The sequence below is a fragment of the Rhizobium sp. WSM1328 genome (assembly GCF_057653715.1).
In genome coordinates this window covers 112,493-168,960 of sequence record NZ_CM172788.1, presented here as the reverse complement: position 1 = coordinate 168,960, position 56,468 = coordinate 112,493, and the positions used below count along the sequence as shown (strand labels likewise).

52 protein-coding genes (2 of these 52 running past the window's edge) are annotated in these 56,468 nt (G+C 61.9%); 31 read left to right on the top strand and 21 right to left on the bottom strand.

From position 1 onward, the window contains the following. From AC2444_RS00855 to AC2444_RS00845, 3 genes are all read left to right on the top strand, one after another. Nucleotides 1-7 carry the 3' end of a hypothetical protein gene (locus AC2444_RS00855; RefSeq protein ID WP_012755901.1) on the top strand. Its footprint begins 389 nt before the window's first position, so the window shows 7 of its 396 coding nt (coding positions 390-396); its start codon lies beyond the left edge, outside the window; the stop codon is at nt 5-7. A gap of 259 nt (nt 8-266) precedes the next feature. Further along, nucleotides 267-1,757 (top strand): MDR family MFS transporter, encoded by a 1,491-nt coding sequence (locus AC2444_RS00850; protein ID WP_012755900.1) that lies wholly within the window; start codon nt 267-269, stop codon nt 1,755-1,757. A gap of 74 nt (nt 1,758-1,831) precedes the next feature. Next, nucleotides 1,832-2,407: a phosphotransferase-like protein gene (locus tag AC2444_RS00845; protein WP_012755899.1), complete on the top strand. Its 576-nt coding sequence runs from the start codon at nt 1,832-1,834 to the stop codon at nt 2,405-2,407. Nucleotides 2,408-2,595: 188 nt separating this feature from the next. Here AC2444_RS00845 and AC2444_RS00840 read toward each other — a convergent pair whose 3' ends face one another. Next, nucleotides 2,596-3,441 (bottom strand): class I SAM-dependent methyltransferase, encoded by an 846-nt coding sequence (locus AC2444_RS00840; RefSeq protein ID WP_012755898.1) that lies wholly within the window; start codon nt 3,439-3,441, stop codon nt 2,596-2,598. A 274-nt stretch (nt 3,442-3,715) separates the two neighbouring features. Between AC2444_RS00840 and AC2444_RS00835 the strand changes: the two genes are divergently transcribed. Then, nucleotides 3,716-3,967, top strand: a complete 252-nt coding sequence (locus tag AC2444_RS00835) for a hypothetical protein (protein ID WP_012755897.1) — start codon at nt 3,716-3,718, stop codon at nt 3,965-3,967. Nucleotides 3,968-4,105: 138 nt separating this feature from the next. Here AC2444_RS00835 and AC2444_RS00830 read toward each other — a convergent pair whose 3' ends face one another. Continuing rightward, on the bottom strand, nt 4,106-4,483 hold the full coding sequence (locus AC2444_RS00830) for a nuclear transport factor 2 family protein (RefSeq protein WP_012755896.1): 378 nt from the start codon (nt 4,481-4,483) through the stop codon (nt 4,106-4,108). A gap of 127 nt (nt 4,484-4,610) precedes the next feature. Between AC2444_RS00830 and AC2444_RS00825 the strand changes: the two genes are divergently transcribed. Continuing rightward, complete coding sequence (locus AC2444_RS00825) at nt 4,611-5,069, top strand: MarR family winged helix-turn-helix transcriptional regulator (RefSeq protein ID WP_012755895.1); 459 nt, start codon at nt 4,611-4,613, stop codon at nt 5,067-5,069. A 26-nt stretch (nt 5,070-5,095) separates the two neighbouring features. On the opposite strand, the gene AC2444_RS00820 is transcribed toward AC2444_RS00825, so the two are convergent. The 3 genes from AC2444_RS00820 to AC2444_RS00810 form a co-directional block, all read right to left on the bottom strand. Then, nucleotides 5,096-7,096 (bottom strand): ABC transporter ATP-binding protein/permease, encoded by a 2,001-nt coding sequence (locus tag AC2444_RS00820; protein WP_012755894.1) that lies wholly within the window; start codon nt 7,094-7,096, stop codon nt 5,096-5,098. Nucleotides 7,097-7,380: 284 nt separating this feature from the next. Further along, entirely contained in the window at nt 7,381-8,499 is a 1,119-nt protein-coding gene (locus AC2444_RS00815) for an IS4 family transposase (RefSeq protein ID WP_012755893.1), read from the bottom strand. Between the two features lie 263 nt (nt 8,500-8,762). Further along, the gene (locus AC2444_RS00810; RefSeq protein ID WP_012755892.1) at nt 8,763-9,662 is read right to left on the bottom strand and encodes a GntR family transcriptional regulator; all 900 of its coding nucleotides are present in this window, start codon (nt 9,660-9,662) and stop codon (nt 8,763-8,765) included. A 224-nt stretch (nt 9,663-9,886) separates the two neighbouring features. On the opposite strand from AC2444_RS00810, the gene AC2444_RS00805 reads away from it, so the two are divergent. The 7 genes from AC2444_RS00805 (at nt 9,887) to AC2444_RS00775 (ending at nt 18,124) form a co-directional block, all read left to right on the top strand. Next, nucleotides 9,887-11,389 (top strand): UxaA family hydrolase, encoded by a 1,503-nt coding sequence (locus AC2444_RS00805; protein WP_012755891.1) that lies wholly within the window; start codon nt 9,887-9,889, stop codon nt 11,387-11,389. 145 nt (nt 11,390-11,534) lie between these two features. Further along, nucleotides 11,535-12,554, top strand: coding sequence for an aldo/keto reductase (locus AC2444_RS00800; protein ID WP_012755890.1), 1,020 nt, complete (start codon nt 11,535-11,537; stop codon nt 12,552-12,554). Between the two features lie 9 nt (nt 12,555-12,563). Next, nucleotides 12,564-13,010 carry an RbsD/FucU family protein gene (locus AC2444_RS00795; RefSeq protein ID WP_012755889.1) on the top strand — a complete coding sequence of 149 codons (447 nt, stop codon included), beginning with the start codon at nt 12,564-12,566 and terminating at the stop codon, nt 13,008-13,010. Between the two features lie 208 nt (nt 13,011-13,218). After that, nucleotides 13,219-14,208, top strand: a complete 990-nt coding sequence (locus AC2444_RS00790) for an ABC transporter substrate-binding protein (RefSeq protein ID WP_012755888.1) — start codon at nt 13,219-13,221, stop codon at nt 14,206-14,208. 108 nt (nt 14,209-14,316) lie between these two features. Continuing rightward, entirely contained in the window at nt 14,317-15,870 is a 1,554-nt protein-coding gene (locus tag AC2444_RS00785) for a sugar ABC transporter ATP-binding protein (RefSeq protein ID WP_012755887.1), read from the top strand. 27 nt (nt 15,871-15,897) lie between these two features. Then, nucleotides 15,898-16,872, top strand: coding sequence for an ABC transporter permease (locus AC2444_RS00780; protein ID WP_003545129.1), 975 nt, complete (start codon nt 15,898-15,900; stop codon nt 16,870-16,872). Between the two features lie 232 nt (nt 16,873-17,104). Next, complete coding sequence (locus AC2444_RS00775) at nt 17,105-18,124, top strand: zinc-binding alcohol dehydrogenase family protein (protein ID WP_012755886.1); 1,020 nt, start codon at nt 17,105-17,107, stop codon at nt 18,122-18,124. 234 nt (nt 18,125-18,358) lie between these two features. Here AC2444_RS00775 and AC2444_RS00770 read toward each other — a convergent pair whose 3' ends face one another. Both AC2444_RS00770 and AC2444_RS00765 read right to left on the bottom strand, forming a co-directional pair. Beyond that, nucleotides 18,359-19,084 carry a copper homeostasis protein CutC gene (locus AC2444_RS00770; protein WP_012755885.1) on the bottom strand — a complete coding sequence of 242 codons (726 nt, stop codon included), beginning with the start codon at nt 19,082-19,084 and terminating at the stop codon, nt 18,359-18,361. Nucleotides 19,085-19,112: 28 nt separating this feature from the next. Further along, entirely contained in the window at nt 19,113-20,333 is a 1,221-nt protein-coding gene (locus AC2444_RS00765) for a LysR family transcriptional regulator (RefSeq protein ID WP_012755884.1), read from the bottom strand. Nucleotides 20,334-20,754: 421 nt separating this feature from the next. On the opposite strand from AC2444_RS00765, the gene osmF reads away from it, so the two are divergent. The 6 genes from osmF to AC2444_RS00735 all read left to right on the top strand — a co-directional run bounded on the left by osmF (nt 20,755) and on the right by AC2444_RS00735 (nt 27,586). Next, nucleotides 20,755-21,663, top strand: coding sequence for a glycine betaine ABC transporter substrate-binding protein OsmF (gene osmF, locus AC2444_RS00760; RefSeq protein WP_003545119.1), 909 nt, complete (start codon nt 20,755-20,757; stop codon nt 21,661-21,663). 90 nt (nt 21,664-21,753) lie between these two features. Continuing rightward, entirely contained in the window at nt 21,754-22,920 is a 1,167-nt protein-coding gene (locus AC2444_RS00755) for an ABC transporter permease (RefSeq protein WP_012755883.1), read from the top strand. After that, a complete protein-coding gene (locus AC2444_RS00750; RefSeq protein WP_012755882.1) occupies nt 22,917-23,861 on the top strand; it encodes an ABC transporter ATP-binding protein in 945 nt (314 codons plus the stop codon). The genes AC2444_RS00755 and AC2444_RS00750 overlap by 4 nt, the downstream gene beginning before the upstream one ends. Next, a complete protein-coding gene (locus AC2444_RS00745) occupies nt 23,858-24,607 on the top strand; it encodes an ABC transporter permease (protein WP_012755881.1) in 750 nt (249 codons plus the stop codon). Before AC2444_RS00750 ends, AC2444_RS00745 begins: the two co-directional genes overlap by 4 nt. Nucleotides 24,608-24,655: 48 nt before the next feature. Continuing rightward, on the top strand, nt 24,656-25,051 hold the full coding sequence (locus AC2444_RS00740; protein ID WP_012755880.1) for a VOC family protein: 396 nt from the start codon (nt 24,656-24,658) through the stop codon (nt 25,049-25,051). Nucleotides 25,052-25,132: 81 nt separating this feature from the next. Beyond that, nucleotides 25,133-27,586: a glycoside hydrolase family 2 protein gene (locus AC2444_RS00735; RefSeq protein ID WP_012755879.1), complete on the top strand. Its 2,454-nt coding sequence runs from the start codon at nt 25,133-25,135 to the stop codon at nt 27,584-27,586. A gap of 219 nt (nt 27,587-27,805) precedes the next feature. Here AC2444_RS00735 and AC2444_RS00730 read toward each other — a convergent pair whose 3' ends face one another. Further along, entirely contained in the window at nt 27,806-28,198 is a 393-nt protein-coding gene (locus AC2444_RS00730; protein WP_012755878.1) for a PRC-barrel domain-containing protein, read from the bottom strand. Between the two features lie 245 nt (nt 28,199-28,443). On the opposite strand from AC2444_RS00730, the gene AC2444_RS00725 reads away from it, so the two are divergent. From AC2444_RS00725 to otsA, 3 genes are all read left to right on the top strand, one after another. Continuing rightward, a complete protein-coding gene (locus AC2444_RS00725) occupies nt 28,444-30,144 on the top strand; it encodes a long-chain fatty acid--CoA ligase (RefSeq protein WP_012755877.1) in 1,701 nt (566 codons plus the stop codon). 151 nt (nt 30,145-30,295) lie between these two features. Next, nucleotides 30,296-31,921 (top strand): glucose-6-phosphate isomerase, encoded by a 1,626-nt coding sequence (gene pgi, locus AC2444_RS00720; RefSeq protein ID WP_012755876.1) that lies wholly within the window; start codon nt 30,296-30,298, stop codon nt 31,919-31,921. A 580-nt stretch (nt 31,922-32,501) separates the two neighbouring features. Next, the gene (gene otsA, locus AC2444_RS00715; RefSeq protein ID WP_012755875.1) at nt 32,502-33,917 is read left to right on the top strand and encodes an alpha,alpha-trehalose-phosphate synthase (UDP-forming); all 1,416 of its coding nucleotides are present in this window, start codon (nt 32,502-32,504) and stop codon (nt 33,915-33,917) included. 75 nt (nt 33,918-33,992) lie between these two features. Here otsA and AC2444_RS00710 read toward each other — a convergent pair whose 3' ends face one another. Further along, nucleotides 33,993-34,955, bottom strand: a complete 963-nt coding sequence (locus AC2444_RS00710) for an acyl-CoA desaturase (RefSeq protein WP_012755874.1) — start codon at nt 34,953-34,955, stop codon at nt 33,993-33,995. Between the two features lie 169 nt (nt 34,956-35,124). On the opposite strand from AC2444_RS00710, the gene AC2444_RS00705 reads away from it, so the two are divergent. After that, complete coding sequence (locus AC2444_RS00705) at nt 35,125-35,505, top strand: metalloregulator ArsR/SmtB family transcription factor (RefSeq protein WP_041935453.1); 381 nt, start codon at nt 35,125-35,127, stop codon at nt 35,503-35,505. Nucleotides 35,506-35,679: 174 nt separating this feature from the next. Here the strand turns inward: AC2444_RS00705 and AC2444_RS00700 are convergent, their stop codons facing one another. The 3 genes from AC2444_RS00700 to AC2444_RS00690 all read right to left on the bottom strand — a co-directional run bounded on the left by AC2444_RS00700 (nt 35,680) and on the right by AC2444_RS00690 (nt 38,083). Further along, complete coding sequence (locus AC2444_RS00700) at nt 35,680-36,606, bottom strand: carbohydrate kinase family protein (RefSeq protein ID WP_012755872.1); 927 nt, start codon at nt 36,604-36,606, stop codon at nt 35,680-35,682. Nucleotides 36,607-36,667: 61 nt separating this feature from the next. Continuing rightward, complete coding sequence (locus AC2444_RS00695; RefSeq protein ID WP_012755871.1) at nt 36,668-37,357, bottom strand: orotate phosphoribosyltransferase; 690 nt, start codon at nt 37,355-37,357, stop codon at nt 36,668-36,670. Nucleotides 37,358-37,429: 72 nt separating this feature from the next. Continuing rightward, a complete protein-coding gene (locus tag AC2444_RS00690) occupies nt 37,430-38,083 on the bottom strand; it encodes a TetR/AcrR family transcriptional regulator (protein WP_012755870.1) in 654 nt (217 codons plus the stop codon). A gap of 101 nt (nt 38,084-38,184) precedes the next feature. Here AC2444_RS00690 and AC2444_RS00685 point away from each other — a divergent pair, with 101 nt between their 5' ends. The 4 genes from AC2444_RS00685 to AC2444_RS00670 all read left to right on the top strand — a co-directional run bounded on the left by AC2444_RS00685 (nt 38,185) and on the right by AC2444_RS00670 (nt 41,673). Further along, nucleotides 38,185-39,009: an NmrA family NAD(P)-binding protein gene (locus AC2444_RS00685; RefSeq protein ID WP_012755869.1), complete on the top strand. Its 825-nt coding sequence runs from the start codon at nt 38,185-38,187 to the stop codon at nt 39,007-39,009. Between the two features lie 2 nt (nt 39,010-39,011). Next, on the top strand, nt 39,012-39,494 hold the full coding sequence (locus AC2444_RS00680; protein WP_012755868.1) for an anthrone oxygenase family protein: 483 nt from the start codon (nt 39,012-39,014) through the stop codon (nt 39,492-39,494). 97 nt (nt 39,495-39,591) lie between these two features. After that, the gene (locus AC2444_RS00675) at nt 39,592-40,221 is read left to right on the top strand and encodes a glutathione S-transferase family protein (RefSeq protein WP_012755867.1); all 630 of its coding nucleotides are present in this window, start codon (nt 39,592-39,594) and stop codon (nt 40,219-40,221) included. 504 nt (nt 40,222-40,725) lie between these two features. Beyond that, a complete protein-coding gene (locus AC2444_RS00670; protein WP_012755866.1) occupies nt 40,726-41,673 on the top strand; it encodes an IS110 family RNA-guided transposase in 948 nt (315 codons plus the stop codon). Nucleotides 41,674-41,905: 232 nt separating this feature from the next. Here AC2444_RS00670 and AC2444_RS00665 read toward each other — a convergent pair whose 3' ends face one another. The 7 genes from AC2444_RS00665 to AC2444_RS00635 form a co-directional block, all read right to left on the bottom strand. Then, nucleotides 41,906-42,442: a glyoxalase superfamily protein gene (locus tag AC2444_RS00665; RefSeq protein WP_012755865.1), complete on the bottom strand. Its 537-nt coding sequence runs from the start codon at nt 42,440-42,442 to the stop codon at nt 41,906-41,908. A 190-nt stretch (nt 42,443-42,632) separates the two neighbouring features. Then, complete coding sequence (locus AC2444_RS00660) at nt 42,633-43,811, bottom strand: GGDEF domain-containing protein (RefSeq protein ID WP_012755864.1); 1,179 nt, start codon at nt 43,809-43,811, stop codon at nt 42,633-42,635. A gap of 173 nt (nt 43,812-43,984) precedes the next feature. Then, nucleotides 43,985-45,031: a dihydroorotase gene (gene pyrC / locus AC2444_RS00655; RefSeq protein WP_012755863.1), complete on the bottom strand. Its 1,047-nt coding sequence runs from the start codon at nt 45,029-45,031 to the stop codon at nt 43,985-43,987. 111 nt (nt 45,032-45,142) lie between these two features. Further along, the gene (locus AC2444_RS00650; RefSeq protein WP_012755862.1) at nt 45,143-45,775 is read right to left on the bottom strand and encodes a nucleoside triphosphate hydrolase; all 633 of its coding nucleotides are present in this window, start codon (nt 45,773-45,775) and stop codon (nt 45,143-45,145) included. Further along, a complete protein-coding gene (locus tag AC2444_RS00645; RefSeq protein ID WP_003556145.1) occupies nt 45,772-46,554 on the bottom strand; it encodes an ATP-binding cassette domain-containing protein in 783 nt (260 codons plus the stop codon). The genes AC2444_RS00650 and AC2444_RS00645 overlap by 4 nt, the downstream gene beginning before the upstream one ends. Nucleotides 46,555-46,556: 2 nt before the next feature. Continuing rightward, nucleotides 46,557-47,621, bottom strand: a complete 1,065-nt coding sequence (locus AC2444_RS00640; protein ID WP_012755861.1) for an ABC transporter permease — start codon at nt 47,619-47,621, stop codon at nt 46,557-46,559. A 155-nt stretch (nt 47,622-47,776) separates the two neighbouring features. After that, nucleotides 47,777-48,796, bottom strand: a complete 1,020-nt coding sequence (locus tag AC2444_RS00635) for a sugar ABC transporter substrate-binding protein (RefSeq protein WP_003556143.1) — start codon at nt 48,794-48,796, stop codon at nt 47,777-47,779. 228 nt (nt 48,797-49,024) lie between these two features. Between AC2444_RS00635 and AC2444_RS00630 the strand changes: the two genes are divergently transcribed. The 4 genes from AC2444_RS00630 to AC2444_RS00615 all read left to right on the top strand — a co-directional run bounded on the left by AC2444_RS00630 (nt 49,025) and on the right by AC2444_RS00615 (nt 53,638). Beyond that, on the top strand, nt 49,025-50,272 hold the full coding sequence (locus AC2444_RS00630) for an ROK family transcriptional regulator (protein WP_012755860.1): 1,248 nt from the start codon (nt 49,025-49,027) through the stop codon (nt 50,270-50,272). Then, a complete protein-coding gene (locus AC2444_RS00625; protein WP_012755859.1) occupies nt 50,256-50,732 on the top strand; it encodes an RbsD/FucU family protein in 477 nt (158 codons plus the stop codon). Before AC2444_RS00630 ends, AC2444_RS00625 begins: the two co-directional genes overlap by 17 nt. A 252-nt stretch (nt 50,733-50,984) precedes the next feature. Beyond that, on the top strand, nt 50,985-51,659 hold the full coding sequence (locus AC2444_RS00620) for a hypothetical protein (protein ID WP_012755858.1): 675 nt from the start codon (nt 50,985-50,987) through the stop codon (nt 51,657-51,659). A 431-nt stretch (nt 51,660-52,090) separates the two neighbouring features. Continuing rightward, nucleotides 52,091-53,638, top strand: a complete 1,548-nt coding sequence (locus AC2444_RS00615) for a putative bifunctional diguanylate cyclase/phosphodiesterase (RefSeq protein WP_012755857.1) — start codon at nt 52,091-52,093, stop codon at nt 53,636-53,638. Nucleotides 53,639-54,140: 502 nt separating this feature from the next. Here AC2444_RS00615 and AC2444_RS00610 read toward each other — a convergent pair. Beyond that, the gene (locus tag AC2444_RS00610; protein ID WP_012755856.1) at nt 54,141-54,881 is read right to left on the bottom strand and encodes an SDR family NAD(P)-dependent oxidoreductase; all 741 of its coding nucleotides are present in this window, start codon (nt 54,879-54,881) and stop codon (nt 54,141-54,143) included. A gap of 81 nt (nt 54,882-54,962) precedes the next feature. Here AC2444_RS00610 and AC2444_RS00605 point away from each other — a divergent pair, with 81 nt between their 5' ends. Continuing rightward, on the top strand, nt 54,963-55,646 hold the full coding sequence (locus AC2444_RS00605) for a TetR/AcrR family transcriptional regulator (protein ID WP_012755855.1): 684 nt from the start codon (nt 54,963-54,965) through the stop codon (nt 55,644-55,646). A gap of 383 nt (nt 55,647-56,029) precedes the next feature. On the opposite strand, the gene AC2444_RS00600 is transcribed toward AC2444_RS00605, so the two are convergent. Next, a protein-coding gene (locus AC2444_RS00600) for an IS4 family transposase (RefSeq protein WP_012755854.1) crosses the window boundary here: on the bottom strand, nt 56,030-56,468 show its final stretch. The gene runs 680 nt beyond the window's last position; only the last 439 of its 1,119 coding nucleotides appear in the window; the start codon falls outside the window, past its right edge — the gene reads right to left on this strand; it ends in the stop codon at nt 56,030-56,032.

Below are 56,468 nucleotides of genomic sequence, written 5' to 3'. Positions count from 1 at the left end.
GCAATGAGGATGAGGTGGCGGTTCGCCTTCCCTTCTGACAAAACGGAGGCCCGGAGCGGAATGGCGCCGGGCCGTTGCTTTCGGCCGCCGCTTCCCTGACATCACGCGAAAACAACCGGTGCTGTCAGAAACCGGTCGCGGCCTGCTTTACCGGCCGGGCTTGAGGTCGTAAAAGGACGGCATCACTCCGCAAGCGGCGCATCGCCCCACATCTCGCCAGCCTGCCGATATTTCCGGCATCTGCGGAGCACCCGAAGAGGATCGTCATGTCGAATGCAGCGCAACGCTCGAACCGCGTGCTTATCGTCGCCACCATCATGCTCGCGACCTTCATGGTGGCGATCGAGGCGACGATCGTAGCGACCGCGATGCCGCGCATCGTCGGGGAGCTCGGCGGCTTTTCCTATTATAGCTGGGTGTTTTCGGCCTTCCTGCTGGCGCAGTCGACGACGACTGTTATCTACGGCAAGCTTTCCGACATTTTCGGGCGCAAGCCGGTGCTGATCGGCGGCATCCTGATCTTCCTGGTCGGCTCTTTGCTCTGCGGGCTTGCCTGGTCGATGATGTCGCTGGTGCTGTTCCGGCTGCTGCAGGGGCTGGGCGCCGGCGCCATCCAGCCGGTGACGACGACGATCATCGGCGATCTCTTCAAGCTCGAGGAGCGCGGCCGCGTGCAGGGCTTCATGGCGACCGTCTGGGCGACGTCGGCTGTCGTCGGGCCGCTGGCCGGCGGCATCATCGTCGACAACATCTCCTGGGCCTGGATCTTCTGGATCAACCTGCCGATCGGCGTCATCTCGATCATCGCCTTCATGGTCTTCCTCAAGGAGGACGTGGCGCACAAGCAGGCAAAGATCGATTACCTCGGATCAGTGCTGTTTTCGATCTCGATCGTCGCACTTCTCGTCATGCTGACGGAAACCGATGCCAGCGCCTGGATCCTGATTTCGCTTTTCGCCGTCTTCGTGATCGCGGGCATCCTCTTTCTCGCCCAGGAGAAGCGGGCGCCGGAGCCGATCATCTCGATCCCGCTCTGGAGCCGCAGGCTGATTGCGACCAGCAATGCGGCGACGCTGCTGGCCGGCATGGCGCTGATCGGGCTTTCGACGATCCTGCCGCTCTACGTGCAGGGCGTACTTGGCCGCTCGCCTCTTGTCGCGGGGTTCACGCTCACCATGCTCGTTGTCGGCTGGCCCTTGGCGGTGATGCTCTCCGGCCGTTTCTACAGGGCCTTCGGCATCCAGCGTACCTTGCGCGTCGGCAGCCTGATGTTTCCCTTCGGCGCCTGTTTCCTGTTGTTCCTGACACAGGAAAGCTCGCCGATCGTTGCCGGCGCCGGCTCCTTCTTCATGGGCTTCGGCATGGGTCTCATCAGCCTCACCAGCATCGTGCTGGTGCAGGACAGCGTCGAATGGTCGATGCGCGGCAGCGCCACGGCCTCGATCATCTTTTCCCGCAGCCTCGGCAATACGCTCGGCGCCACCGTGCTCGGCGCCATCCTCAATGCCGGCATCAACCATTATGCGAGCGGCGAGGCGGCGGCCGGCCTGCACGAGGCGCTGAACCAGCCGACCGGGCTCTCGGCCCTCGCCGCCGATCCGGCCATCCGCTCGATCTTCAATGCGGCGCTGCACTGGAGCTTCTGGGGCGTGGTCGTCGTCGCGGTGCTGACCTTCTTCACCACCTGGCTGATCCCGGTCGGGCCGAGCCAGAAACGCGAGGGGACGGCTGTCGCCAGCGAGGCGGCATCGCATTAAGCGGTTCAGCTCGTGGAAGCGCAGAAATGCTGTGTTTTCACACCGATGGATTGTGTTGGGAGAGTTGTCGAACGATGAGTGTTTTCGTGTTGCTCTTGGGGTTTCCGGGCGTCGGCAAGCTGACAATCGCCAAAGAACTCGGCTCGCTTATATCAGCAAAGGTCGTCGATAATCACTGGTTCAACAACCCGATCTTGCGCCTCCTCGACGAGGAGGGGACCGCTCCGCTGCCGAAGGGCATATGGGAGTACACCGGCAGGGTCCGGCAGGCCGTCCTGGATGCGATCACCGCCTATAGCGGCCCGTCGGCGAATTTCATTTTCACCCATGCCGGTGTCGAAGGCGATGAGCGGAGCACACGGACCTACGAGCAGTTCGTCGAAGCCGCCAGACAGCGCGCCGCGGTCTTCGTTCCGGTGAGATTGCTGTGTGCCGAAGAAGAATTGGCGCGTCGCGTTTCGGCTCCCGCACGGCGCGACCACTTGAAAACAACCGACGTCGAGACGTCGAGGAGCCGAAGCCAACAGGCCGTGGTTCTCAATATCCCGCACCAACACGCGCTGACGTTGGATGTGACGCTCACGTCGCCCTTGGAAAGTGCTGCGGCATTACGGGATCATGTTGTGACATGCCTGCCGAACGGGCGCTGATTGTGTAATTGCATGCAACGAAAGAGGATATTCCGAAGTGTGGTGTCGTCATCGACGTCACTCTCCCGCTCACGGTCGTCGTCGATGAGATTCTCTTGAAATGCGGAGAGGTGGACCAAGGGGCAAATTAGACTCGGCGTCGCGCGACAAATCGCTACGATTCCGATTCAAGGAATTCTGCAGTTTGGCTATCGCGTGCCTGTGATCACAGTTGCCGTTGAGCGAAGGTAAACCTTGCCATCGCTGACGGATTGTAGCGCCAGTTCCAGAACCTCGCCGCGGATTTTCTCCCGTGTCGCCGCATCTGCCCTGGATAGTCCAGCGACGACAGGCGCGGCGACCTCAGTCATGAAGTCCCAGTAGCGCGCCGGGGTATCGTGCACCATCATCGCCGACACCTCCTCCTCGGCGACATCGAGAAGGCCCGCCTCTTTGAAGGTCTCGACCATCATGCCTTCCCCGGCACAGCGGAACAGGCCCGGAGAGCCGGGTGGTGGCGCTGATATGTCCACGTGGCGGGCGATCGTGCCCATGATCGTGGTCGCCCATGGATTTTTGGCAGGCGCGCTCCAGACGGCTGCGCTGACACGCGCACCGGGTTCTGCCACGCGTGCCATCTCCTTGGCGGCGGCAGCGATGTCAGGGAAGAACATAAACCCAAACCGGCACAGGACGGCGTCGAAACTGGCATCGGCAAAAGGCAACGTTCCCGCATCGCATAGGCGAGTTTCGAAGTTTTTGAGGCCACGTCTGGCCGCATTTTCGGCGGCAGCAGTCAGCATATTTTCCGAGAGATCGGTGACGACGACATGACCCTCGGGGATTGCCGCCGCCGCCGTCAGGCCGGGTTCGCCAGTGCCAGCTGCTATGTCGAGCACGTTAAAGCCGTTGGAGAGATTTGCGCGCCGGAGCATGGCGTCACCAAACGGGGCGAGCCAGCTGAGAACCAGGCTGTCCCATTTCTTCCAGCCGGCAGAAAACTTGTCCCAGGTCTCACGTTGATGGTTACGGATATCGTCGAGATTTGCTGACATGCACCGGCTCCCCCTACGTTCAACCGGCAAAGCCGGGAACGTCGGTACTATGCGCCGCTGATGTCGGGATTCAATGGAAATAAGCGCAATCGGGCCAACCGCCAGGCATGACCAAACCTGTTGGGACAGAGTGATGAATTGACCAAGACTATCGGAGCTTTTATACAATAGCTTTTGCGAAACTCCGGATTGGCCAAAATTAATCCTTTTAAATCAATAGGCTTCTCCTGGATGGTGCAAATCAAGAATGCGGAACCAGCGGATTGCTGAAGCGATGCAGTCCAGCTGTATGCATCAGCCATGGAGAAAGAAAATTATAAAGATCATGGTCTTGCTGCACAGCGCCGATGGCATGGCTTGGCAGTCTCCCCCCAAAGGCACCAGCCTGAAGACACTGAGCGAAGCCGAGGAGCAAGGCTTCATCTTGATCCGCGGGGAATTTCAGAAACGCCAATTCCGTCTGACAGAGCTCGGCTCCAACTATGTCGAGCGCGACAAGCGGCGTCTGGAAGCGCGCAGGCTCTGAACCGATAGTGCCGGCTAAGCGCGAATTGAACGCATAAGCCAGGCTTCCGACGGCCGAAAGGCCAGTCTGACAATCGCGCTTCGCAACAGGAGCGGTCATCCCCGCATGGGAAGTACCAGCTTACAGAGCATGCTGGGCTTACAGCGCATCCCGGATATCGAAGCGAACAATTTTATCGCCCTGCATGCGGAAGATGTGCGTCACGGTCTTGTCCTTCAGGCCATGAGCCCGCCCTTCCAGCGGCCGGCCATCGAGGTCGAAGACCGACTGGATCACCTCGACAGCGATAGCGCCGTCTGGCGTTTCCTCAAAGGCCACCGGCTCGACGTGTGGACTGATGACGGCCCATTGGCGTGTCCAATAATCGCGTACAGCCTCACGACCATGAACATGGCCACCATCCATGCCGTTGGCCCAGGCGACATCATCGGAAAGCACGGCAAGCACAGCGTCGATGTCTCTGGCGTTGAAGCTGGCATAGATGCGCTTGATCATTTCGACGTCATTTTGAGACATATCGTTTCCTCAGTGGAGATTGAAACATTCGCTGTGCGGCATCGAAACGCCATTGCCTCGTGCCGCGCATCAAGTTACATACGTACATATATATCTTACGGTCAAGCGCAGGCAAGGGGTAAGCCGAATGGACGACGACGTGCTTTCAACGCCGGGGCATCTCGTCAGTCTTGCGGCGCGGGGCTTTGCCCGTCTCAGCGAGTCACGCCTTAAACCGCTCGGCTTCGGTGTCGGCCAGTTGCCGGTGCTGGTCGCGCTGCAAGATGGCAAAGCCAGCACTCAACGCGACCTCGCCCGCTTTGCCAGGATCGAGCAACCGCCGATGGCGCAGATGCTCGCACGCATGGAGAGGGATGGCTTGATCAAGCGGACACGCGACCCGGCTGACCGCCGCAGCAGCCGTATCGTGCTGACGAAAACTGCACAGGAACGTATGCCGAAGGCAATTGCGGCCCTATTCCAAGGGAATCGTGAGGCACTGGCCGGGTTCACGGATGCGGAAGCGGGACAACTTGCAGATCTGCTGACGCGGCTGATCGACAATCTGGATCAAATTGCGAGCGCAGAGCCTTCGTCAGGTGTTTGATGGTTTTGTGGCCAAACGGACAGTGTCTATTCGGGGACTGTGCCGCCTTCATTCGCGGTCGTACTGCCTTTCGGCGGGGAGCGCCGCTTCTCCAAAACGCGTGACAGCAAGTTCCGTTTTCTCTTGCGCTTGATCAGGTCGATATCGCTGACAAGCTTTGCGCCGCCCTCGCGCCGCTCGAGCGTGATCTTGCGGCTATGGAAGACTTCCAGCTCAGCGCGATGCGCGACGCTCAGGATGGTGACTTCAGGCAATTCATCGATCACCATCTGCATCATCTTATCCTGGCTCTTCTCATCGAGTGCTGCCGTTGCTTCATCCAGCACGATGATATCGGGTTGGTGCAGCAGCAGACGCGCAAAGGCGAGCCGCTGCTTTTCGCCACCCGACAAGGTCTGGTCCCAGGGCGCATCTTCCTCGATCTTGTCGTTCAGATAATCCAGTCCCACCTTGTCGAGAGCCGCCTTGATCTCGTCCAGCGGCCAGCTATCGGCGGCGCCCGGATAGGCGACCGCACGGCGAAGCGTGCCCGAAGGGATATAGGGCCGTTGCGGCAACATGAATAATCGCCGGTCGGCATGGAAATTGACGCTGCCGCCGCCCCACGGCCAAAGACCCGCGATGGCCCGCACCAGCGTGCTCTTGCCCGACCCGGATTCACCGGACACAAGCACCCGCTCGCCGGGCTCGATTTCGACCCGGGTTTCCGTCACCACGGCGGTGCCATCGTCAAGCGACACGGAGAGATCGTTGAGGCTGAGCATCGCCTCGCCTTCGGTTTCACCATGCTTGATGCGCCCGAGCGAGTCGCTCTGTTCGGCGCGCTCCAGCCCGTCGAGCGACATCATCAGCGAGGCGATGCGCCGTGCACAGGCATTCCAATCGGCAAGACGGGGATAGTTGTCGACCAGCCAGCCGAACGCGCCCTGAACGATGGCAAAAGCAGAGGCGGCCTGCATGACCTGTCCGAGGCTCATGCTGCCTTCGAGAAATTTTGGTGCGCAAAGCAGGACCGGGACGACTGGCGCAATCAGCATCGACCCATGCGACACAAGCGTTGTGCGCATGTGCTGGCGGGCAAGCAGCGCCCATTGCCTTAGCACATTGGCGAAGGTCTTATCGAGGTCGTTACGCTCCTCCTCTTCGCCGCCGAGAAGCGCGATGCTCTCGCCGTTTTCCCTGACATGCGTCAGCGTGTAGCGAAACTCGGCTTCTGCTTGATTTTTGGCCTCGGAGACGTGGACGAAATAGCGGCCGATGACCGCCATCGAAGTAGAGGTGATCGCGGCGTAGAGGACCGCAGTGACGACGAGAAAGCCGGGAATGGTAACGGGGAAACCTGCGATCGGCAGAGTGAGAGCCCCGCCGATCGTCCAGAGCACCACGATGAAGGTCGAGGCCGCCAGAAATGCGGAAATGACACCGGCGATGAAATCGACGGGTGCTTCGGTGGCAATCCGCAAATCCTCGGAAATGCGCGCTTCCGGGTTCTTGTGGTCGCCGCCGATGAGATTCAACTGATAGTAACGGCCGTTTGCAAGCCAGCGCGCGATGACTGATGTTGTCAGCCAGGAACGCCAGCGACGTTGGATCATCATGCGAACGGCGACCTGTATCGTGACAATGGCGACGGTTCCGAGCACAAGCGGCACGAATACGGCGGTCAGGAAATAGACGGTGCCGGCATCGTGTCGCTCTATGGCGTCGAAGATCCCGCGGTTCCACAGATTGATTCCGTACTGGAAGCCGACATTCATGCCGATCAGGGCCAATAGCCCGATCGAGAAGGGCCAAGCGAACTTGTCGCCACCGCGACCCCAGTAACGGCGCGCGCTGATCCAGAAACGTTTGAGCAGATACCGCTTGCGCGCCTGCTCGGCCTCTTCAGGTGTCAACTCCGGATCGGGCTCGATGGCATCTGGTGGCGGCATGACCTCGACAGTCGATGCCGTCTCCTGGGGCGAGTTCCCGGCACCGTGCGGTTCGGTGCCGTCGACCGATTTCGGTTTAAGTTTAGCGTCGGCCATAAGCGCGATAACGGCTTACACATCGAAATGTTTCATGATGGCTGCCATCCGCAGTATCGAAAACATCTGCCCCTCACCCTAACCCTCATATGCGCTAGGTTAAGCGAGCGTGTAGATCGTCGCATTGTTTTCGGCGTCGTCGCGGCGGCTCACAGAGGTGGCGACGACTTCGCGTGACGAGATTACAGACGGCCTGCCACAGAAGTGGTCCGCGGATGGCGGCGCAAATGGTGGCCAGGGCGATCTTCATGAGACGCCAGCGCGATGGGCTTGCCAATGGGGGGCTAGCCAGTGGGGTTGCCACATCCAGAGGGGGGAGAGTCCGGGACTTGCCCGGCAATCTGTTCGGCAATGATGGCGACGATCAGTCTGGCGTAGAGCCATGCCCGGGCCAGTTCCGGCTTCTTGGCCGGCAAGCTGTCGAGGCCGGCCAGGCTCTTGAACCGTTTGAACGCCAGCTCGATTTGCCAGCGGAAGCGATAGAGGGTGAGGATATCGGCCGGCGGGAAGGTGGCGGTCGGCAGCGAGGTCAGCAGCAGAATGTACTTCGCCGCCTCGAGACTGCGCGGATCGGGTTTTTTGCCGCGCTTGCGGGCATCCTTGAGCAGGCGCTCTTGCTCGGCTTGGGCCTGTTGCGGATCCTTGCGCCGGACAATGAGGCGCAGGACCAGCGGCGGTGGTGGCGGCGTCCCCGTCATGCCTTCGTGGACACGAACCTGCACCTCGCCTTCCTGCTCTTGCTGAGCGGCGAGTGCGGCAAACAGATCAAAGGGCTCGCCATTCGTCTGCAACAGGCGCAACGAGTTCCAGCCGGTCCGCACGATGAAGTCTGCACCGGCATCGATCACCGGCCGCAGGTCGCGCGGTCTTGCATAGTAGCGATCGGCCAGCACGATATCGCCGGGTGCGTAGGTAAGGCGCTGAAGGTTCTCGGCACCATGGATGTCGGTCAACTCAAGCTGATCGACCTGAGCCGTTGCCAGATCGTAGCCGACATGCAACCGCCATGTCGTGCGGTCAGCGCCCGGATGGCAGATCGACGTTCCATCGAGCACACGCAAGCGATATCCCGCAAAGCGCCCCGTCGGCACTTTGGCCTGTTCGGCAATCAGCGCGGCCACGATGTCGCCAAGCCAAGGCGCCGCTTTGCACAGCCGCTCGAGCAGCGATGGGTCTGACAAACGGGCGATCCCGCCCGCTTCGGCCCATGCACAGGTCTCGCGTAGCGACATGCCAAGGCCGCCATAGGCAAGTGCCAGCCGCAACAGCGTCTCGGCATTCTTGATTTCCCGCACCCGCGTAAAAGCACCGCGCAACCGCGCCGTTGCTTCCAAGTCAAAACCCGCCGGAAGCCGCTCGCGCACTTCCGGCCAATGATCCAAAACCTCAGGACGAATCTTCATCCAAAGCTTGAATCACAACCAGATTCCTTATGTCCAGGGCTAAACCTAGCGCATATGACCCTAACCCTCTCCCCGTTCTGACGGGGAGAGGGGACGTGCCATACGAGACGCGATAGAGGGACGGAGAGGTCGCGGCATATCCCCTTCGCCCCGCAAACGGGGGTCCGAAGGACGCGTCGAGACCCGTGGCTCGACCCCGGTTGGTGCCGGCAGGCGGATGAGGGGGCTGGCATCGGCGATCTCTGGGCCGAGATGTCCCCCGCTCAGGCGTTCTCTGTGGCGACTTGCGGCAGGGATTGCAGCAGGGTCTGGCGGGCGGAGTGCAGATGGGCGCGGCAGGCGGTTTCGATTGCTGGTTGGTCGCCGGATTCCAGCGCTGCGATATAATCCAGATGTTCGTGGATGGCGCGCTCGTTGCGCTGGCGGGCGGCGGCCTTGTTCCACTGGTAGTGATAGTGGAAGACGATGGCGATCGCGTCGTAGAAATCGGCGATGAAGCGGTTCTTCGAGGCGCGGTGGATCAGCAAGTGGAAGCGTTCGTCGAGGACGGAGAAATCCTTGAAGCGCTGGTTGATGTCGGCAAGCATGGCGTGATGTTCGTCGCGCATAGCGGCAAGATCGGCCCAGCTTTGATTATCCCTGGGAAGCCGGCCGAATTCGGCGGCGGAATGCAGCTCGAACATTTCGCGCACATCGGCAAGCTCGAGGGCGAATTCGCGGGTGAACCCTTTGAGCGTCCAGTGGCTGTTCGGCCGTTTCTCAATGAGGCCGAAGCGGGAGAAGCGGATCAGGAATTCGCGCACGCTGGTGGTGCCGGTGCCGATCTCGCGGGCAAGCTCCAACTCGTTGATCTGCATACCGGGTGCTGCATCATCGGCAAGGATGCGCTGCATGAAGCTGCGCTCGATGATATCATGCAGGGAGTCGGTTTCTTCGGAGGGAAAGAGATCATGGTCAGTCGGCTGGCGCAGCACGATCTTCTGGCGTTTGTTCCAGCGGATGATGCCTTCTTCGCTGAGCCGTGTGAGGATGGCGCGCGCCGTCGAGCGGCTGACGCCGAGTTGGGCGGCGATCTCCGGTTCCGACGGCAGCGCCGTATCCGTGCGCAGGGCTACGGCATACCTGTTATAGGCTTCCTTGAAGACCGTATTCTGCCTTGCCACCAGACCCCGCTTTCCGCCCTCGTATCCACCGCCCGCTCTCCAGCAGGGCAGAAAAATCGGGGCTTGTTCAAACGACCTTTAGCTTATTTCCGGTCGCCTGCGGCTCATTGCCTCCCTCGTCCACAGGATCAATATTCCCGTTGACTTGAAAATGTTTATTGTAGATAAAAAACAAAATCAATGCGCTTTCGCCGATGCAGCGAGCCTTTCCCAGGGAGAATAAATTGGACAAACTGCCTTGGATCATCCTTTCGGCCGGCGACAATGTCGCGGTCGCAACGGCGGCAATCGCGCCGGGTTCGACGGTTGCCGGCATTCAGACCCGTGAGAAGATCGACCCCGGCCACAAGGTGGCGATAGCGGATATTCCGCTCGGGGGACCCGTGGTCAAATACGGACAGGCGATCGGCCGCACGACGGCCGAGGTCAAGGCCGGCGACCATGTGCACAGCCACAACCTGCATTTCGAAAACGACCGGCTGGCGGCAACCGCCAATTCGGCGCCGGAAGCGGCGACAGCCGACGACGTCGGGCGCACCTTCATGGGCTATCGCCGCGCCGACGGGCGGGCGGCAACGCGCAACTATATCGGCATCATCGCCAGCGTGAACTGTTCCACCACGGTCTGCCGGGCAATCGCCGACGAGGCGAACCGGACGATCCTGCCGCATTATGAAGGCATCGACGGTTTTGTGCCGATCGTGCACGACCAGGGCTGCGGCATGAGCTCGACCGGCGACGGCATGAACGTGCTGCACCGGACGCTCGCCGGCTATACAAGGCACGTGAATTTCGGCGGCGTGTTGATGATCGGCCTCGGCTGCGAGGTCAACCAGCTGACGCTCTACGGCCAGAGTGGTGCCGGCGCCTCGAAGCGGCATTTCAACATCCAGGATGCCGGCGGGTCGCGCCGCGCGGTCGAGCGCGCCATGGGCATGCTGCGCGAAATCGCCGCCGATGTCGGCAAAGAAAAGCGCGTGCCGATGTCGATCGGCGAGATCATCATCGGCCTCCAATGCGGCGGCTCGGATGGCTTTTCCGGCATCACCGCCAATCCGGCGCTCGGTGTCGCGGCCGATCTGCTGGCAGCGGCCGGCGGCACGGCGATCCTGTCGGAAACCTCGGAAATCTATGGTGCCGAACATCTGCTGCGCAGCCGCGCCGTCAGCGACGAGGTGGCAAAGAAGCTCGACGACAAGATCGCCTGGTGGGAAGATTACGTCGCCCTGCACGGCGCCTCGCTCGACAACAACCCCTCGCCCGGCAACAAGCGCGGTGGCCTCACAACCATCCTCGAAAAGTCGCTCGGCGCGGTTGCCAAAGGCGGGCGTTCGCCGCTGACGGCGGTCTATGGTTATGCCGAGCGGGTCACGGCCCCCGGCCTCGTCTTCATGGACACGCCCGGCTACGACCCGGTCTCGGCGACCGGCCAGGTGGCCGGCGGGGCGAACATGATCGCCTTTACCACTGGCCGCGGGAGCTGCTTCGGTTGCCGGCCGGCGCCGTCGCTGAAGCTTTCCAGCAATTCGGCGCTCTATGCCTCGATGGAAGAGGATATGGACATCGATTGCGGCACGATCGCCACGGGTGACGCGACGATCAGCGGCAAGGGCCGCGAGATCTTCGACCTCATCGTCGATACGGCATCAGGCAAGAAGACCAAGAGCGAGCTCTTCGGCTACGGCGACAATGAATTCGTGCCGTGGCATCTGGGTGCGACGCTGTAATCTCTGTTTTTACGCAATCCCGGACGGAAAACCGCTTCACACTTTTCCTGGGATTGATTTGAAGTACGCAATCCCGGACGGAAAACCGCTTCACACTTTTCCTGGGATTGCTCCAGATAGTTCAGCTTCTTCGTGAGGAGGAATGATGAAGACGAGACAGATCGGCAAGACCAAGCTGGAGGTGACCGAAATCAGCTTCGGTGCGGCCGCTCTCGGCGGTCTCTACCGCGCATGCCCGCGCGAGGTGGCGATGGACACGCTGCAGGCGGCCTGGGATAGCGGCATCCGCTATTTCGATGTGGCGCCCTGGTATGGGCTCGGCCTTGCCGAACGGCGGGTCGGCGATTTCTTGCGCGACCAGCCGGATGGCAGTTACGTGCTTTCTACCAAGGTCGGCCGGCTGCTTCGGCCGGTGCCGACCGGCACCGTGCCTGATTACAGCTATGTCGATCCGCTCTCCTTCGATGCCGATTACGACTATTCCTATGACGGCATCATGCGCTCGGTCGAATTCAGCTATGCGCGCCTCGGACTCAACCGCATCGATATTCTCTATGTGCACGATCTCGGCGTCTACACGCATGGCGCGGCGAAGAATGCGGTCCACCAGAAGCAGTTTCTCGATTCCGGCGTGAAGGCGCTGGAGGAACTCAAGTCGTCTGGCGCGATCTCCGCCTTCGGCCTCGGCGTCAACGAAGTGCCGGTCTGCCTCGACGTTATGCGCCATTCCGATCTCGACTGCATCCTGATGGCTGGCCGCTACACGCTGCTCGACCGCTCGGCCGTCGCCGAACTGCTGCCGCTTTGCCGGCAGAAGGGCACGTCGCTCGTCGTCGGCGGCGTCTTCAACTCCGGCATCCTCGCCACCGGTCCGGTACCGGGTTCGCATTTCGACTATATGCCGGCTGATGACGATGTGCTTGCCAAAGTCGGCGCGATGGAGGCGATCGCCAAACGCCACGGCGTGCCGCTGGCAGCGCCCGCCCTGCAGTTTCCGCTGCGCGAACCGATCGTCGCATCGGTGCTGATCGGCACGGCGAAGCCGTCGAGCCTGACGCGCAACATGGAGATCGTCGAGCCGCGGCTTGCCGACGCGATCTACGCCGAATTCGAACCCTATACGCTGGTCGCGCCGCCGCTCGGCGCCGAAGCTGTGCGAGTCTGAGGAGAGATTATGCTCAAGGGTATTCATCCGCTGCTTGGCCCCGACCTGCTCCATGCATTGAAGACCATGGGACATGGCGACGATATCGTCATATCGGACGCCAATTTTCCCTCGGGCTCGATGGGCCCGCCGGTCATTCGCGCCGACGGCGTCAGCGCCACTGACATGGCCGCGGCCATCCTGACCCATATGCCGCTCGACACTTTCGTGCCGGAAGCGGCGTGGCGGATGGAGGTGGTCGGCGATCCCGATGCGATGCCGGAGGTCTGCACCGAATTCCAGCAGATCGTTTCCAAGCACGCCGGCGATTTCCGCATCGTGCCGGTGGAGCGTTTTGCGTTTTACGCGATGGCCCGCAAGGCGACCTACATCGTCGCGACGACGGAATTTCGGCTGTACGGCAACCTGATTTTGAAAAAGGGCGTCGTCCATCCGCACGAGGTCGATCAAGCCTGATCCCTATTTTAGTGTATCGTTGTATTGGAATAAAATCAGTTGCTTGGCGGGAGTTTACCGAAGAAAAAAAGCCTGTTTGGCGCTCTTGCAATTTGATTGCGCCTCGGCTAGCTTCACCTGGCAAATGTTTTTTATCGATAAAAATCGTCCGCCTGCGTTCAGCGGTCGATTTATTCGGAGGAGAACGCACCCTGAGAGGAGAACCCTTATGAGTTTCGTGAAATCCCTTCTGTCCCGCCGCGCCTTTACCGCGCTTGCGGGCGCCGCAGTTATCGCCTCGGCGATGCCGGCACCGTCGTTTGCGGCCGACGTGACGATCCCGATCATCGTCAAGGACACGACGTCCTTCTACTGGCAGATCGTTCTGGCCGGCGCCCGCAAGGCCGGCAAGGATCTCGGCGTCAACGTGCCGGAACTCGGCGCTCAGGCCGAATCCGACGTCAACGGCCAGATCAGCATTCTTGAGAACGCCGTTGCCGGCAAGCCGGCGGCCGTCGTCATTTCGCCGACCGAATTCAAGGCGCTCGGCAAGCCGATCGATGAAGCGGCCAAGTCGGTTCCGATCATCGGCATCGACTCGGGCGCCGACTCCAAGGCGTTCAAGTCGTTCCTGACGACCGACAACGTTCAGGGCGGCCGCATCGCCGCTGACGGTCTGGCCGCCGCCATCAAGGGCGCCACCGGCAAGGAAGAGGGCGAAATCGTCATCCTCACCAACCTTCCGGGCGTCGGCTCGCTGGAACAGCGCCGCGAAGGCTTCCTGGATCAGGTGAAGACCAAGTATCCCGGCCTGAAGGTCATTGCCGACAAGTACGGCGACGGCCAGGCAACGACCGGCCTCAACATGATGACCGACCTGATCACGGCAAATCCGAACCTCGTCGGCATCTTCGCCTCGAACCTGATCATGGCGCAGGGCGTTGGCCAGGCGATCGCCGAAAACAAGCTCGGCGAGAAGATCAAGGTCATCGGCTTTGACAGCGACGACAAGACGGTCGGCTTCCTCAAGGATGGTGCGATTGCCGGCCTCGTCGTTCAGGACCCCTACCGCATGGGTTATGACGGCGTGAAGACCGCGCTTGCCGTCTCCAAGGGCGAGAAGGTCGAAGAGAATGTCGACACCGGTGCAAACCTCGTCACCAAGGCGAATATGGCCGACCCGAAGATCGACGCGCTGCTGAACCCGAAGATCAAGTAATAACGACAGACAAGCCGCGCCGGCTTCAAAAACCGGCGCGGCTTTTTCCATCCGTGCTATGTTTTGCGGGGGATGGAGAGCAGACGCGACACAAGGAGGAGAGGTCCCATGATCGGACTGGAAGAGGTCAGTCATCGCCATGATGACAGTGCGACGCTGAAAGAAGCCAATCGAATTCCCGCCGGATCGCCTATCCTCGAACTCAAGGGCCTGCAGAAGAATTACGGTCATGTGCAGGCGCTGAAGCCAGCGACGCTGACCTTTCTCGCCGGCGAAATCCACGCCATCGTCGGTGAAAACGGCGCCGGCAAATCCACCCTCATCAAATTGCTGACCGGCGTCATCACCCGCACCGCCGGCGAAGTGCTGTGGTGCGGCCAGCCGGTGGGGCTGGCGACGCCGAACGAGGCGATCGCCCGCGGCATCAACGCCGTGCACCAGGAAGTCGTGCTCTGCCGGCACCTGACGGTCGCCGCCAATCTCTTCCTCGGCGATGAAGTCAACCGCTTCGGCCTGATGCGCAAGAAGCAGATGGAGAAGATGGCGCAGGCCGTGCTCGACGATCTCGGCTTCGGCCTGCCGGCCGGTGCGCTGTTGAGCTCGCTGACCATCGGCCAGCAGCAGCTGGTGGCCACGGCGCGCGCAGCGATGCGCGGCACGCAATTCCTGATCTTCGACGAACCGACTGCCTATCTCACCCGCCAGGAATCGGCGCAGCTCTTCAAGCTGATCCGCCGGCTGCAGGGCGAAGGCGTCACCATCGTCTATATCAGCCACCGCATGGAGGAAGTCTTCGAGCTTGCCGACCGTGTCTCGGTGCTGCGCGACGGCACGCATGTCGGCACGCGCCTGATCGGCGAGACCAACGATGCCGAACTGATCTCGCTGATGATCAACCGCTCGATCGAACAGATCTACCACAAGGAAAAGATTGCGATCGGCGAGACGATCCTCACGGTCAACGGCCTCTCCGGCCCGGGCTTCGAAGATGTGTCGCTCAGCGTCAAGGCGGGACAGATCGTCGGCCTCTACGGCCTGATCGGCGCCGGGCGCAGCGAATTCGCCCTCGGGCTCTACGGCCGCCAGCCGACGACAGCAGGCGATGTCGAATGGATGGGCAAACGTGTCGACATCCGCAACGAACGCACGGCGATGGAGCTCGGCATTGCGCTGGCGCCGGAAAGCCGGCGCGATCAGGGGCTTTGCCTCAACCTGCCGATCGGCCTCAACATCAACCTGCCGGTGTTCGGGCGGCTGAGCCACGGGCCGGTGATCAATCACACGCGCGAATCGGCCAATGCCGACCAGCAGATCCGCAATCTCAGCATCAAGACGCCGAGCCGGCGCGTTCCGGCCTCCAGCATGTCGGGCGGCAACCAGCAGAAGATCGTCATCGGCAAGTGGCTGAGCCATGGCGCCCGGCTTTTCATCTTCGACGAGCCGACCGTCGGCGTCGACGTCGGCACCAAGGCGGAAATCTACCGGCTGTTCGCCAAGCTTCTGAAGGACGGCGCGGGCATCATCCTGATCTCCTCCTATCTGCCCGAGGTCTACGAACTGGCCGACCGGCTGCACGTCTTCCGCGCCGGCAAAATCGTCGCGAGCCATGATTATCACGCGGCGACGCATGAAGAAGTGCTCAGCGAAGCGATCGGCGTCTGAGCCAAAAGAATAAGAGGGAGAAAATTCATGACTGCCACCCCCACCGAAATCGTCGCACCGCCGCCGCGCCGGAAAATGAACATCCTGTTCGGCCTGACGCTGATCGGCCTGCTGATCTTCCTCTGGATCGTGCTTGGCGTCGTCACCCCGAGCTTCTGGACGCCGCTCAACATCTCCAACCTGCTGCGTCAGGGTGCGATGACGGCGATCCTGGCGCTCGGCCAGACCTTCGTCATCATCACCGCCGGCATCGATCTTTCGGTCGGCGCCATCGTCGGCTTCTGCACCGTGATCATCGCCTGGCTGCTGCAGGCGGGCGTGCCGGTCTGGGGGGCGATCGCGCTGACGCTGCTCATGGGTGTGGCGATCGGCGCCTTCCATGGCTTCGGCATCGTGCATATGGGCCTGCCGCCCTTTATCATCACGCTGGCAACCCTGACATCGCTGCGCGGCATCGGCCTGCTGATCACCAACGGCTCGACGATCAACATCACCAATGAGGGCTTCAGCAATTTCGCCCGCGCCGATCTGCTCAGTATTCCGAGCCTGTTCTGGATGGTCATCCTGGTGGCGGTCCCATCCTTCATCTTCCTGCATCTGAGCCGCTGGGGCCGGTATCTCTTCGCGGTCGGTTCGAACGCCGAGGCGGCGCGCCTTTCCGGCGTCAACGTCAAGGGCATGATCTACCTCGCCTATATCCTGTCTGCCTCCTTCGCCGCCTTCGTCGGCGTGCTGCTCGCCTCGCGCATCGCGATCGGCAATGCGACGCAGGCCGACGGCTGGGAACTGCAGGCGATCGCCTCCTCCGTCATCGGCGGCACCAGCCTGTTCGGCGCGGTCGGCTCGGTGCACGGCCCACTGATCGGCGCCTTCATTCTCGCCACCATCAACAACGGCGCGAACCTTCTGAACGTCAACTCCTTCTGGCAGCGTATCATCACCGGTCTGCTGATCATCGTGATCGTGTTCTTCGACCAGCTGCGCCGCCGCCGGAGCAATTGAGAGGCGAGCAAGAGATCGCTGCCTGCCCCTCATCCGCCTGCCGGCACCTTCTCCCCGTTTTGACGGGGAGAAGGGGATATGCCGCAAACCTCTCCGTCCCCATTGACGTCGTGCAGGGCACGTCCCCTCGCCCCGTTTACGGGGAGAGGGTTAGGGTGAGGGGCAGCTATCCGCACGAACCGAACAGCAGTGGCACGACACAGAGTAAAGAACCAGGAATGCGAGACCCGTCATGAAAGCAGTTCTTTGCCGGGAGCCCGGCGTGCTCGATATCGTCGAGCGTCCTTCGCCTGCGGCTCCCGCCGCCGGCTGGGTGCGGCTTGCCGTCAGCCATGTCGGCATTTGCGGCACCGACTACCACATCTTCGAGGGCAAACATCCCTTCCTCGAATATCCCAGGGTGATGGGGCACGAGATCTCGGCGACGGTGCTGGAAGCGGGCGACGGCGTCACTATCGCAGTCGGCACGCCTGTCATCGTCAATCCCTATCTCTCCTGCGGGCAATGTATCGCCTGCCGGCAGGGCAAGCCGAATTGCTGCACCAATATCAAGGTGCTCGGCGTCCATACCGACGGCGCCTTCTGCGAGGAGATTTCAGTCCCGGCCGAGAACCTCTACGCCGCCAAGGGTGTAAGCCTCGAAGCGGCGGCGACGACCGAGTTCCTGGCGATCGGCGCTCATGCGGTGCGCCGTTCGATGACCGGTGCCGGAGCCCGGGCGCTCGTGATCGGCGCCGGGCCGATCGGCCTCGGGGCGGCGATCTTCTCGCGCATCGCAGGCCATGAGGTGACGCTGCTCGATACCAGCACCGAGCGGCTGCAGATGGCGTCGGAACGCTTCGGCTTCACCTCCGGCATCGTTGCCAACGAGGCGACAGCGGAGACCGTCCGGGAAAAGACCAACGGCGACGGTTTCGACGTGGTCTTCGATGCGACGGGTTACGGCCCTTCGATGGAAAAGGCCTTCTCCTTCGTCGCCCATGGCGGCGCGCTGGTGCTGGTCAGCGTCGTCAAGGACGATATCCGCTTCTCCGATCCCGAATTCCACAAGCGCGAGATGATGGTGATCGGCAGCCGCAACGCCACCCGCGTCGATTTCGAGCATGTCGCGGATTCGATCGCCAAAGGGCTGGTGCCGGTGGACAAACTGATCACCCACCGCACGACGCTTGCCGATGCGCCGCGCGATCTCGCGCGCTGGGCGCATGAGAAGAATGGGCTGATCAAGGCTGTGATCAGTATTGGTGGTTAGGGCGTTTCCAGCGAACGCGTGACGTGGTTTCCGTCCGCTTCGCGCCGGCGGCTGCCCCTCACCCTAACCTTGCCGGGGTCGAGCCACTGGTCTCGACCCGTCCTGTGGACCCCCGTAAAACGGGGCGAGGGGACGTGCCCTGCTGGGCGGGGGACGGAGAGGTCGCGGCATATCCCCTTCGCCCCGCAAGCGGGGAGAAGGTGGCGGCAGCCGGATGAGGGCAAGCCGCGGTCGCTAAACTCCCGCCTCGATCGCCCTGCGCATCTGCCTGACGACGGCGACATCCGTCTTGTTTGTGCTTCTCGCCTCGAAACCAAAAGCGACCGCGCGCGGATCGGCGCTTTCGACCGGTGAACTGCAGGAGCCGTGGACCTCGCGGGCGCCGGTCGCCTTCAATATCTCGCCGACATTGGTGGGGCGGATGCCGCTGCCGGGCATGATGGCGATGCGGCCGGCGGCCTTTGCCGAAATGCGCTTCAGCGTGTCGAGGCCGTCTACCGCCTTCAGCGCGCAGCCTGATGTCAGGATGCGTTCGCAGCCGAGCTCGACCGCCTGCTCCAGCGCCTGGTCGGCATCCGGCACCAGATCAAAAGCGCGATGCAGCGTCGAGCCGAGTCCCGCCGCATGCGCCTTCAAACGGTGGACCAGCGGCATGTCGAGCGTACCATCCGGCCGGTTGGCGCCGATGACGACGCCGGCAAGGCCGGCGGCGCGCACGGCGTCGATATCGATCATCATCGCCTCCTCGTCTGCCCCGTCGAAGATGAAGGGGCCGGCGTGAGGGCGGATCATCGCATAGACCGGAATGGGTGCCCGGGCGGCGATCCGCATCAGGCTCGGCAACGGCGTCAGGCCGCCGAGTTCCAACGCCGAGCAGAGCTCGATGCGCCCGGCGCCACCCTCGATCGCGGCGGCAAGGCCTTCGGCGCTGTCCACGCACACCTCAAGCAAGATCGTCATGTTGCGGTCTCCCTAGCTCCGCCGAGGCTTAAGCCACGGCTGCGGTTCGCACGACCGCTTCAGAGGTAATTCTCGCTGCCGCCTCGATGATCATTGTGCAGGCATCGGCGGCGGCTTTTCGATGGTTGAAGGCGACGTGATAGGACATCGGCAGGTGCTCGTCGAGATCGACGATGCGCACCTTGTCGGCAATCGGCATGGCGCTGACCCGACCGAGGAAGGAGACGTAGCCGTGATTGGCGACGAGGTCGACGATGACAGGCAGCGAATCCGCCGCGGTGATATCTTGGCCGCGCCGGCGCCGGTTGGGCGCGCGCTCGTAGCTGAAGGCCATGGCCGCATGGCCGAGGCCGGTGCGCGGGCTCGGCATGCAGATCGGGTGGCCGGCGACGAGATCAGCAACGCTGGTCTCGGTACTATCCGGCGGCGCGATCACCACCATATCGGTCTGCAGCAGTTCGCGATGCCGAAAGCTTTCGAGGCCGAAGACCGAATCCAGGATTGCGACATCGATGCGGCCGTTCTTCAACGCCTCGCGCAGATCGTCGGCGGTCATCGACACCAGCGAGATCGCATTGTTGTTGCGGCGCGCATTCCATTCGGAGACCAGCGATCCCAGGCAGCGCGCCACCCAGCTTTCCGATCCGGTCGGGATGATCGAACCGATGCGCAGCGACCGGGCAGTGCGCCGATAACGCTCGTCGGCCGACGATTTCAGATCGTTCCACGCCTGGCTGATCGCCATGAAGATCTGGTAGGCGCGCCTGCCCTCCTCCGTCAGCACCGAGCCCTGCGCCTGGCGCTCGAACAGGCGATGGGTCAGAAATTTCTCAAGATTGGCAAGCTGAAGTGAAAGCTGCGGCTGACCGAGGCGAAGGCGGCGCGCTGCCCGGTTGATGCTCCCCTGGTCGGCAACTTCGAGAAACCGCTCCATCGTGACGATCTTGACGGGAATGCGCGATGCCCAGACCTCGTCGATCTCAGCGCCGTCGCCGTCGTGACCGGCCCATTGGCCGAGCTCACCGATCGCAGCCATGATCGGCTTCAGGCCTTCCAGCACCCTGCCGCTCGCAATTAGCATCGCCAGCTCGCCGGAGGCGCGTTCGGTCAGCGTCATCGCCAGTTCGGTCTCGAGATTATGGATTGCCGTCGAGACGGTGGAGGGCGATAGGTGGAAGCGCCGCGCGGTCTCGCGGACCGAACCGGAGGTCAGGACATGGCTGGCGATGAACAGGGCACCAAGATGCAAACGGCCACCTCCGGAAAGTGCTGGAAAAACCGGACGATATGATGTGTTCAGGAAAAAAGATATCCCTGCCTCCGGAGAGCCGGGCTATCGTTCGATCATAGAAAAATCCGGGCGGCGGGAATCCGCAACAGAGCCTGGGAATATCGTGGAAACACGCAAGGGGACAAAAACAAATCGCGCCGGCCTTGGAAAAGGGAATGCGTTTCCGCGCGCGGAGGTGCATTCGCCGCCATAATCGTGGCGCGACCGCAAATACTCGAGGGGGCTTGCATCGATTTTTCGGGCATGAACGCTATTTCCATGACGCACGCAATTCCGGCATGATGGCGACTTGGTCGCCTTCGCCGGCAGATTTCCTATGCGCAGGCCTCCCGCCAGGGGTTTGAGCCTCATTCAACGGTGTTTAACAAGGGGATATTCCATGCTGAAGAAACTCGCACTTGCCGTTTCGCTCTCCGCCTTCGCGGTGGGTGCGGCCCATGCCGCCGACGTCGTCGTCTCGTCGAAGATCGACACGGAAGGCACGCTGCTCGGCAACGTCATCGCGCTCGCTCTCGAAGCCAACGGCATCAAGACGCAGGACCGCATCGCGCTTGGCGCGACACCGGTCGTGCGCAAGGCGATCACCGCAGGCGAAATCGACATCTATCCCGAATATACCGGCAACGCCGGCTTCTTCTTCAACAAGGCCGATGACGCCGCCTGGAAGAACATCGACCAGGGCTATGAGCTGGCGAAGAAGCTCGATTACGATGCCAACAAGATCGTCTGGCTGACGCCGTCGCCTGCCAACAACACCTGGGCGCTCGCCGTGCGCAGCGATGTTGCCGGCCCGAACAAGCTGAAGAGCCTCACCGACTTCGGCAAATGGGTTGCCGGCGGCGGTGCCGCCAAGCTTGCCGCCTCCGCCGAATTCGTCAATTCGGCCGGCGCGCTTCCCGCCTTCCAGACGACCTACGGCTTCCAGCTGAAGCCCGACCAGATGGTCGTTCTTTCCGGCGGCGACACGGCGGCAACGATCAAGGCAGCCGCCGACCAGACGAACGGCGTCAACACCGCCATGGTCTACGGCACCGACGGCGCGATCGAAGCGGCTGAACTCACCGTTCTCGAAGACGACAAGAACGTGCAGCAGGTCTACGCCCCGACGCCGATCATTCGCGAAGAGGTGTTGAAGGCCAATCCGAAAATCGAGGAAGTGCTCTCGCCGATCTTCAAGAGCCTGACCGCCGACGAATTGCGCAAGCTCAACGCCAAGATCCAGGTCGATGGCGAGCCGGCAAAATCCGTCGCCGAAGCCTATCTCAAGGAAAAGGGCTTCCTGAAGTAGTCATTGCCCGCTCCGCCCGATTACGGGCGGAGCTTTCTTTCCTGACAGGATTGGCTTTCCTGACAGGTTGGCCAGACAGGATTGGGATACATGGCAGAAACCTTAGCGGTCCGCAGGCTGGACCGGCTCGGCGTGGTTCTGGTGGCCGGCGGCATCGCGGCGACGGCACTGATGCCCTTCATCTACGTGAAGGCAAATCGCATCGCCGCCGGCAAGCCGATGCTGCTGTTGCAGCTTCTTCCCCAGCCTTCCGTCGTCATCCTGACCGTGCTCCTCCTTCTCACCGCCTTCGCCACGCTGTTCCTACGCCATGCGATCGCGCGGCTTGCGATTGCGACACTCTGTCTTGCGGCGCTGATCGTTGCGATCGGCCTCGTCTCGGCCGCGGCAACGCCGCCCGGCAGCACGGTGGCGCGGATGACGCCCGGCGGCGGCTTCTGGGTGCTGTTTGCCGTGATCGGGCTCGTCATATCCGATGCGCTGGTGAAGATCCGCCTTGCGCCCTGGATGCGGATCGCAGCCCTTGCAGCCTATACGGCGCTGCTCTTCATCTCGCTCTCCTCCGGCCTGCTCGACAGCCTTTCGATCATGAAGGAATTTTCGACACGGGCACCGCAGTTCGAAACCGAAGCGATCTCGCATCTGCTGCTCGCGTTCGGCTCGCTTGCCATCGCCGTTGTTCTCGGCCTGCCGCTCGGCATCCTCTGCTTCTGGGTGCCGAAGCTGCGGGCCATCGTGCTGCAGGGGCTGAGCCTCATCCAGACGATCCCGAGTCTGGCACTCTTCGGCCTGTTGATGCTGCCGCTCGGCTATCTCGCCACCCATGTGCCGCTCGCCGCCGCAATCGGCATTCGCGGCATCGGCACGGCGCCCGCCTTGATTGCGCTGGTGCTCTATTCGCTGCTGCCGATCGTCGCCAACACCGTCGTCGGCCTTCAGGGCGTCGACCCCTCGGTACGCGACGCTGCGGCCGGCATGGGGCTGACACGGTGGCAGATCCTTGTTGGAATCGACATGCCGCTCGCCTTTCCCGTGATCCTCACCGGCATCCGCATCGTGCTGGTGCAGGCGATCGGCATGGTGACGATCGCCGCGCTGATCGGCGGCGGCGGCTTCGGCATCTTCATCTTCCAGGGGCTCGGCCAGACGGCCATGGACCTCGTCCTGCTCGGCGCCGTGCCGACCGTCTTCTTCGCCTTCTCATCGGCCGTCATCCTCGATGCGGTCATCGAAAGCATCCGGGGATCTGCCGCATGACCATGATCGAGATCAGGAACGTCACCAAGCGCTATGGCGCGGCCACCGTCGTCGACGACGTCTCGATGAGTGTCGAGAAGGGCGAGATTACCGTCATCGTCGGCACGTCTGGCTCCGGCAAATCGACGCTGATGCGGATGATCAACCGGCTGGTGCCGATCACCGAAGGCGAGATCTTCGTCGGCGGACAGAATGTGATGGACGTTCCGGTGACCGAGCTTCGCCGCAAGATCGGCTATGCGATCCAGGGGCACGGCCTCTTTCCGCACCGGACCGTGGCGCAGAATATCGCCACCGTGCCGCAGCTTCTCGATTGGGATTCCGCCCGCATCGCCAAACGCGTCGAGGAACTGCTTGGGCTCTTCAACCTCGATCCAGCAACCTTTGCCGACAAATATCCTCACCAGCTCTCCGGCGGCCAGCAGCAGCGCGTCGGTGTCGCCCGGGCGCTGGCGGCCGAGCCGGAACTGCTGTTGATGGACGAGCCGTTCGGCGCGCTCGATCCCGTCATCCGCGGCAAGGCGCAGGACGATCTGCTGGCGATCCAGAAGCAGTTTGGCACGACGGTCATTCTCGTCACCCACGACATGGACGAGGCCTTCCATCTTGGCAACCAGATTGCGGTGATGAGCGAGGGCAGATTGCTGCAATGCTCGACGCCGGAAAAGATCCTCACCGAACCCGCCGATCCCTTCGTGCAGCAATTGACCGGCACCTCCGACCGGGCGCTGAAGCTGATGTCGCTGCTGCCGCTGAAGGAAAGCATGGAGCCGGCCAAGAACGGTCTCGCCTATGCCCTGCCGCAGTCGCTCAGCCTGCGTGATGCGCTGGCCGAGATGATCTGGCAGGGGGTCGATGAGGCGGCCGTGCAGGACGGCGAAAAGGCGCCTGTGGGATCGATCTCGATGACGCGGCTGCTCGAACTGGGCCGTAAGGCATGAAGCTCGTCGTCGCCAATCTCTTCCGCCTGGCGGCGCTGGCTTTGCTGCTCATCCTGCTGTTCAGGACGGAGTGGCTTTCCTTCATGCTGGTGCCGCTGACCAGCAACAATGCGCCTGCCGTCTATAGGCAGAACAGCCTTGCTTCGCTGGCCGCCGGCCATCTGCAGCTGGTGATCGGATCGATCGTCTGCAGCGCCGTGCTCGCCGTTGTCGGCGGCATCTTCGTGACACGGGAAAGCGGGGCTGACTTCCTGCCGCTGTCGCGCGCAATCGCCAATGCGGGGCAGACTTTTCCGCCGGTCGCCGTGCTGGCGCTCGCCGTTCCCGCGACCGGCTTCGGCGCCATGCCGACGCTGATCGCGCTCTTTCTCTACGGGCTGCTGCCGATCTTCGAAAACACTGTTGCCGGCTTGAAGCAGGTTTCGCCGCAGGTTCTCGATGCCGCCGACGGCATGGGCATGAACGGCACGCAGCGGCTGCTGCGGGTCGAGCTCCCGCTTGCCTTGCCGCTGATCCTCGAAGGGCTGAAGGTCGCGACCGTGATCAATATCGGCACGGCGACGATCGGCTCGACGGTTGCGGCCAAGGGCCTCGGCGAGGTCATCATCGCAGGGCTGATTTCCGACAACACCGCCTTCATCCTGCAGGGCGGCCTGATCGTCGGCCTGATGGCGGTGCTGATCTATGACGCCATGGGCTTGATCGAAGGAGCGATTACGCGAAGAATCGGCTTGCGCGCGGCGTAGGAGGACGGGTACCAAGACCGCCGTGATGGATGACAAAGGGAGGCAGAATTGGCGAAGATGATCCACTCCATGATCCGCGTTCTCGATGAGGCGCGCTCCGTCGAATTCTACGAGAGGGCCTTCGGCCTTTCGGTCGCCGACCGCGTCGATTTCGAGACCTTCACGCTGATCTATATTAGCAATGCCGAGACCGGCTTCGAGCTGGAACTGACGGTCAACAAGGGCCGGACCGCGCCCTATGACCTCGGCAATGCCTATGGCCATCTCGCCGTCTCCGTCGAAGAGGTGGCGGTCGAGCGCGAGCGGCTGTCGAAGCTCGGGCTCAAGCCCGGTGAATTGGTAGAGCTCAACCGCGACGGCAAGCTCTTCGGTCTGTTCTTCTTCATCAGCGATCCGGATGGCTACAAGATCGAGGTGCTGCAGCGCCACGGCCGGTTTCTCTGAGGCATCTCATGCCGAACCACCGGCACGTTCCAATCCATAGATAATCCCACAGCTTCAAGCAGCATGCATCAGGAGCCCGCCATGATCGAAAAGACTGCGCTCAATTCCGGCTGGACGCTCTCCTGTAACGATACAGTAAGGCTCGGCCTGCCGGCTGCAATACCCGCGACGGTGCCGGGCTGCGTGCATCTCGACCTTCTCGCCAACCGGCTGATCCCCGATCCCTATATCGACGTCAACGAGATCACCAATGACTGGATCGGCAAGACCGACTGGACCTATCGCTGCAGTTTCGAGGCGATGCCTGACGATGCCAGGGTGCAGGAACTGGTCTTCGACGGGCTCGATACGGTCGCGGTGATATCCCTCAACGGCGAAGAGATCGGCTGCACCTTCAACATGCACCGTACCTATCGTTTCGATGTTTCCCGGCTTCTGAAGGCTGGCCAGAACGAACTCACGGTCACCTTCCGCTCCGCCTACGCCTATGGAGCGGAGATGGAAAAACATTACGGCTACCGTCCCAACAACTACCCGGGACCGGGCAATCTGATGCGCAAGATGGCCTGTAATTTCGGCTGGGACTGGGGGCCGACGCTGGTGACGGCAGGCCTCTGGAAGCCGGTCCGGCTGGAAAGTTGGGATCGGGCGCGGCTTGCCGAAACACGGGTATCGGCAATACTTTCCGGCGGCGACGGCCTGGTGAAGGTCCATGCCCGGCTGGCGCGGCATGGAGATAAGACGCCGTTGAGGCTCGTTGCCGAAATCGGCGGCGTGAGCAAGACGGTGGCGATTGCGCCTGATGAAGACGCGGTTTCCTTCGAGCTTGCCCTCCCCTCGCCGCAGCTCTGGTGGCCGCACCATCTCGGCGCGCAGCCGCTCTATCCAATGACGCTGAGGCTGTTCGACGAGGCCAGCGACGATCTGCTCGACAGCTATCAGCGTGAACTCGGTTTCCGCTCGCTGCGGCTCGATACCGCAGCCGACGACCATGGCTCGGCCTTTACCTTCATCATCAACGACGTGCCGCTCTTCATCTGCGGGGCAAACTGGATTCCGGACGATTGTTTTCCCCCGCGGTTGACGGCCGAGCGTTATGCCGCGCGGATCGAGGAAGCAAAGGCCGCCAATATTCATATGCTGCGCGTCTGGGGCGGCGGCATCTTCGAGGCCGACGAGTTCTATGAGACCTGCGACCGCAAGGGCATGCTGGTCTGGCAGGATTTCCTCTTTGCCTGCGCCGCCTATCCGGAGGAAGAGCCGCTCAGAAGCGAGGTCGAGGCGGAGGTGCGCGACAATGTCGTGCGGCTGATGCCGCATGCTTCGCTCGTCCTCTGGAACGGCAACAACGAGAACATCTGGGGCTTCGACGAATGGGGCTGGCGGCCGATCATCAAGGCGGGCGAAAGCTGGGGGCTCGGCTACTATCTCGACCTGCTGCCGAAACTCTGCGCCGAACTCGATCCGGACCGGCCCTATTATCCCGGCAGTCCCTATTCCGGCTCGATGGAGATCGAACCCAATGCCAACGGTCATGGCTGCAAACATATCTGGGATGTGTGGAACGATGTCGGCTACGAGGTCTACCGCAATTATATCCCGCGCTTCTGCTCCGAATTCGGCTGGCAGGCACCGGCTGCCTGGGCGACGATCGAAGAAAGCGTGCATGATGCGCCGCTGACGCCGCAATCGAACGGCGTCTTCCACCATCAGAAGGCAACGGAGGGCAATGACAAGCTGATCCGCGGCCTGTCCGGCCATCTGCCGGAGCCCAAGACGATGGATGACTGGCATTTCGCCACCCAGCTCAACCAGGCGCGTGCCATCCGTTTCGGCGTCGAGCACATGCGCTCGCATCGCAATATCTGCAAGGGTTCGGTGGTCTGGCAGTTCAACGATTGCTGGCCGGTGACCTCATGGGCAGCCCTCGATTCGGCCGGACGCCGCAAGCCGCTCTGGTATGCGCTGAAGACAGCCTATGATCCGCGCCTGCTGACGATCCAGCCGCGCGGCGGCGGACTTGCGGCGGTGGCCGTCAATGAACGGACGCTGTTCTGGCGGGCGAAGATCAGCGGCAAACGCCTGAAGCTCGACGGCACGGTGCTTGCCGAATTCGAATTCTGGCGCTTGCTCTGCGACCGTTTCGAAGCAAAGGAATTTCCGCTGCCCGAGGAGATCGTCACCCCCGACTTACCGAAGGACGAGGTCATCGTCGTGCAGATGCTGGACAGGCGAGCCTTCCACTATTTCGTCGAGGATATCGAGCTTGCCTTACCAGCACCGCGGCTGACGGTCGATGTCACCAGCATCGAGGGCGGGTACGGGGTCAAGGTGACGGCGCAAAACTTCCTCAAGGATCTCTGCCTGATGGCCGATCGACTGGATCCGGATGCCGTTGTCGATTCGATGCTGGTGACGCTGCTGCCGGGCGAGAGCCATGTGTTTGTGGTCAAGACGACAAAGGCGATCGGGGCAGACGACATTGTCTTCGGCACCGTTCTGCGGTCGGCCAACGATCTCACCGCCGGGCGCTAGGAAAGCCCCTCATCCGGCTGCCGCCACCTTCTCCCCGCTCGCGGGGCGAAGGGGATATGCCGCGGCCTCTCGGTTCCCCGCCAGCCTCTCGCAGGGCACGTCCCCTCTCCCCGTTTTTACGGGGAGAGGGTTAGGGTGAGGGGCGGCGGTCGGCACGAGCCAAACACTAAAAAGGCCCCGCATCCGCGGGGCCCTTCCAGCTCGGCCTATCGGACGACGTTACATCCAGTAGGGCGGCACGCCGTAGTAATCATAGACCCGGCGGCCATTGTCGTTGTACCAGGTGTCGTCATCGTCCGAATAGCTCGGGGCGCCTTCGATCTGCTCCTTGGTCAGGTCGATGCGATAGCCATCCAGCTGGGTGTCGTAGTTCAGCTTTTCCCAAGGAAGCGGATAGTGATCATGACCGATGCCCAGGAAGCCGCCGAAGCTCAGCACCGCATAGGCAACACGGCCGTCGAGCTTTCCGATGATCAGGCGTTCGATCGAGCCGATATGCCTGCCATCTGCCCCATAGACACGGGTGCCTTCCACGCGGTCGCTGGCGATCAGCGAGTGCGTGACCTTAGCATTCGGGTCACGGCGGGTGGCGTCAGTATCCTGGTTCAACATTGTGCACCTCCTTTTGGTGTTTCCTCATGGTGAGTATGCAAGATCAACGTCACGGCGGACTCAAAGTTCCCCATCCTCTCCATGATCGTGTGCTGGCAGAATGTTGACGTTTACGTCAAGGTTAGTATAGCTTCATTCGGCTTGAACCGTTCAGGCAATGGCATAAGCTGCCGACTGGAAGATGGAGGATCCTTCTGGTCGATTGCCGGCTCGGCGCTGGCGGTGGCAGCAAGGGAGAGAGACAGATGAACAGCATTTCCGTCCATCCGAACGGAGCCAAGCCCGACAAGCCCTGGCTTGCCGCTTATCCCGATATCGTTCCGGCAGAGATTCCGCCGCTGGAATATGTCTCGCTTGCCGAACTGCTGGAAAAATCTTGCGCCCGTTATGCCGACCGGACCGCCTTTTCCAGCATGGGCAAGGGGATGCGCTACCGCGAGCTGGAGAGCCAGACGCGCAAACTCGCCGCCTGGCTGCAAAGCACCGGCCTTCAGAAGGGCGACCGCGTCGCCGTGATGATGCCGAACGTGCTGCAGAACCCGATTGCCACCTATGCCATCCTGCGCGCCGGCCTTGTCGTCGTGAACGTCAACCCGCTCTATACGCCGCGCGAGCTCGAACATCAGTTGAAGGATTCCGGCGCCAAGGCGATCTTCGTGCTGGAGAATTTCGCACGCACGGTGGAACAGGTTCTCAACAAGACGGATCTCCGCCATGTCGTCGTCACCTCGCTCGGGGAAATGCTGGGGCCGAAGGGGCTGATCGTCAATTTCGTCGTGCGCAAGGTGAAGAAGCTCGTTCCCTCCTGGTCGATCCCTCAGCACAAGAGCTTCGGCCAGGTGCTTAGCGAAGGTGCGGGAAAAAAGCTCCAGCCGGTCGCGCTGACAGGCAGCGACATCGCCTTCCTGCAATATACCGGCGGCACGACGGGCGTTGCCAAGGGCGCGATGCTGACACATCAGAACCTGCTCGCCAACAAGGCGCAGCTGTCGCTCTGGCTTCGATCGGCCTTCGAGCGCAAGAAAGAGCCGGAGGTGCTGAACTTCCTCTGCGCCCTGCCGCTCTACCACATCTTCGCGCTGACGGTGAATTCGCTGATGGGCATGTCGCTCGGCGCCCACAATATCCTGATCGCCAATCCGCGCGACATTCCCGGTCTCGTCAAGGAATTCGAAAAGTCGAAGGTGCATATCTTCCCCGGCCTCAACACGCTGTTCAATGCGCTGATGAACAATGCCGATTTCGCCAAGCTCGACTTCTCCTCGCTGATCATGTCGCTCGGCGGCGGCATGGCCGTGCAGCGCCCGGTCGCCGACCGCTGGCTGAAGATGACGGGCACGGCGGTGACGGAAGGCTACGGCCTTTCCGAGACATCGCCCGTTGCCACCGCCAACCGCTTCGATTCGCCTGAGTTCACCGGCACGATCGGTCTGCCGCTTCCCTCCACCGAACTCGACATCCGCGACGAAGCTGGCAATTCGCTACCGCTCGGCGACGTCGGCGAGATCTGCATCCGCGGGCCGCAGGTGATGGCCGGCTACTGGCAGAAGCCGGAGGAGACGGCGCGGGTGATGACCGATGACGGCTATTTCCGCTCGGGCGACATGGGCTTCATGGACGACCGCGGCTATACCAAGATCGTCGACCGCAAGAAGGACATGATCCTCGTCTCCGGCTTCAACGTCTATCCGAACGAGATCGAGGAAGTCGCTGCCATGCATGCCGGCATCCTCGAGGCCGCAGCCATCGGCGTGCCGGACGGACATTCGGGCGAGGCGGTAAAACTCTTCGTCGTCAGGAAGGATCCGAACCTGACGGAAGCCGAGGTAAAAGCCCATTGCATCGCCAACCTCACCAACTACAAACGCCCGCGCTTCATCGAATTCCGCACCGAGCTGCCGAAGTCGCCTGTTGGTAAGATCCTGCGCAAGGACCTGCGCGGCTGAATTTGACGATTTGATGAATTAGAGGCTTTCCTCAAGGGGCCATCCGCTTGCCGCGGGTGGCTTTTTTCCATTTCGACAGGCGGCTGAACTTGATTTGCGGGTGAGAAAGCGAATAGTTTCCGCAACCTTTCCGCCTCCAAAGGAGCCTCCCATGAACGCCATCGTCGAACAGCTGAAAAGCACCGCTGATGCCACCAAGGCAACCGATATCCGTGCCGCCTTCGCCACCGATTCGCAGCGCTTTTCGCGCTTTTCCGTCGCGCTTGACGACCTGCTGATGGATTTTTCCAAGACGGCGGTGAATGACGACATCCTCAAGCTCCTGGTGAAGCTTGCCGAAGACGGCGGCGTCGAGACGAAGCGCGAGGAAATGTTCTCCGGCAAGGCGATCAACTTCACCGAGGATCGCGCCGTTCTGCACACAGCGCTGCGCAACCGTTCCAACACGCCGGTGCTGGTCGACGGCAAGGACGTCATGCCCGACGTCAATGCGGTGCTTGCCGCCATGGGCAAGTTTGCCGACGACGTCCGCTCCGGCACGCTGAAGGGCGCGACCGGCAAGGCGATCACCGATGTCATCAATATCGGCATCGGCGGCTCGGATCTCGGGCCTGTCATGGCGACGCTGGCGCTTGCCCCCTTCCATGACGGTCCGCGCGCGCATTTCGTCTCCAACATCGACGGCGCCCATATCGCCGATATCCTGAAGCTGGTGCAGCCGGAAACGACGCTGTTCATCGTCGCCTCGAAGACCTTCACCACCGTCGAGACGATGACCAATGCGCAGACGGCGCGCAATTTCATCGCCAAGGCGCTCGGCGAAGCCGCCGTGCAGCACCACTTCGCTGCCGTCTCGACGGCGCTCGACAAGGTCGCCGCCTTCGGCATCGACAGCGCCCGCGTCTTCGGCTTCTGGGACTGGGTCGGCGGCCGTTACTCGATCTGGTCGGCGATCGGCCTGCCGCTGATGATCGCAGTCGGCCCTGAGAATTTCGGCAAGTTCCTCGACGGAGCCCACGCCGTCGACAATCATTTCCGTAAGGCGCCGATTACCGAAAACCTGCCTGTGCTGCTCGGCCTGATCGGCTTCTACCATCGCAATGTGCTGGGCTACCCCACCCGCGCCATCCTGCCCTACGACCAGCGCCTGTCGCGTTTCCCGGCCTATCTGCAGCAGCTCGACATGGAATCGAACGGCAAGGGCGTCACCATCGACGGCACGCCGGTCGAAGGCAATTCCGGCCCCGTCGTCTGGGGCGAGCCCGGCACCAACGGCCAGCACGCCTTCTACCAGCTCATCCATCAGGGCACGAGCATCATCCCCGCGGAGTTCATGATCGCTGCCAACGCCTTCGAGCCGGAGCTGCGCCACCAGCACCAGCTGCTGATCTCCAACGTTCTCGCCCAATCGGAAGCGCTGATGAAGGGGCGCACCTTCGCAGAAGCCAAGAAGCAGCTGACCGACAAGGGCATGGACGACAAAAAGGCCGATTTCATCGCGCCGCACCGCGTCTTCACCGGCAACCGGCCGTCAATCACCTTCGTCTACGACAAGCTGACGCCCTATGCGCTCGGCCGGCTGATCGCGCTTTACGAACATCGCGTCTTCGTCGAAGGCGTGCTCTTCCGCATCAACTCCTTCGACCAGTGGGGCGTCGAGCTCGGCAAGGAACTGGCAACGGGTCTGCTGCCTGTCGTCGAAGGCAAGGAAAGTGCGGCCGCGCATGACTCTTCGACGCAGGGCCTGGTTGCGGCACTGGCGAAGCTGGCGAAGTAAGCGATCGAGATTGCCCCTCACCCTAACCTTGCCGGGGTCAAGCCACTCGTCTCGACCCGTCCTCCGGACCTCCGTTCTGACGGGAAGAGGGGACGTGCCCTGCGAAAGGCCAGTGGGGAACGGAGAGGTCACGGCATATTTCCTTCTCCCCGTCAGAACGGGGAGAGGGTACCGGCAGGCGCGCTGACGCTGGCTCCAACCTTACAAATCAATCTCACGCGCCGGGGCGGATTGGCGCCAACATCGACATTGCCGCCGCAATGGCGAACTGATAGCGGTCGGCCTGGCACATCCCTTTTGATGGGGCCCACGGTGCGAAACCGGATGAACGTTCTCCTAATCAAAAAATTATAGAATGAATTCTTTCAATTCGTTGGAATCGCCCTAGATTCAAGCAAAATCTGTGCGGAAAATGCGCCGTTCGTTGTTCTTGTTGGCATCTGCACCCGGCGCTCGCGTCCGGGTCGGCTCTGTCGATGTCGGCGCCTTCACTGCATGGGGTCCCTGCCCAAGTTCGGGAGATGCCTCAAGACGCTCGTCACCCAGCGTTTTCATGGCCTATCTTCACCAAAGGAAGCTCATGAGCCGTCTTGTCGTCGTTTCCAATCGTGTTCCCATGCCGGCCAAAGATGGGAGCGCCGCTGCCGGCGGCCTGGCCGTCGCGCTGCAGGCAGCCCTGCAGGAGCGAGGCGGCATCTGGATGGGATGGTCGGGAGAATCGAGCGGGGACAGGGAACCTGGCCCGCTGTCACAGCTGCAGAAGGGCAACATCACCTATGCGCTGACCGATCTCACCGACACCGACGTCGAGGAATATTATCGCGGCTTCGCAAACCGGGTTCTCTGGCCCATCTGCCATTACCGCCTGGACCTCGCCGAATATGGCCGGAAGGAAATGGCCGGCTATTTCCGCGTCAACCGCTTCTTCGCCCACAGGTTGGCGCCGATGATCGAGCCGGACGACATCATCTGGGTTCATGATTACCACCTCATTCCGCTGGCGGCCGAACTGCGCCAAATGGGGCTGAAAAACCGGATCGGCTTCTTCCTGCACATTCCCTGGCCGCCGGCCGACATTCTCGTCACGATGCCCGTCCATGAGGAAATCATGCGCGGGCTCTCGCATTACGATCTCGTCGGCTTCCAGACCGACTACGACCTCCAGAACTTTGCCGGGTATCTCAGAAGGGAGGGAATTGGCGACGACCTCGGAAATGGATTGTTCGATTCCCATGGGCGGATATTCAAGGCCGGCGCCTATCCGATCGGGATCGAAACTGCTGCCTTCGCCGAATTCGCCGAGAGAGCCGCAAACAATATCATGGTACAGAAGACCCGGCGCAGCGTTGAAGGCCGGGACATGATCATCGGGGTCGACCGCCTCGATTATTCGAAGGGCATCATTCAGCGGCTGGAAGCGTTCGAAACCTTCCTCACCAGCAATCCTGCCTACCAGAACAAGGTCACCTATCTGCAGGTCACGCCAAAATCGCGATCGGAAGTTCCCGAATACGAGCATATGCAGGGGATGGTCGCCGAACAGGCCGGCCGTGTCAACGGCGCCATCGGAACGGTCGACTGGGTGCCGATCCGCTATGTCAACCGATCGATCAGCCGCAACGTGCTTGCCGGCCTCTACCGGCTGGCGACGATCGGGCTGGTCACGCCGTTGCGCGACGGCATGAACCTCGTCGCCAAGGAATATGTCGCCGCCCAGGACCCGGATCGCCCGGGCGTATTGGTGCTATCGCGCTTCGCCGGTGCGGCTCGCGAGTTGAAGGGCGCACTGCTGGTCAATCCTTACGATGTCGAAGGCACTGCCAATGCCATCGCCAAGGGCCTTGCCATGTCGCTGGAGGAGCGCCGCGACCGCTGGAGCATGATGATGGAGCATCTGCTAACCCACGACGTCTCGCTTTGGTGCGAAAACTTCTTGGGGGATCTCGTGCTTGCTCCCGAGCTTCGACCGGAGCGTGACTCCCGGATAGGCTCCTGATCGATCGACGTCGACCCGTCCTTCGGACCCGAGGGAAGAAGAGGGAATCGAGACGTAGCGGCAAGGAGGAGGCACTTACGGGCGAGATTCCGCGTGACCTGCTGCGTGATGTGGCGGATGACTGTCGCCCGCCGTTTCAGTTGCGTTGACGCGTCTCAACCCTCGCCTTGGCACGATCGTATGTGGCAGCTTGATCGCCGAAGCCAGACCGAGCCTTGCCAGCAGCCCGATGAAATACCAACCGAGATCCAGCTGCCCCGGCTCGATGCCGAGCCGCGCCGAATCCGGAAAGGCGTGATGATTGCCGTGGAAGCTCTCGCCGAAGGTCACCAGCCCGAAACGCGGGAGGTTATAGCCCTGTACCGCGACATCATCGACACTCCAGCCCTGATGGCCGTCTCGATGCGCGAAATGGCCGACCAGCCAGTGTCCGGTCAGCGACACCGATATCCGCACGGCAATACCCCAGACCACCCATGGCAGTCCGCCGAGCGCAAAGAGCGCGAGTCCCAAGGGAATCTGCTGCGCCATCCATGTCGCCTCCAGAAAACGATAGAAGCGGTCGCGCCGCTCGCGCTCCTCGAGGACGAAACGCGGCGGATGGTCCAGCGCCACGATGCAATGCATCTGCCAGAAGGCATCGATGAAGAAAGACCGCCGATGGGCATAGAGGTCATGGCAGTCTCGCTGCCGTTGCGCCCAGTCGCGAATGTCGTGCGCGTAGATCATACCGAAGGGGCCGGCCATGCCGACCACCGTACCGAGATAGACGAGAAAGTGCTCGATCCAGGTATGAGTGCTGAATGAGCGATGGATCAGCAGCCGGTGCATGCCGACCGAATGACCAAGGCAGATCGTGATGGCGGTCAAGAGGATAAAGACGGCAAAGGCGCTCCAGGTGAAGGTCAGTGGACCACCAATGACGGCAATCAAGGTCATGGCGGTGATCCAGATCGACTTTGCGGGCATCCAGACCACTCTGCCCTTCACCGCATCGCTGCTGTTGTCAATCATTCGTCCAGTGGAAATACTGCTCATGACAAACTCCTTCCCATCGGGCGCATTCTCTACTTGAACATCGCCTACCAATTCATTATTTAAGAAATTACCTAATTACTTTGCACGAACGAAAACAATTAAGCAATGCATTAACTGCTTAATTGATTAACGGATCGATGCGATGATGCAGCAGGCACGGAGACCGGACTTGGACGAAGAGACTTTCGATGACGCTGTAGAAGGCCGCTCCGTCAGCGCCGCCCAGCGGGTATTCCACGCGCTTTCCAGTGCGCCGCGCCGGAAGATCCTCGCCTATCTCTCGGCATCGGGTCTGACCGCTGGCGAGATCGCTGACCGCTTCAGCATGTCCAAGCCAGCCGTTTCGCAGCATCTTTCCATCCTCGAAGCTGCGGGTCTGATCAGACGAGAGAAACAGGGCCAGTTCGTCCACTATTCCCTGATCGAGAACAATCTCGTCAACACGCTCAACGGCTTCGTGCAGGAGGTCTGCCCGGTCGGTCGGCCGATCAAGAAGGAAAGTCAGGCGCGCACCCGGGGCGGATTGGTGCCGGCGAAGCCCGCGAAATAAGCGTTCGAGATTTGCCCCTCACCCTAACCCTCTCCCCGCGAAGAACGGGGAGAGGGGACGTGCCATACCGGACGTCAAGGGGAACGGAGAGGCGGCCGCGGCACATCCCCTTCGCCCCGTGTTTACGGGGAAAGGTGCCGGCAAGAGGATGAGAGGCGGAGGCTTGCTCGAGCCTTAAAGACCGATCTCGCGCGCCCAGGGCGGATTGGCGCCGGCGCGGGAGACGGTGACGGCGGCGGCTTTGGCGCCGAGGGTCAGGGCGTTGCGCAGCGCCTGCTCATCCAGCGAGGCGACTTGGCGCTTGGTCAGCAGATTATCCATCTTCAGCGACGCCAGGATGCCGGCATCGAAGGTATCGCCGGCGCCGACCGTGTCGACGACGGTGACGCGCTCGCTCGGCACTGTTACCTTGCGCTCCTTGGTATAACCGGAAGCGCCTTCCGCGCCCTTGGTGATGACGACGAGCTTGGCGCCGTGGTTCAGCCAATGGGCGGCGAGCGCATCATGGTCGCCCTGCAGACCGAACCATTCGAGATCCTCGTCGGAGAATTTGACGATGTCGGCTTTCGCAGCCATGCGCTTGATGCGGGCCATATGCGACGGCTTGTCCTTGATGAAACCGGGACGGATATTCGGATCGAGCGAGATGACGCGGCGAGCGGCTTCGCGGTCGAGCAGGGCTTCGTAGGTTTCGCCGCAGGGGCTGGGGATCAGGCTGATCGCGCCGAAGTGCAGTGCTTCACAATCGTCGCCGAGATCCGGCAGGTCGGCCGTGGTGATCATCCGGCCGGCCGTGCCCTCATCGTAGAAGGCATAGGTCGCCTGGCCGTTGACCAGCTTGACGAAGGCGATGGTCGAGGGATGCGGCGTGATGGCGCATGGGCTGTAATCGACATTGCTCGCCTTCAGCGTCTCGAGCAGGATTTCGCCCATCATGTCATCGGCAATGCCGGTGAAGAAGGCCGTGGGGATACCGAGGCGACCGAGCGCGATTGCGGTGTTGAAGATTGCGCCGCCGGCATAGGGCGCAAAGCCCTTTTCGCCCAGCGTCGTGTCCCTCGGCAGCATGTCGATCAAGGCTTCGCCGCAGCACAAAATCATCGTATTCCTCCAACAGCACTTATGTGTTCATCAACCGATTAAGCGAGCTTTTGTCAACTAGCTAGAGCGAAAGCTCACTCACCCCGCCATTCCTTCCCGACCAGGCGAGCGGCGCATCGAGGAAGGCCTCGACTTCCGAGAGCGTCTTGTCGTCGAAGAGCTTCTGCTCCTTGGCAACGGCCAGAACATTACGCCAGGTGGCGATGTGATGCAGCCTGACCTTGCCGTCGGCAAAGCGCTGTTCGCCGAATATGCCGTAGAAGAACAGCGCGATGCCGTGATCGACGATGCCGCCAGCGGCACGGACGGCATCGATGAACTTGAACATGCTGCCGCCTGCTGTCGTCAGGTCTTCAATGACGAGCACGCGCGAGCCTTCCGGCATATTGCCTTCGATCTGGGCATTGCGGCCATGGCCCTTCGGCTGCTTGCGGACATAGATCATCGGCAGGCCGAGACGATCGGCAAGCAGGGCGGCGAAGGGAATGCCGGCGGTCTCGCCGCCGGCGATGCAATCGAACTGCTCGAAGCCGGCATCGCGCAACAGGATGCTGGCGGCGAAATCCATCACCGTCGAGCGGATGCGCGGGAAGGAGAGCAGCTTGCGGCAATCGATATAGACCGGGCTCGCCATGCCGGAGGAGAGTTTATAGGGCTGGGCGGCATTGAAATGCACCGCCTTGATTTCCCAGAGCATCTTGGCCAGCAATTCAGCCATCACGGCGCGGTCGGGAAATGTGGTCTGGATCATGCGGCTCTCCTTCGGCTTGGATCCTTGCGGGAATAGCAGCAAGAGCCCGACGTTTCCAGACGAAAGGCGGGGCTATTGCAGCAGACTGCCGATATCAACGATCTGCATCTTCTTGAACAGGGCGATCGCCTGGGCGCCCTCCTCCGCATCCAGCGAAACGGCATAACGCACGGCGGCGGCAAGCAACTGCATCGTCAGCCGGGCGATCACGAGCAACTCCCTGCGGTCGCGATCCGGCCATAGACGGATAAGCACGGCGAGAAATGCCTGGGCATGAAATTCCATGTCCACGGCATCGACCTGTTGCAGCAGCTTGTCGGTATGGGTCGCATGCCAGATGTCGCGCATGACAGGCTCGCGGCGGAAGAAGGCGTAATATTCGTCGACGATATTAGCGAGCGCGCCCTGCAGGGCCGCAGCGTCGGTCACCTTCGCCAGCTCCTCTTCGACACACCGCCTGCCCTCTTCGTTGAAGCGCTCGGCCAATGTGCGGATGATCGAGGTCTTGTCGGGGAAATATTGGTAGAGGGCGCCGAAGGAAAGGCCGGCCTTTTCGACGATCTCGCTCATCTTCAGGCCGTCGCTGCCATGGCTTTCGATCAGCTCGGCGGCCACGGTGAGGATCTTTTCGAAGCGCTCGCGGCCACGCTGCTGGCTGGGGATGCGGCGCAGCTGGCCGGTAGACTCCTGCTGGCGCCTGCGCGTTGCGACCGGCTGTTCCGACATGCTCTTTCCTTTTTCCACGTTGACAAACAAAATAAGAGAGATTATCTCATTTTGCAAATGAGAGAGTTTCTCTTGTTTGAAAGTTTGGGAGGAGTTTTGACATGCAGACTTCCGAAATCGTCCTCGTTGGTGGATCGGGAAAGACCGGCAGCCGCATCATCAAGCGTCTGGAAGCGCGCGGCCTCACCGTTCGTGCGGCATCACGCTCCAGCGCACGGCCCTTCGACTGGGAGGACAGGTCGACCTGGCGCGGCGCGCTTGAGGGCGCATCGAGCGCCTATGTCGCCTTCCAGCCGGACCTTTCCGTCGCCTGGGCGGCGGAAGCGATCGAAGCGCTCGCCAGGGTCGCTGTGGAATGCGGCCTTGAGCATATCGTGCTGCTTTCCGGCCGCGGCGAAGAGGGCGCGCAGCGAAGCGAAGCGGCGCTGAAAGCTTCCGGCATAAACACCACCATCCTGCGCGCCTCCTGGTTCTGCCAGAACTTCAGCGAGGGCGCCTTTGTCGAGCAGATCATTGGCGGCCGGCTGCAATTGCCGGCAGGCGAGATCAGCGAACCTTTCATCGATGCCGACGACATCGCCGATGCCGCCGTCGCCGCCTTGACCGATCCCGGCCATCGCAACAAGACTTACGAACTGACCGGCCCGCGGGCGCTGACATTCCGTCAGGCGGTCGCCGAGATCGCCCAGGCCGCCGGGCGGCCGATCGAATATGAGCAGGTGTCGATGGCGGATTTCACCGGCGGGCTTGCGGATGCCGGCCTGCCGCAGGGCCTGATCGATCTTCTGGAGGAGCTTTTCAGCCAGGTGCTCGATGGGCGCAATTCCGGCACCATGGGCGGTGTCGCCGAAATTCTCGGCCGTCCCGCCACCGATTTCAGCGAATGTGCCCGCCGGACCGCGGCAACCGGACTATGGAGCGCCTGACCATGCAGATCTTTCTCACCCTTTTCCTCGTGGCCGCGGCGATCGGCAGCGGCCTCGTCGCCGGCATCTTCTTTGCCTTCTCGACCTTCATCATGACCGCCTTCTCGCGGATCCCGGCGGAGCAAGGCATTGCGGCGATGAACTCGATCAACGTGACGATCGTCCGCTCGCCCTTCATGGGCCTCTTCGTGCCGACGGCGATCCTCTGCCTCGTCATCGCCGTGCTCGCCCTGATCGACTGGCGCGGCGGGGCATCCTTTCTGATGCTGGCGGGTGCAGCTCTCTACATCTTCGCCTCTTTCCTCTCGACCATCATCTTCAACGTGCCGATGAACGATGCGCTGGCAAAGGTCGGCGGCAATGGGCCGGAAGCGGTTCAGCTCTGGGCCACCTATGTCAGGGACTGGACGCGGTGGAACCATGTGCGGACCATCGCCTCGCTACTCGCCTCGGTCGCCTTCGTGCGGGCGTTGATGATCGTCTGAATGGTTGCTTCCCGGCGATCCAACGCGCCTTTCAGGAATCGGGTGGTTGGCCCCGGGCGGGCATGCGATGTTGGGCAATCGCCGCGAAAGGACCGTCATGTTTACGCTTCACGATTATCTGCCGTCGCAAAATGGCTGGAAGGTCCGGGTTTTGCTCGGCCTGCTCGACATGCCCTATCACAGCCGTATCGTCTCGATCTTCGAGGGCGAGAACCGCACCGAGACGTTCCTGGAACTCAATCCGGTGGGCGCCATCCCGGTTCTCGAACTCGACGATGGTCGTGCGATCGCCGAATCCAATGCGATCCTCACTTTTCTTGCCGAGGGCACGCGCTTCTTGCCGTCAGATCACTATCTGCGCGCCAAGGTCATGCAATGGCTGTTCTTCGAACAGTATCATGTCGAGCCGGTCATCGGCTCGCTGCGCTTCTGGACGTTGACGGGACGGCTGGAGCGTAACCAGAGCATGGTCGCGGGCAAGCGCGAAGCCGCAGCCCGCGCGCTTGCCGCCATCGATCGCAGGCTGACCGACAGCCTGTTTCTTGTCGGCCAGCAGCTGACGATCGCGGATATCGCGGTTTACGCCTATAGCCACCGGGCCGAGGATTGCGGCTTTTCTCTCGCAGCCTATCCTACGTTTTCTGCCTGGTCCGGCCGCGTTCGGGATGCCATCGGCGCCGATCATCCGGTCTATCCCTATAGTATGGACCCACATTCGGCCGGCTAAGACAAAGTCCTACTCGTTCCGGCTATTTGCCAGCATCCCGGGTGCGGAACGCGCGCCAGGCTGAGATCACAGCGAGCAACAAGAACAGCCCTGCCAAACCAGCCCACAGAGAGCCGCCTTGCGTTAGATTGTCACCGTCGGGAGTGAGGCAACTGGATAGGGCTTGCGATATGCAACCTCGGAACTTCCAGTACCTTTCATAGAATAACCATCCGAAAAAAATCGACAGAAACGTTAGGACGAAGACTGGAAGGTATTTCATTTTGCTCCTCTCGGCAGGCATGCCCGCGACCCACGGCGCCGTCCCGCGCCAGCGCCCCGGAGCGCCGGCATTCAAGAGAGCCTCATCCTTGTACGTTGCCGTTGCTGTATAAAGGGGCTGTGCGGCGGGGATGCGTGTCATCCTTGGGTCTTGAACTCGTACCTCAGCAAGCATCTCCGTCGCCATGTCTTCGCTCGAACGGTTGGTTGGGCTTCGAGCCCGCGTTGCAAGGAGGAGCAGTCATGCATATCCAGCAATCTTTCATGGTCGGTATCGATGTCTCGAAGGCCCATCTCGACGTTGCCGTTGAGGGCAAACGCGCCGTTGTCCGCTTCGACAACAATGCGCCAGGCTGTGCCGCACTCACTGCGGCAGTGGCCGGCGCAGAGCTTGTCGTCGTCGAGGCGACCGGCGGTTACGAGATGGCAATCGTCAGAACGCTTATGGCCGCCGGTATTGCCGTCGCCGTCGTCAATCCCCGCCAGGTGCGCGACTTCGCCAGGGCCAGCGGTCGTTTGGCCAAGACCGATCAGGTCGACGCCCGCGTCACGCTCCACTTCGCCAGAGCGATGCGGCCGGCACAGATCCCCCATATCGACGACGGCCGCATCGCGCTTGCTGCGCTTGTCACCCGCCGTCGCCAACTCATCGACATGGCGGTCGCCGAGAAGAACCGCCTCGAGCATGCGCCTGAGGCCGTCGCAGCGCTGATTGGCGAGACCCTCGCCGCCCTCAGGGCTCAGCTCGCCCGCGTCGATGCCGCCATCGCGCTCGCCATCGAGGCCGAGCCCGACATGGCCGCACGCCGCAATCTGCTGCTGACCGTGCCGGGCATTGGCGAGGTCAGTGCCGCCGTGCTCATCGCCGAACTGCCCGAACTCGGCGCCATCGACGACAAGAAGCTCGCAGCCCTCGTCGGCGTCGCCCCCATCGCTCACGACAGCGGCACATGGCGTGGACAACGCCATATCGCCGGCGGCCGCGCCACCGTCCGATGCGCCCTCTATATGGCTACGCTCTCGGCCATCCGTTGCAACCCGGCCATCAAGACCTTCCACAAAAGGCTGCGCGACGCGGGCAAACCGCCCAAGGTCGCCATCGTCGCCGCCATGCGAAAGCTCATCATCATGATCAACACTATTCTTAAAAGACGAACCCCATGGAACCAGCCCCAACAACACGGTTGCTGAGGTGCCCCGCAAGGGGCCTCGAAGGACGAGGCGGGCGTTCCGGCGTCGGATCTATGCAGGAAGCAGTGTTGCCGCATATCCTTCGAGGCTTCGCCCTGCGGGCTGCGCACCTCAGGATGAGGTACGTTGGAGGGTACCGCGGCTCCCTCTTCTCCCCGCCGGGGAGAAGAGACATGTGGCAGCGCCTTGCGTCTCTCCTTAGCCGGAGCGTGACTAAAGACGAGTTGGCCGGCTACTTCTGCTCGCAAAAGGCGATGCGGTTGCTGAAGGGGTCGATGACGGTCATCTCGAGCCCCCACGGCGCTTGCTCGACGCCGGGCTTCATGTAGCGGTAGTCCTTGCCTGAGAGCTCGGCGTGATAGGCCCTGATATTGGCGACGCGGACGAAGGCCTTGGCGCCGGGGCTGGCGTCGCCGGAATGTTCGCTGAGGTGCAGCGCCATGCCGTCGCGCGAGACCTGGCAATAGAGTGGGAAGTTTTCGCCGAAACGGTGCTCCCAATCGAGATGGAAGCCGAGAAAGCCGCAATAGAACTCCATGGCCTTTTCGACAGAGAAGATGCGGAAGATCGGCATCGGCGGCTCGATGCCGATGGCAGAGGGGTTAGCCCCCGCCGCATCGATCTTTGCCGAGAGGATATTCCACTGATCGAGCCCGAACTGCCGGGCGACGATTTCGAGCGTCTCGCTGTGGGTGAGCGAAATGTCGCGGTCGGCAAGGGCCTGCCGCAATGTCTTTGCCATGAGCTTGGCATCGCGAAAATCGCGCATGATGTCATCCTTCCGTTGGCGGCAAACAGGAAGATCAGTGCCCGCGTCTGCTGACCCGTTCGCCATCGATCGCCAAACGGCAAGGGATGTGAAGGATGTTGTCTGGATACATTCACCTTAACGCAGAAGCGTCGCGGGGCGGCTGGCCGCATCCGGCCGAGGGCGATAATATGAGAGGGTCGGTCAGGAATCAAGACGCGGTGCGTGTTGCCTCGACGGGAACCGCCTTGAGGTAGCTGGCAAGCTCGACCCGGTTGCGGCCGGCGCGCTTGGCGACATAGAGCGCCTTGTCGGCGGCACTCAGCATGGTGTCGAAATCCAAGCTCTTCGAACGGCCGGGGGCGACGCCGACGCTGACCGTGCATGTCAGCACCTCGTCGTCGATATGGATCTCGCGCGCCTCGAACGCCCGGCGGATGCGCTCGGCCGTCAGTTCCGCCCGGCCGGGCATGATCTCCTTCAGCACCAGCACGAATTCCTCGCCGCCGAGCCGGGCAGCGGTGTCGCCGGTGCGGCAATGCGCCGAAAGTTCGCCGGAAAAGACATTGAGCACGCGGTCGCCGGCGGCATGGCCGAAGCGATCGTTGACGGATTTGAAATGGTCGATATCGAAGACGATGACGGCCGTCGTCGTTCCCATCGGGCGCGTGCCGTATTGGTCGAAGAGGGCGCGGCGGTTGAGCAGGCCGGTCAGCGGATCGGTGATCGCATCGAGGCGATGGCGGGCAGCGAGCCGCCATTGATGCAGCGCCAGCGACAGCGCGCCGATCCCGGTCATGCCGGCGATGCAGACGGCAAGGCTCAGATCTTCGGCCCAGTTGCTGGGGGCTTTGCCGAGCACCAGCTTGCCGTCTGAAATCAGCACCGCGGCGCAGAGAACGAAGGAGATCGCCGTCAACGTATAGAGCACCGTGATGCCGAGGAGCGGCGCCGGTGCTTCGGCACGGGCGAGCCAGTATTGCCGGGCGGTGGCAAAGAGCAAAAGGGCGATGGCAAGATTGTCGGCGATGAAGGCCAGGCCGTCATAGCCTGACAGCATCGGCACGACGGAGAAGACCATCGCCGCAAGCGCGCGGATCGCGATGGCGGGGAGAGACACCCGGCCGGTGAGGAATTGTTTGCCGGCCCCCCAGATGGTGGCAAAACCGGCATGAAACAGCACGAAATTGGCGACGCCGAGCCATGTCTCCGGCGTATCGACATAGGCGCTATAGACGAAAATGCCGCTGACGACGAGGACAAGGCCGACGGTGGCGGTGAGCAGCACGGTTTCCGAGCGACGGACAAGCCAGCTGCCCATCAGCGTCACCGCAAGGCAGGCCGCGGAGACGCCGAGCGCCAACAGGAGGGAGTTATAGTCAAGCATCATGCTTTTCAGTCTCCGCAGCTATTGTCGCTTCGAATGGCAGCTTATGGGTCCGCGAGGAGGAATGTCTTATGCATCCGTTAACAAATGATGCACCGCACAATACAAATGTTACGCGTTTAACGTCGCGCCGAAGTTTAAGATGAATATTCTATTTAAAATTGAAATCTGAAAGCTTACGCCTGCTGTACCACCTGCCAATGCAGGGGAAACATCGGATCGAACACCGTCACGGGACCGGCGCCGGTTTCAATCCTCGCGGGAAAGACGACCGGGTCGGCCTGCCTCGCCAGGGTGATGCGCTCCTCGTTCGGCTGAAGCCCGTACCAGGCCGGCCCGTTCAGCGACACGAAGGCTTCGAGCCGCTCCAGAGCGCCCTCCTGCTCGAAGACATGGGCGAGGCAGCTCATCGTATTGACCGAGGTATAGATGCCGGCGCAGCCGCAGGCGCATTCCTTCAGCGGATCGACATGCGGGGCGGAATCCGTGCCGAGGAAGAAGCGGGCATCACCGCTGACGGCCGCCGCACGCAAGGCCAGCCGGTGGTTTTCGCGCTTGGCGACGGGCAGGCAGTAATAGTGCGGGCGGATGCCGCCGACGAGGATGGCGTTGCGGTTGATGATCAGATGGTGGGTGGTGATCGAACCGGCGAGATTGCCCTTGGCCGTCTTGATGTAATCGACGCCATCGGATGTCGTCACATGCTCCATCGTCACCTTCAGCTCCGGCAGGCGCTGGCGCAGCGGATCGAGCACGGTTTCGATGAAGACGGCCTCGCGATCGAAGATATCGACCTCCGGCGTCGTCACCTCGCCATGGACGCAGAGCGGCAGGCCGATCTTTGCCATGCGCTCCAACACCGGCATCGCCTTTTCCATATCGCGGACGCCGCCATGCGAATTGGTCGTGGCGCCGGCGGGATAAAGCTTGACGGCGGTGATGAGGCCGCTGTTCTTCCCCTCCTCGACGTCATCGGGGCTGGTATGTTCGGTCAGATAAAGCGTCATCAGCGGCTGGAAGCGATGGCCATCAGGCAAGGCCTTGAGGATACGTTCGCGATAGGCCTTGGCGTCAGCTGACGTGACGACCGGCGGCACGAGATTGGGCATGATGATGGCGCGGGCGAAGGTGCGGCTCGTATCGGCGATCACGCCCTCCAGCATGGCGCCGTCGCGCAGATGCAGGTGCCAGTCATCAGGACGGCGGATGGTGATCGATTGCATGGCAGGCCTCCGAAGCGATGCGTCTGCCGTCTCGATAACACTAAAGCGCGCCGCATTGAAATTGAATCATGCGACGCGCTTTAGCTCTTTTTTCCTGCGTGTCGCGCGGTATTACGCCAGCGCGATCTCCAGCGTCACATCGGCCGGGCGGCGGTTTTCGAGGATCAGCCGGCCGTTCGGCAGGTCGTTGCCGTAGACCTTGGCGTTGGCGGCCTCCTCGGTGAGGTTGTAACCGCGCCAGCGCGCCCAGAGCCGCTCCTCGAGCACCTCGATCGGCGGCGCCAGCATGATCGAAAAGTCGAAGACGCCTTCGAGTTCGGCCCATTTGCCCAGCGAAAAGAGCAGATAATTGCCCTCGACGATGATGAAGCGGTGATCCGGGGAAACGGGGCGAGCCGACGCAATGGCGAGTTCACGCGAGCGGTCGAAGACCGGCACCAGAACCTCCTGATCGGCCAGCCTGACGGCGCGGATGATATCGAGGAAACCGCGGACATCGAAGGTCTCGGGAATCCCCTTGCGCGCCAGCAGGCCGCGTTCGATCAGGATGGCGTTGTCCATGTGGAAGCCATCCATCGGCAGGACTTCGGCACTTTCGCCCTTGGCCTTCAGCGCTTCCGCCAGATTGTCGGCCATGGTCGATTTGCCGGCACCCGGCGGTCCGGCGATGGCGACCAGGAAACGCTTGGAATGGCCGGCGCGGTCAAGCACCTCGCCGGCGATTTCATCGATGCGTGCATTCATGCGGCGACGGGCTCCGTCGGCACCGCCTTGGCGCCGGTCATGAAGGCGACGGCGTCGGACATGGTGTATTCCTTCGGATCGATCACCGTCAGCCGCCGGCCGAGACGGTGGATATGGATCCGGTCGGCCACCTCGAAGACATGCGGCATGTTGTGGGAGATCAGCACGATCGGCAGGCCGCGGGCGCGCACGTCGAGGATCAGCTCCAGCACGCGGCGGCTTTCCTTGACGCCAAGCGCGGCCGTCGGTTCATCCATGATGATGACCTTCGAGCCGAAGGCGGCGGCACGGGCGACCGCAACACCCTGGCGCTGACCGCCGGAGAGCGTTTCCACTGCCTGGTTGATGTTCTGGATGGTCATCAGGCCGAGTTCGGACAGCTTGTTGCGCGCCAGCTTTTCCATGGCCGGCCGGTCGAGCATGCGGAACATCGAGCCGAGCACGCCCGGTTTGCGGATCTCGCGGCCGAGGAACATGTTGTCGGCGATCGACAGCGCCGGCGACAAAGCAAGATTCTGATAGACGGTCTCGATGCCGGCGTCGCGCGCCTCCATCGGCGAGCGGAACTGCACCTGCCGGCCTTCGAGGGTAATCACCCCCTCGTCCGGGGTAACCGCGCCCGATATTGCCTTGATGAGCGAGGATTTGCCGGCGCCGTTATCGCCGATGACGGCGAGGATTTCACCCGGATAGAGGTCGAAATCGGCATTGTCGAGCGCGGTCACGCGTCCATAACGCTTGACGAGACCGCGGGCGGTGAGAAGGGGTTCGCGAGCCATGATTACACCGAAACCTTTCTGATCCACTGATCGATGGCGACGGCGGCGATGATCAGCACGCCTGTCAAAAGGACTTTCCATTGCGGGTCGGCGCCGAGCATGTTGAGGCCCATCGACACGACGCCGACGATCATCGCACCGAAGAGCGTGCCGAGAATGGAGCCGCGGCCGCCGAACAGCGAGATGCCGCCGATCACCGTCGCGGTGATCGCCTGGAGGTTAAAATCGGTGACGGCCGACGACGGCGAGATCGAGCCGTTGCGGCCGATCGAGACCCAGGCGGCCAAGCCGGCAATGACACCCGAGATGGCGTAAACGGTCAGCAGCACCTTCTTGGTCTGAATGCCCGAGAGCTTGGCTGCCTCCGGATCGTCGCCGACGGCATAGACATGCCGGCCCCAGGCGGTGTGATTGAGGACATACCAGAGCACCAGGACGAGCAGCACCATGGCGATGACGCCGAGGGTCAGCACGGCGCTGCCGAGCTTGAAGCTCACGGCGAAAAGATGCAGCAGCGGCGCCTTTTCGTCGACGTCGGTATCGCGGATCGTCTCATTGGCGGAATAGATGAAATTCGTCGCCATGACGATGTTCCAGGTGCCGAGCGTGACGATGAAGGGCGGCAGCTTCATGTAGGCGACGAGGAAGCCGTTCAGCAATCCGCAAAGGCCGCCGACAAGCATGCCGGCTGCGACCGCGATCGGCGTCGGTATGCCGTAGGTGATGGCGACATTGCCCATGATGACCGCCGAGATCACCATGATGACGCCGATCGAAAGATCGATGCCGGCGGTCAGGATGACCAGCGTCTGGGCGGCGCCGAGAATACCGACGATGGCGATCTGCTGCAGGATGAGCGTCAGCGTATAGGACGAGAAGAACCGTCCGCCGATGGTGATCCCGAAGATGACGATCGCCAGCACCAGCACGATCAGCGGCACGGCGGCCGGCGTCGAGTGCAGAAAATGCTGCGCGCGCTTGATCAGCGAGACTTTCTCGTGCTCGAAGGAGGCAACGCTCTTGTCGCTGCCGTCGAGGACACGTTCGAATTCCTGTGTTCCGGTCATGGTTCCTCCTCCGCATCCGCGCGCCGAACTCGCGCGGGGGCCGTCACCGATATCCATCCGGTCTTTGATTAGCCGGTTCGTGAGGCGACGGCACATCGTCCGTCGAAAACGGCCGGGGATCAAGCCCCGGCCGGTCTGCTTTCAACAATCAGGGCTCAGCCCCAGCACTTGTCCGTGCCTTCCTTGGTGTCGATCGACTTGACGCCGGAAACCGGCTTGTCGGTGACGAGCGAGACGCCGGTGTCGTAGAAGGACTTGCCTTCGGTCGGCTTCGGCTTTTCACCGCTGTCGGCGAACTTCTTGATCGCTTCGACGCCAAGGGCTGCCATCATCAGCGGATATTGCTGCGAGGTAGCGCCGATGACGCCTTCCTTGACCGACTTCACGCCCGGGCAACCGCCGTCGACCGAGACGATCAGCACGTTCTTTTCCATGCCGACGGCCTTCAGCGCCTGATAGGCGCCGACAGCGGCCGGCTCGTTAATCGTGTGGATGACGTTGATGCTCGGATCCTTCTGCAGAAGGTTTTCCATGGCCTTGCGGCCGCCTTCTTCATTGCCGTTGGTCACGTCATGACCGACGATACGAGCATCGTCCTCGTCGCCGATCTTGTTCGGGTCCTTCGGATCGATGCCGAAGCCCATCATGAAGCCCTGGTCGCGCAGAACGTCGACCGTCGGCTGTGACGGCGTCAGGTCGAGGAAGCCGACCTTGGCATCCTTGGCCTTGTCGCCCATCGTTTCTTTGGCCCACTGGCCGATCAGCTTGCCGGCGAGCAGGTTGTCGGTGGCGAAGGTGGCGTCGGCGGCATCGGCCGGCTCGAGCGGCGTGTCGAGCGCGATGACCAGCAGGCCGGCATCACGGGCCTTCTTGACCGAAGACACGATGCCCTTGGTGTCGGAAGCAGCAATCAGGATGCCCTTTGCGCCGTCGGCAATGCAGCTTTCGATCGCGGCCACCTGGCTTTCGCTGTCACCGTCGACCTTGCCGGCATAGGACTTCAGCGAGACGCCGAGTTCCTTGGCCTTGGCCGTCGCACCTTCCTTCATCTTGACGAAGAAGGGGTTGGTGTCGGTCTTGGTGATGAGGCAGGCAGCAACGTCAGCCGCCATAACAGGAGCGGAAAAGGTGACACCAAGCGCGAGCGCGCCGAAAGCGAGAACAGATTTCTTCATGGAACTCCTCCCAGAGTTTGCCGGCGCCGCCCCTGCGGGGCCGGAAGCTTAAGATATGACACTTCGCCGTGGATCGCTAATGCCTCCCAGCGGTCCCGTGCCCTTGACGACGGCAATTAAGAGCGAAAAGAAATCGGCTTGTCAATAAATAAATCCAATTGAATTATTAATTCGATGTGGCATGCTCCATCGAATTCGGGCATAGGCCAACGATCGGGAGGAGCGGCCATGTCGACCTTGGATGGACCGGAACACACGCCGGTCCCGCCACCAATTCTGAATCCGGCCGGAGGTGCGAACCAGGTCAGGGTGCGAGCCTATAACGAACGGCTCGTGCTGTCGCTGGTGCGTCTCTACGGCACGCTGTCGAAGGCCGATATCGCGCGTCGCAGCGGACTGTCGGCGCAGACCGTCTCCGTCATCATGCGGGTGCTGGAAAAGGAAGGGCTGCTGTCGCGCGGGGAACCGGTGCGCGGCCGTGTCGGCCAGCCGTCGATCCCGATGCATATCAATCCCGATGCCGTCTATTCCTTCGGCCTGAAGATGGGCCGGCGCAGCGCCGATCTGGTGCTGATGGATTTCGTCGGCCGCATCCGCATGCAGCTGCACCGGACCTATGCCTATCCGCTGCCGGATGAAATCCTCGCCTTCGTCACCTCGGGCATCCGGGAGCTGGAAGACCGGCTCGACGACAAGCAACGTAGCCGCATCGCCGGCCTCGGCATCGCCGCCCCTTTCGAGCTCTGGAACTGGGCCGAAGAGGTGGGCGCCCCGCCGGGCGCCATGGAGGTCTGGCGCGACGTCGACCTGCAGGCCGACATCGCCGCCCGCGTCTCCCATCCGGTCTTCATGCAGAACGATGCGACCAGCGCCTGCGGCGCCGAACTGGTCTTCGGCGTCGGACCGTCCTACCCAGATTTCGTCTATTTCTTCATCGGCTCCTTCATCGGCGGCGGCATCGTGCTCAATTCGGCGATCTTTTCCGGCCGCACCGGCACGGCGGGCGCGATCGGGCCGCTGCCGGTGCGCGGCAAGAACGGCGAGACGATGCAGCTGCTCGAAATCGCCTCGATCTTCGTGCTCGAAAACATGCTGCGCGAGCGCGGCATCGATCCCGAGCCGCTCTGGTATTCGGCCGACGGCTGGGTGGATTTCGGCGAGCCGATGGAAGCCTGGATCCAGGACAGCGCCAAGGCGCTGGCGCAGGCGATCGTTGCCGCCGCCTCGATCGTCGATTTCAGCGCGGCTGTGATCGACGGCGGCTTTCCCGATTGGGTGCGCAGCCGGGTGGTGCAGGCCACGATCGACGAAGCCGCCAAGCTCGACCTGCAGGGCGTCGTCATGCCCGAAATCATCGAGGGCGCGGTCGGCGCGCAGGCGCGCGCCATCGGCGGCGCCAGCCTGCCGATCTTTGCGCGTTACCTCACCGACCAGAACGTACTCTTCAAGGAGGTAGACCATGCTGAAAGGACTTGACCCGCTGCTGAGCCCGGAGCTGCTTTTGACGCTTCGCGCCATGGGTCACGGCGACGAGATCGCCATCGTCGACGGCAATTATCCGGGCGTCGAACATGCCCGCCGGCTGATCCGGCTCGACGGCCACCACCTCATCCCGGTCCTCAATGCCGTGCTCAGCGTGCTGCCGATCGACGACTTCGTGGCGGAAGCGATCTTCCGCTCGACCGTCAAGGCCGAGCGCGACAAGCTCGACCCGGTGCATGAGGAGATGATCGACTGCTGCGCCCGCCACGAGCCGCACCGGCAGGTGGTGCCGCTGATCGGCCAGGATTTCTACGGAAGGGTGAAGACCGCCCATGCGTTGATCCAGACTGGCGAGCCCAGGCTCTATGCGAACATCATCCTGCGCAAGGGCGTGATCTATCCGAAAGAGCCGGGCACCCATGCCGCGGCCGGAGTCGATCCGTTCGTCTATTAGAATAATTCCGGCAAAAGTGCACAGCGGTTTGGTCGTCGGTAAGCTTTGGCTTTCGGTCCTGCTGAAGGTCAGTCTTTCGCCATTCGTTCGATGGATGTTATGGTGCGGCGGTTGCGTTGGTCCGCCGCGCCGGCAAACCGCTCGGCAAGCCAAATGCTGCGAACGGCGCCTCACCACCAGGAGCGGACGTCGCGCGGCTCTATGGACACGTGCGGGATCAGGCCGGTGAAGCGATGAGGAGACGGGTCTCACATGGCACCAGACATGAGCACGGTCCCTCGTCGCAGCACCACTGGTCTGCGCAAGTTTCTGGATCCTGAGCAGCAGCGCGATTGGGTAGAAGGCGAGGCGGATTTGATCGACGCCGAAGAGCGCTCGGAGTCCCTGGAACAGCGGTTCAAATACGTCGCCCGGTACGAGAAGCTGCTTCGTCGCCCGCAGGCGCAAGACGTTCTGGAAATTCTCAGGGTATATGGGCAAACCTGCATCCCCATCCCTCGCAAGACCGAGCGTCACTACTGGTCGGTTTCTTGTCTGCCCTCGACCTCAGACAAGCCGCTCATCCGCGTCAATGCGAGCTGGATGGAGCTTTTCACGCTCTATGCCGACGGCGAGGGCCTGCGTGCACGATTCCTCGTGCATCTTTCGCATTTCACTACGGACCATTCACCCGCGCAGGGCGATGTCGACGAGCCTTTTCTCGAGGACTGCGTCACGACGCCCGAAGACGTCGGTTATTTTTTTCCGCGCGGCGAGGACATTTTCGGCATCACTGTGCGGGGCTCGGCCTCGATCCGCAAATTCCTCGCGGAGCGCCGCATCTTGCGCGCCATTCGGACTTTCAATGTGACGCACATGAACCGAGGTCGGAACGCCTATCAGGCGAGCCACTGCTACAGCCTGGCGGATACCATGCTGGCAGATTGATCGCTCCGGGATGCGCCCGGCACCCATCCGGGGTCTGACGGCGGTCGGTTCGACGCCGATCCTCCGGCGGATTCTTCAGCCGATCGAAAGAATGGCTGTGTGCAGCGACCGATGGACCGGAACCGAATCCTCATCCAATTTGCGGCAAAGATATCCATTGTGCGCAGCGAAACTCCCGTGCCTTCGCAAAGGCAATCCACCATTAACCTACCAGGCGCATAGACGATCTTTGGGATTTGTCGGTGCTGCGCGGCTTCATCAGCCACTGCGATACCGGCCCTCTTAATTCCGCCCGAATGAATTGAGGCGGTCTTCGATCACGGCGTAGGACCGCCGATGCCGTGAAGTTGCGCCATCCGTCATCGGCATTCGGTGATACGAGCGTACCAAACTGGCCATGACGGCTCTTCACACAACAGGAGCCTGTTCATATGCCTCGCAGCCAACCAACCAGACCGCAGATCGAGATCGTTGCCTGGCTCGCGATCTTCCTGCTTCTCTTCTGCCTATCTTGGCTCTTCCAATGGCATGAAGGGCTGGATGAGTTTATCGAGAAGCATCATGACTATCCGCTGGACCACGCGCTCCTCGCCCTGAATATCTCCGGGTTTCTCGGGCTCATCTATTCCGCGCTGAGGATCCGGGATCTTTCGAGGGAGGTTCATCGCAGGCTGCAGGCCGAAAAGAACGTAGACTGGATTGCCTGTCACGACACGCTGACCGAACTGCCTAACCGCAGATTTCTGGATTCTATATGCGCGCAGGCGATGAGCGATCAGAGGGCACAAGAGACCTATGCCGTGTTCAGCATCGATCTCGACGGCTTCAAGAAGGTCAATGATCTCCTGGGGCATGATCACGGTGATGCGGTGCTGAAGACTGTTGCTCAGCGGCTCTCTTCCCTCTTTCCCCGTGAGCGCGTTTTCCGCCTTGGGGGAGACGAGTTCGTTGTTCTGGCGCGGCGCACTGGAAATCCCGATCTTGTTGCGTTGGGGAACCGCATCGTGACCGTGATCGGCAAGCCGTTCACATTCAATGGTGTCGCCGTCGACCTCGGCGCCAGTGTCGGCTTCGCGCTTTTTCCGGAGAACGGCGATGACCTCGGTCAGGTCATTCGACATTCCGACTGTGCGATGTATGTCGCCAAAAAGCAGGGGCGCAATCTGGTGAAGCCCTTCGTGCCTTCGATGCAGGACGAGTTGGCGAAGCGGGTCCGGCTGGAAGCTGATCTGAGAGCAGCCATCAAGAAGGCAGAGATCGTTCCCTACTATCAGCCGCTCGTGGACCTGAAAACGAATAGGATTATCGGCTTCGAGGCCTTGGCACGCTGGAAGACGGCCTCCGGCGAATTCATCCCACCGAACGAATTCATTCCGGTGGCAGAGGAAGCCGGTCTGATCGTCGAATTGACAGACCAGCTGCTTCGCCACGCCTGCGCCGATGCGCTTTCCTGGCCAAATGAGCTCGTCCTGTCATTCAACCTTTCTCCGATCCAACTAAGCGACCGACTGCTGGGGCTTAGAATTCTCAAGATATTGGGCGATGTCGGTCTGCCGGCGCACAGGGTCGAGCTTGAGGTGACGGAGAGCGCCATCATCCAAGACGCCGTCACTGCGCGAATCGTCCTCGACGATCTGGTGAACGCCGGCGTCAGGATTGCTCTCGACGACTTTGGAACAGGTTATTCCAGCCTCTCACAACTATCCAACTACCGGTTCGATAAGATCAAGATCGACAGGAGTTTCGTCTCTTCATTCGAAACCAATGATAAGCAGGACAAGGTGATCAAGGCCATCATCGCTCTCGGTGCGGGACTTGGCGTGACGATAACCGCCGAGGGTATCGAAGAAGAGAGCCAGCTTCAGCGGCTTCAGGATCTGGGTTGCGACATCGGCCAAGGATATCTGCTTGGTAGGCCAGCCCCGGCCGCGGAGCTTGCCACAGATCACGTCAGCACTAGAATTTTGCAACGCGGTTGATGGGCCGCGGCGTGTCGGATTCAGCCGCGAGATGCTCGAGGCTGTCGTCGAACAAGCGCTGTCCACCTGGCCGACCGGCCGTCCATGCTCTCCGAAACATCATCTTAAAGCTTAAGAGAGAAGCACGCCGGCCGTCGTCGCCTCCGTGACATCCTCGGGTCAAGCGGCGCATCCAACGAAGCATCGTGCGGACGCTGACACCTCGCCAGCGCCCGGAGCGGCGGCGTTTAAGAGAGCCTCATCCTGAGGTGCCCCGCAGGGGCCTCGAAGGACGAGGCGGGTATTGCGGCGCCGGATCATGCAAGGAGCGGCGTTGCGGCGTGTCCTTCGAGGCGATCCTGCGGATCGCACCTCAGGATGAGGTATATTGGAGGGTGCCGCGGCTTAGCTCTCTCTTCTCCTCAACGGGGTCCGGGTTGGAGTGAGGGGGTCATCGGGACGAAAAGAGGGACCAACATCTGTCGACCCCCCGTTTTTGCCGACGCAGGCAACAGATCCCGATTCAGGTGTTCAAGCCGCCATCCACTGTGAGGATGGTGCCGGTGATGTGCCTTGCAGCAGGGCTTGCGAGGAAAGCCACAGCAGCCGCCACATCTTCCGGCTCGCCATAACGGCCAAGTGGGATCAGGGCACGCTGGAAATCGGCGAAGTCGCCATCGGCGGGATTCATATCGGTGTCGGTCGAACCCGGCTGAACGAGGTTTACGGTGATATCGCGAGATCCGAGTTCCCGCGCGAGGCCGCGGGTAAACGAGTGGAGCGCGGATTTTGTCATGTAATAGACCGTGCCGGTGTCGCCGACGATGCGTTCGGCGCCGACCGAGCCGATGGTGATGACGCGGCCTCCCGCCTGCAGATAGGGAATGGCGGCCTGCGAAGCGAGCAGAGGCGACCGCACATTGACATCCAGCAGCGCATCGATCTGCTCGACGCTGACGTCGGCGATCGCACCGTAAAGCGCGATTGCGGCATTGTTGACGAGAATGTCGAGACCGCCAAGTGCCTGGGCGGCCTCGTCGACCGAGCGCTTCACGGCCGCCGGATCGGCGCTGTCGGCCTGGATGGCAAGCGCTTTGCGGCCCTTGCCCTCGATCGCTCGGACGACTTCGGCGGCGCGATCGGCCGAACGCTCATAGGTTATGGCGACATCCGCGCCTTTGTCGGCAAGCGCCAATGCGATGGCGGCACCGATGCCACGCGAGCCACCTGTGACCAGGGCACGCTTTCCAGCCAGTTCTGTCATGATCTTCTCTTTCTGTAGTGATAGACACATAAATAGCTAGGCACGTTGCGATGGGGTGTCAATGGGTTTATATAATGATCGATGCAAAAATCGGATGAGACCTCGAACGTCGATGAAACCCCGACCCGCGGGCGCGGACGGCCGCGGGCGTTCGATCGGGAAGCAGCCTTGGCGCAGGCGACCCGCCTGTTCTGGATCAAGGGCTTCGAGGCGACCTCGATCGCCGACCTCACCGAGGCGATGGGGATCGGATCGCCGAGCCTTTACGCGGCATTCGGCTCGAAAGAGGCGCTCTATGCCGAGGCGCTGCGCCACTATCGCGACAACAACGAGGCGCTCGTCTGGGGAGGCTTCTTTTCCGCGGGCACGGCCCGTGAGGCGGTGAGGTCGTTTCTGATGGATTCGGCCGCTGCCCTGACCGGCTGTGTCGTGGATATTCCCCGCGGCTGCATGGTGGCGCTCTCTTCGGTCGGCAGCGAGGGCCATGTGGAACTCGGCGAACTCGTGCGAGCCGCCCGCGCCGTCACGCTCGACCGCCTGAAGCTGCGCCTGAACCAGGCGATATCAGAGGGCGAAATTCCCGTCTCGACCGACGTCCATGCACTCGCCCGTTTCGTCCAGACCGTTCAGAACGGCATGTCGATCCTGGCCCGCGACGGCGCGACCCGCGGCGAACTGGAGGCAGTCGCCGAGTTGGCCATGCTGGGTTGGGACACTCGAACCGGGGACTCTGAGCGCAGGCAGACTTACGCCGATCATGCGTAACCTTTAGGCAGTCGGTCGCGGAAGCTCCGTAGGATCGTTGGAGCGTGCCGCTGCCCCTCATCCGGCTGCCGCCACCTTCTCCCCGCCTGCGGGGAGAAGGGCATATGCCGCGACCTTTCCGTTCCCCATTGGCCTCTTGCATGGCACGTCCCCTCTCCCCGTTTTTACGGGGAGAGGGTTAGGGTCATATGCGCTAGGTTAAGCGAGCGTGTAGATCGTCGCATTGTTTTCGGCGTCGTCGCGGCGGCTCACAGAGGTGGCGACGACTTCGCGTGACGAGATTACAGACGGCCTGCCACAGAAGTGGTCCGCGGATGGCGGCGCAAATGGTGGCCAGGGCGATCTTCATGAGACGCCAGCGCGATGGGCTTGCCAATGGGGGGCTAGCCAGTGGGGTTGCCACATCCAGAGGGGGGAGAGTCCGGGACTTGCCCGGCAATCTGTTCGGCGATGATGGCGACGATCAGTCTGGCGTAGAGCCATGCCCGGGCCAGTTCCGGCTTCTTGGCCGGCAAGCTGTCGAGGCCGGCCAGGCTCTTGAACCGTTTGAACGCCAGCTCGATTTGCCAGCGGAAGCGATAGAGGGTGAGGATATCGGCCGGCGGGAAGGTGGTGGCCGGCAGCGAGGTCAGCAGCAGAATGTACTTCGCCGCCTCGAGACTGCGCGGATCGGGTTTTTTGCCGTGCTTGCGGGCGGCTTTGAGCAGACGCTCCTGCTCGGCTTGGGCCTGTTGCGGATCCTTGCGTCGGACAATGAGGCGCAGGGCCAGCGGCGGTGGTGGCGGCGTCCCCGTCATGCCTTCGTGGACACGAACCTGCACC

Excerpts from the sequence above, each read along its gene's own strand:
- otsA (WP_012755875.1), top strand. The coding sequence starts at position 32,502 with ATGAGCCGTCTTGTCGTCGTTTCCAATCGTGTTCCCATGCCGGCCAAA.
- AC2444_RS00850 (WP_012755900.1), top strand. The coding sequence starts at position 267 with ATGTCGAATGCAGCGCAACGCTCGAACCGCGTGCTTATCGTCGCCACC.
- AC2444_RS00635 (WP_003556143.1), bottom strand. The coding sequence starts at position 48,796 with ATGAAGAAATCTGTTCTCGCTTTCGGCGCGCTCGCGCTTGGTGTCACC.
- AC2444_RS00645 (WP_003556145.1), bottom strand. The coding sequence starts at position 46,554 with ATGGCTCGCGAACCCCTTCTCACCGCCCGCGGTCTCGTCAAGCGTTAT.
- pyrC (WP_012755863.1), bottom strand. The coding sequence starts at position 45,031 with ATGCAATCGATCACCATCCGCCGTCCTGATGACTGGCACCTGCATCTG.
- AC2444_RS00685 (WP_012755869.1), top strand. The coding sequence starts at position 38,185 with ATGCAGACTTCCGAAATCGTCCTCGTTGGTGGATCGGGAAAGACCGGC.
- osmF (WP_003545119.1), top strand. The coding sequence starts at position 20,755 with ATGCTGAAGAAACTCGCACTTGCCGTTTCGCTCTCCGCCTTCGCGGTG.
- AC2444_RS00845 (WP_012755899.1), top strand. The coding sequence starts at position 1,832 with ATGAGTGTTTTCGTGTTGCTCTTGGGGTTTCCGGGCGTCGGCAAGCTG.
- AC2444_RS00770 (WP_012755885.1), bottom strand. The coding sequence starts at position 19,084 with ATGACGATCTTGCTTGAGGTGTGCGTGGACAGCGCCGAAGGCCTTGCC.
- AC2444_RS00625 (WP_012755859.1), top strand. The coding sequence starts at position 50,256 with ATGCTGAAAGGACTTGACCCGCTGCTGAGCCCGGAGCTGCTTTTGACG.
- AC2444_RS00735 (WP_012755879.1), top strand. The coding sequence starts at position 25,133 with ATGATCGAAAAGACTGCGCTCAATTCCGGCTGGACGCTCTCCTGTAAC.
- AC2444_RS00660 (WP_012755864.1), bottom strand. The coding sequence starts at position 43,811 with ATGATGCTTGACTATAACTCCCTCCTGTTGGCGCTCGGCGTCTCCGCG.
- AC2444_RS00750 (WP_012755882.1), top strand. The coding sequence starts at position 22,917 with ATGACCATGATCGAGATCAGGAACGTCACCAAGCGCTATGGCGCGGCC.
- AC2444_RS00800 (WP_012755890.1), top strand. The coding sequence starts at position 11,535 with ATGAAGACGAGACAGATCGGCAAGACCAAGCTGGAGGTGACCGAAATC.
- AC2444_RS00730 (WP_012755878.1), bottom strand. The coding sequence starts at position 28,198 with ATGTTGAACCAGGATACTGACGCCACCCGCCGTGACCCGAATGCTAAG.
- AC2444_RS00640 (WP_012755861.1), bottom strand. The coding sequence starts at position 47,621 with ATGACCGGAACACAGGAATTCGAACGTGTCCTCGACGGCAGCGACAAG.
- AC2444_RS00725 (WP_012755877.1), top strand. The coding sequence starts at position 28,444 with ATGAACAGCATTTCCGTCCATCCGAACGGAGCCAAGCCCGACAAGCCC.
- AC2444_RS00815 (WP_012755893.1), bottom strand. The coding sequence starts at position 8,499 with ATGAAGATTCGTCCTGAGGTTTTGGATCATTGGCCGGAAGTGCGCGAG.
- AC2444_RS00665 (WP_012755865.1), bottom strand. The coding sequence starts at position 42,442 with ATGCGCGATTTTCGCGATGCCAAGCTCATGGCAAAGACATTGCGGCAG.
- pgi (WP_012755876.1), top strand. The coding sequence starts at position 30,296 with ATGAACGCCATCGTCGAACAGCTGAAAAGCACCGCTGATGCCACCAAG.
- AC2444_RS00700 (WP_012755872.1), bottom strand. The coding sequence starts at position 36,606 with ATGATTTTGTGCTGCGGCGAAGCCTTGATCGACATGCTGCCGAGGGAC.
- AC2444_RS00615 (WP_012755857.1), top strand. The coding sequence starts at position 52,091 with ATGCCTCGCAGCCAACCAACCAGACCGCAGATCGAGATCGTTGCCTGG.
- AC2444_RS00820 (WP_012755894.1), bottom strand. The coding sequence starts at position 7,096 with ATGGCCGACGCTAAACTTAAACCGAAATCGGTCGACGGCACCGAACCG.
- AC2444_RS00695 (WP_012755871.1), bottom strand. The coding sequence starts at position 37,357 with ATGATCCAGACCACATTTCCCGACCGCGCCGTGATGGCTGAATTGCTG.
- AC2444_RS00790 (WP_012755888.1), top strand. The coding sequence starts at position 13,219 with ATGAGTTTCGTGAAATCCCTTCTGTCCCGCCGCGCCTTTACCGCGCTT.
- AC2444_RS00605 (WP_012755855.1), top strand. The coding sequence starts at position 54,963 with ATGCAAAAATCGGATGAGACCTCGAACGTCGATGAAACCCCGACCCGC.
- AC2444_RS00620 (WP_012755858.1), top strand. The coding sequence starts at position 50,985 with ATGGCACCAGACATGAGCACGGTCCCTCGTCGCAGCACCACTGGTCTG.
- AC2444_RS00795 (WP_012755889.1), top strand. The coding sequence starts at position 12,564 with ATGCTCAAGGGTATTCATCCGCTGCTTGGCCCCGACCTGCTCCATGCA.
- AC2444_RS00680 (WP_012755868.1), top strand. The coding sequence starts at position 39,012 with ATGCAGATCTTTCTCACCCTTTTCCTCGTGGCCGCGGCGATCGGCAGC.
- AC2444_RS00835 (WP_012755897.1), top strand. The coding sequence starts at position 3,716 with ATGCAGTCCAGCTGTATGCATCAGCCATGGAGAAAGAAAATTATAAAG.
- AC2444_RS00745 (WP_012755881.1), top strand. The coding sequence starts at position 23,858 with ATGAAGCTCGTCGTCGCCAATCTCTTCCGCCTGGCGGCGCTGGCTTTG.
- AC2444_RS00830 (WP_012755896.1), bottom strand. The coding sequence starts at position 4,483 with ATGTCTCAAAATGACGTCGAAATGATCAAGCGCATCTATGCCAGCTTC.
- AC2444_RS00710 (WP_012755874.1), bottom strand. The coding sequence starts at position 34,955 with ATGAGCAGTATTTCCACTGGACGAATGATTGACAACAGCAGCGATGCG.
- AC2444_RS00840 (WP_012755898.1), bottom strand. The coding sequence starts at position 3,441 with ATGTCAGCAAATCTCGACGATATCCGTAACCATCAACGTGAGACCTGG.
- AC2444_RS00825 (WP_012755895.1), top strand. The coding sequence starts at position 4,611 with ATGGACGACGACGTGCTTTCAACGCCGGGGCATCTCGTCAGTCTTGCG.
- AC2444_RS00670 (WP_012755866.1), top strand. The coding sequence starts at position 40,726 with ATGCATATCCAGCAATCTTTCATGGTCGGTATCGATGTCTCGAAGGCC.
- AC2444_RS00690 (WP_012755870.1), bottom strand. The coding sequence starts at position 38,083 with ATGTCGGAACAGCCGGTCGCAACGCGCAGGCGCCAGCAGGAGTCTACC.
- AC2444_RS00630 (WP_012755860.1), top strand. The coding sequence starts at position 49,025 with ATGTCGACCTTGGATGGACCGGAACACACGCCGGTCCCGCCACCAATT.
- AC2444_RS00755 (WP_012755883.1), top strand. The coding sequence starts at position 21,754 with ATGGCAGAAACCTTAGCGGTCCGCAGGCTGGACCGGCTCGGCGTGGTT.
- AC2444_RS00650 (WP_012755862.1), bottom strand. The coding sequence starts at position 45,775 with ATGAATGCACGCATCGATGAAATCGCCGGCGAGGTGCTTGACCGCGCC.
- AC2444_RS00610 (WP_012755856.1), bottom strand. The coding sequence starts at position 54,881 with ATGACAGAACTGGCTGGAAAGCGTGCCCTGGTCACAGGTGGCTCGCGT.
- AC2444_RS00785 (WP_012755887.1), top strand. The coding sequence starts at position 14,317 with ATGATCGGACTGGAAGAGGTCAGTCATCGCCATGATGACAGTGCGACG.
- AC2444_RS00675 (WP_012755867.1), top strand. The coding sequence starts at position 39,592 with ATGTTTACGCTTCACGATTATCTGCCGTCGCAAAATGGCTGGAAGGTC.
- AC2444_RS00775 (WP_012755886.1), top strand. The coding sequence starts at position 17,105 with ATGAAAGCAGTTCTTTGCCGGGAGCCCGGCGTGCTCGATATCGTCGAG.
- AC2444_RS00780 (WP_003545129.1), top strand. The coding sequence starts at position 15,898 with ATGACTGCCACCCCCACCGAAATCGTCGCACCGCCGCCGCGCCGGAAA.